The 57671-nt window shown below is 61.2% G+C and carries 46 protein-coding genes and 1 pseudogene (2 of these 47 running past the window's edge); 25 read left to right on the forward strand and 22 right to left on the reverse strand.

What is annotated here, in order from left to right; genetic code table 11:
- The 7 genes from purU to ACYSTU_RS04620 form a co-directional block, all read right to left on the reverse strand.
- Positions 1-34: the 5' portion of a formyltetrahydrofolate deformylase gene (gene purU, locus ACYSTU_RS04590; protein WP_039757644.1), read on the reverse strand. It extends 824 nt beyond the left edge of the window; the window shows 34 of its 858 coding nt (coding positions 1-34); its start codon is at positions 32-34; its stop codon lies beyond the left edge, outside the window.
- A gap of 188 nt (positions 35-222) precedes the next feature.
- Positions 223-855 carry a sarcosine oxidase subunit gamma gene (locus ACYSTU_RS04595; RefSeq protein WP_498996373.1) on the reverse strand — a complete coding sequence of 211 codons (633 nt, stop codon included), beginning with the start codon at positions 853-855 and terminating at the stop codon, positions 223-225.
- A gap of 133 nt (positions 856-988) precedes the next feature.
- Positions 989-4006 carry a sarcosine oxidase subunit alpha gene (locus tag ACYSTU_RS04600; protein WP_110646293.1) on the reverse strand — a complete coding sequence of 1006 codons (3018 nt, stop codon included), beginning with the start codon at positions 4004-4006 and terminating at the stop codon, positions 989-991.
- Positions 4003-4332, reverse strand: coding sequence for a sarcosine oxidase subunit delta (locus ACYSTU_RS04605; RefSeq protein ID WP_016772830.1), 330 nt, complete (start codon positions 4330-4332; stop codon positions 4003-4005). Before ACYSTU_RS04605 ends, ACYSTU_RS04600 begins: the two co-directional genes overlap by 4 nt.
- Positions 4333-4346: 14 nt before the next feature.
- On the reverse strand, positions 4347-5597 hold the full coding sequence (locus tag ACYSTU_RS04610) for a sarcosine oxidase subunit beta (RefSeq protein ID WP_016772829.1): 1251 nt from the start codon (positions 5595-5597) through the stop codon (positions 4347-4349).
- Between the two features lie 21 nt (positions 5598-5618).
- Positions 5619-6872: a serine hydroxymethyltransferase gene (gene glyA, locus ACYSTU_RS04615; RefSeq protein WP_024014589.1), complete on the reverse strand. Its 1254-nt coding sequence runs from the start codon at positions 6870-6872 to the stop codon at positions 5619-5621.
- A 250-nt stretch (positions 6873-7122) separates the two neighbouring features.
- A complete protein-coding gene (locus ACYSTU_RS04620; RefSeq protein ID WP_498996379.1) occupies positions 7123-7833 on the reverse strand; it encodes a TraX family protein in 711 nt (236 codons plus the stop codon).
- A 126-nt stretch (positions 7834-7959) separates the two neighbouring features.
- Here ACYSTU_RS04620 and ACYSTU_RS04625 point away from each other — a divergent pair, with 126 nt between their 5' ends.
- Both ACYSTU_RS04625 and ACYSTU_RS04630 read left to right on the forward strand, forming a co-directional pair.
- On the forward strand, positions 7960-9000 hold the full coding sequence (locus ACYSTU_RS04625; RefSeq protein WP_217878935.1) for a threonine aldolase family protein: 1041 nt from the start codon (positions 7960-7962) through the stop codon (positions 8998-9000).
- A 468-nt stretch (positions 9001-9468) separates the two neighbouring features.
- Positions 9469-10002 carry an REP-associated tyrosine transposase gene (locus ACYSTU_RS04630; protein ID WP_336353267.1) on the forward strand — a complete coding sequence of 178 codons (534 nt, stop codon included), beginning with the start codon at positions 9469-9471 and terminating at the stop codon, positions 10000-10002.
- Between the two features lie 63 nt (positions 10003-10065).
- Here ACYSTU_RS04630 and gbcB read toward each other — a convergent pair whose 3' ends face one another.
- The gene (gbcB, locus tag ACYSTU_RS04635; RefSeq protein WP_498996383.1) at positions 10066-11166 is read right to left on the reverse strand and encodes a glycine betaine monooxygenase reductase subunit; all 1101 of its coding nucleotides are present in this window, start codon (positions 11164-11166) and stop codon (positions 10066-10068) included.
- Between the two features lie 295 nt (positions 11167-11461).
- Here gbcB and gbca point away from each other — a divergent pair, with 295 nt between their 5' ends.
- Positions 11462-12757: a glycine betaine monooxygenase oxygenase subunit gene (gbca, locus tag ACYSTU_RS04640; protein WP_122748161.1), complete on the forward strand. Its 1296-nt coding sequence runs from the start codon at positions 11462-11464 to the stop codon at positions 12755-12757.
- 929 nt (positions 12758-13686) lie between these two features.
- Here gbca and etfB read toward each other — a convergent pair.
- The 6 genes from etfB to ACYSTU_RS04670 form a co-directional block, all read right to left on the reverse strand.
- Positions 13687-14457 carry an electron transfer flavoprotein subunit beta gene (etfB, locus tag ACYSTU_RS04645; protein ID WP_024014592.1) on the reverse strand — a complete coding sequence of 257 codons (771 nt, stop codon included), beginning with the start codon at positions 14455-14457 and terminating at the stop codon, positions 13687-13689.
- Positions 14458-14466: 9 nt separating this feature from the next.
- A complete protein-coding gene (gene etfA / locus ACYSTU_RS04650) occupies positions 14467-15687 on the reverse strand; it encodes an electron transfer flavoprotein subunit alpha (RefSeq protein ID WP_498996396.1) in 1221 nt (406 codons plus the stop codon).
- Positions 15687-17636 carry a dimethylglycine demethylation protein DgcB gene (gene dgcB, locus ACYSTU_RS04655; RefSeq protein WP_498996400.1) on the reverse strand — a complete coding sequence of 650 codons (1950 nt, stop codon included), beginning with the start codon at positions 17634-17636 and terminating at the stop codon, positions 15687-15689. Before dgcB ends, etfA begins: the two co-directional genes overlap by 1 nt.
- A 160-nt stretch (positions 17637-17796) precedes the next feature.
- A complete protein-coding gene (gene dgcA, locus ACYSTU_RS04660; RefSeq protein ID WP_041476756.1) occupies positions 17797-19857 on the reverse strand; it encodes a dimethylglycine demethylation protein DgcA in 2061 nt (686 codons plus the stop codon).
- A 15-nt stretch (positions 19858-19872) separates the two neighbouring features.
- Entirely contained in the window at positions 19873-20403 is a 531-nt protein-coding gene (locus ACYSTU_RS04665; protein WP_039757633.1) for a 4-vinyl reductase, read from the reverse strand.
- A gap of 105 nt (positions 20404-20508) precedes the next feature.
- Complete coding sequence (locus tag ACYSTU_RS04670; protein ID WP_498996406.1) at positions 20509-21486, reverse strand: dipeptidase; 978 nt, start codon at positions 21484-21486, stop codon at positions 20509-20511.
- 231 nt (positions 21487-21717) lie between these two features.
- On the opposite strand from ACYSTU_RS04670, the gene ACYSTU_RS04675 reads away from it, so the two are divergent.
- The 3 genes and pseudogenes from ACYSTU_RS04675 to ACYSTU_RS04685 all read left to right on the forward strand — a co-directional run bounded on the left by ACYSTU_RS04675 (position 21718) and on the right by ACYSTU_RS04685 (position 22802).
- Complete coding sequence (locus ACYSTU_RS04675; RefSeq protein WP_125925563.1) at positions 21718-22119, forward strand: lysozyme inhibitor LprI family protein; 402 nt, start codon at positions 21718-21720, stop codon at positions 22117-22119.
- Between the two features lie 10 nt (positions 22120-22129).
- Positions 22130-22357: pseudogene (locus ACYSTU_RS04680) on the forward strand (helix-turn-helix domain-containing protein); the annotation flags it as partial.
- A 28-nt stretch (positions 22358-22385) separates the two neighbouring features.
- Positions 22386-22802 (forward strand): DUF3010 family protein, encoded by a 417-nt coding sequence (locus ACYSTU_RS04685; protein ID WP_016772815.1) that lies wholly within the window; start codon positions 22386-22388, stop codon positions 22800-22802.
- Positions 22803-22945: 143 nt separating this feature from the next.
- Here the strand turns inward: ACYSTU_RS04685 and ACYSTU_RS04690 are convergent, their stop codons facing one another.
- Positions 22946-23890: a GlxA family transcriptional regulator gene (locus tag ACYSTU_RS04690; RefSeq protein ID WP_122748164.1), complete on the reverse strand. Its 945-nt coding sequence runs from the start codon at positions 23888-23890 to the stop codon at positions 22946-22948.
- Positions 23891-24081: 191 nt separating this feature from the next.
- Here ACYSTU_RS04690 and ACYSTU_RS04695 point away from each other — a divergent pair, with 191 nt between their 5' ends.
- The 6 genes from ACYSTU_RS04695 to ACYSTU_RS04720 all read left to right on the forward strand — a co-directional run bounded on the left by ACYSTU_RS04695 (position 24082) and on the right by ACYSTU_RS04720 (position 29722).
- The gene (locus ACYSTU_RS04695) at positions 24082-25026 is read left to right on the forward strand and encodes a choline ABC transporter substrate-binding protein (protein ID WP_016772813.1); all 945 of its coding nucleotides are present in this window, start codon (positions 24082-24084) and stop codon (positions 25024-25026) included.
- Positions 25027-25131: 105 nt separating this feature from the next.
- On the forward strand, positions 25132-26019 hold the full coding sequence (gene cdhC, locus ACYSTU_RS04700; protein WP_024014602.1) for a 3-dehydrocarnitine:acetyl-CoA trimethylamine transferase CdhC: 888 nt from the start codon (positions 25132-25134) through the stop codon (positions 26017-26019).
- 212 nt (positions 26020-26231) lie between these two features.
- Complete coding sequence (locus ACYSTU_RS04705; RefSeq protein ID WP_125916605.1) at positions 26232-27197, forward strand: L-carnitine dehydrogenase; 966 nt, start codon at positions 26232-26234, stop codon at positions 27195-27197.
- A 224-nt stretch (positions 27198-27421) separates the two neighbouring features.
- Positions 27422-27898, forward strand: coding sequence for a thioesterase family protein (locus ACYSTU_RS04710; protein WP_498996414.1), 477 nt, complete (start codon positions 27422-27424; stop codon positions 27896-27898).
- Positions 27899-27922: 24 nt separating this feature from the next.
- Complete coding sequence (locus ACYSTU_RS04715; protein ID WP_136493088.1) at positions 27923-29086, forward strand: gamma-butyrobetaine dioxygenase; 1164 nt, start codon at positions 27923-27925, stop codon at positions 29084-29086.
- 372 nt (positions 29087-29458) lie between these two features.
- Positions 29459-29722: a hypothetical protein gene (locus ACYSTU_RS04720; RefSeq protein ID WP_016772808.1), complete on the forward strand. Its 264-nt coding sequence runs from the start codon at positions 29459-29461 to the stop codon at positions 29720-29722.
- Positions 29723-29873: 151 nt separating this feature from the next.
- Here the strand turns inward: ACYSTU_RS04720 and gbdR are convergent, their stop codons facing one another.
- Positions 29874-30977 (reverse strand): choline metabolism transcriptional regulator GbdR, encoded by a 1104-nt coding sequence (gene gbdR, locus ACYSTU_RS04725; protein WP_007949927.1) that lies wholly within the window; start codon positions 30975-30977, stop codon positions 29874-29876.
- A 593-nt stretch (positions 30978-31570) separates the two neighbouring features.
- Complete coding sequence (locus ACYSTU_RS04730; protein ID WP_324175652.1) at positions 31571-32947, reverse strand: L-serine ammonia-lyase; 1377 nt, start codon at positions 32945-32947, stop codon at positions 31571-31573.
- A gap of 435 nt (positions 32948-33382) precedes the next feature.
- On the opposite strand from ACYSTU_RS04730, the gene ACYSTU_RS04735 reads away from it, so the two are divergent.
- The 3 genes from ACYSTU_RS04735 to choV all read left to right on the forward strand — a co-directional run bounded on the left by ACYSTU_RS04735 (position 33383) and on the right by choV (position 36428).
- Positions 33383-34330, forward strand: coding sequence for a choline ABC transporter substrate-binding protein (locus ACYSTU_RS04735; RefSeq protein WP_016772806.1), 948 nt, complete (start codon positions 33383-33385; stop codon positions 34328-34330).
- 77 nt (positions 34331-34407) lie between these two features.
- On the forward strand, positions 34408-35253 hold the full coding sequence (gene choW, locus ACYSTU_RS04740) for a choline ABC transporter permease subunit (RefSeq protein ID WP_016772805.1): 846 nt from the start codon (positions 34408-34410) through the stop codon (positions 35251-35253).
- Positions 35250-36428 carry a choline ABC transporter ATP-binding protein gene (gene choV / locus ACYSTU_RS04745; protein ID WP_016772804.1) on the forward strand — a complete coding sequence of 393 codons (1179 nt, stop codon included), beginning with the start codon at positions 35250-35252 and terminating at the stop codon, positions 36426-36428. Before choW ends, choV begins: the two co-directional genes overlap by 4 nt.
- A 253-nt stretch (positions 36429-36681) precedes the next feature.
- On the opposite strand, the gene ACYSTU_RS04750 is transcribed toward choV, so the two are convergent.
- Positions 36682-38622 (reverse strand): BCCT family transporter, encoded by a 1941-nt coding sequence (locus tag ACYSTU_RS04750; protein ID WP_223630511.1) that lies wholly within the window; start codon positions 38620-38622, stop codon positions 36682-36684.
- A gap of 486 nt (positions 38623-39108) precedes the next feature.
- Here ACYSTU_RS04750 and betI point away from each other — a divergent pair, with 486 nt between their 5' ends.
- From betI to yccS, 9 genes are all read left to right on the forward strand, one after another.
- Complete coding sequence (betI, locus tag ACYSTU_RS04755) at positions 39109-39702, forward strand: transcriptional regulator BetI (RefSeq protein ID WP_008085771.1); 594 nt, start codon at positions 39109-39111, stop codon at positions 39700-39702.
- 88 nt (positions 39703-39790) lie between these two features.
- The gene (betB, locus tag ACYSTU_RS04760; protein WP_024014608.1) at positions 39791-41263 is read left to right on the forward strand and encodes a betaine-aldehyde dehydrogenase; all 1473 of its coding nucleotides are present in this window, start codon (positions 39791-39793) and stop codon (positions 41261-41263) included.
- A gap of 148 nt (positions 41264-41411) precedes the next feature.
- Entirely contained in the window at positions 41412-43115 is a 1704-nt protein-coding gene (gene betA, locus ACYSTU_RS04765) for a choline dehydrogenase (protein ID WP_122612391.1), read from the forward strand.
- Positions 43116-43379: 264 nt separating this feature from the next.
- Positions 43380-44822 carry a TldD/PmbA family protein gene (locus ACYSTU_RS04770; protein WP_498996427.1) on the forward strand — a complete coding sequence of 481 codons (1443 nt, stop codon included), beginning with the start codon at positions 43380-43382 and terminating at the stop codon, positions 44820-44822.
- Positions 44822-46159, forward strand: a complete 1338-nt coding sequence (locus ACYSTU_RS04775; RefSeq protein WP_498996429.1) for a TldD/PmbA family protein — start codon at positions 44822-44824, stop codon at positions 46157-46159. Before ACYSTU_RS04770 ends, ACYSTU_RS04775 begins: the two co-directional genes overlap by 1 nt.
- Positions 46160-46349: 190 nt before the next feature.
- Positions 46350-47777 carry a multidrug transporter subunit MdtD gene (gene mdtD, locus ACYSTU_RS04780; RefSeq protein WP_498996432.1) on the forward strand — a complete coding sequence of 476 codons (1428 nt, stop codon included), beginning with the start codon at positions 46350-46352 and terminating at the stop codon, positions 47775-47777.
- A 312-nt stretch (positions 47778-48089) separates the two neighbouring features.
- A complete protein-coding gene (gene dbpA / locus ACYSTU_RS04785; RefSeq protein WP_024014613.1) occupies positions 48090-49475 on the forward strand; it encodes an ATP-dependent RNA helicase DbpA in 1386 nt (461 codons plus the stop codon).
- 131 nt (positions 49476-49606) lie between these two features.
- Positions 49607-50785, forward strand: a complete 1179-nt coding sequence (locus ACYSTU_RS04790; RefSeq protein ID WP_471813795.1) for a BaiN/RdsA family NAD(P)/FAD-dependent oxidoreductase — start codon at positions 49607-49609, stop codon at positions 50783-50785.
- Positions 50786-51015: 230 nt separating this feature from the next.
- A complete protein-coding gene (yccS, locus tag ACYSTU_RS04795) occupies positions 51016-53190 on the forward strand; it encodes a YccS family putative transporter (protein ID WP_498996436.1) in 2175 nt (724 codons plus the stop codon).
- A 72-nt stretch (positions 53191-53262) separates the two neighbouring features.
- On the opposite strand, the gene ACYSTU_RS04800 is transcribed toward yccS, so the two are convergent.
- Positions 53263-54000 carry a substrate-binding periplasmic protein gene (locus ACYSTU_RS04800; protein ID WP_498996439.1) on the reverse strand — a complete coding sequence of 246 codons (738 nt, stop codon included), beginning with the start codon at positions 53998-54000 and terminating at the stop codon, positions 53263-53265.
- 255 nt (positions 54001-54255) lie between these two features.
- On the opposite strand from ACYSTU_RS04800, the gene ACYSTU_RS04805 reads away from it, so the two are divergent.
- Positions 54256-54708 (forward strand): GNAT family N-acetyltransferase, encoded by a 453-nt coding sequence (locus ACYSTU_RS04805; protein WP_123443787.1) that lies wholly within the window; start codon positions 54256-54258, stop codon positions 54706-54708.
- 96 nt (positions 54709-54804) lie between these two features.
- On the opposite strand, the gene ACYSTU_RS04810 is transcribed toward ACYSTU_RS04805, so the two are convergent.
- The 3 genes in view from ACYSTU_RS04810 to ACYSTU_RS04820 are tightly spaced (at most 44 nt apart) and all read right to left on the reverse strand, a layout consistent with a single transcriptional unit that may run on beyond the window.
- Positions 54805-55101: a winged helix-turn-helix domain-containing protein gene (locus ACYSTU_RS04810; protein ID WP_016772794.1), complete on the reverse strand. Its 297-nt coding sequence runs from the start codon at positions 55099-55101 to the stop codon at positions 54805-54807.
- An 18-nt stretch (positions 55102-55119) separates the two neighbouring features.
- On the reverse strand, positions 55120-55614 hold the full coding sequence (locus tag ACYSTU_RS04815; protein WP_038861199.1) for a YgjP-like metallopeptidase domain-containing protein: 495 nt from the start codon (positions 55612-55614) through the stop codon (positions 55120-55122).
- Between the two features lie 44 nt (positions 55615-55658).
- A protein-coding gene (locus ACYSTU_RS04820) for a putative bifunctional diguanylate cyclase/phosphodiesterase (protein ID WP_136493092.1) crosses the window boundary here: on the reverse strand, positions 55659-57671 show its 3' portion. 111 nt of this gene lie beyond the right edge of the window; 2013 of the gene's 2124 nt are visible here — the last part of the coding sequence; its start codon lies beyond the right edge, outside the window; its stop codon occupies positions 55659-55661.

Genomic DNA, 57671 nt, shown 5'->3' on the forward strand with positions numbered 1-57671 from the left:
CGGTCAGAATCCATGTGTCTGGGGCGCGGCTCATATTTTTTCCTCTGATCGTTCCTACGCTCTGCGTGGGAATGCCGCCATGGACGCTCTGCGTCCGCTCTTGGGACGCGGAGCGTCCCGGGATGCATTCCCACGCGGAGCGTGGGAACGATCATCTATCTGCTCCCTTTCCCCTCTCCCCCTTGGGGGAGAGGGCTGGGGTGAGGGGTAGCTTTTGATCTTTCAGGCCTGAACGCTGAGGCCGTACTCGGCCGAAGCATCCTGCAACCACAACCACCAGTAATCCGAGAAGCTGCGCCGGATCAGCAGTTCCCAGGTGTCTTCGGCGGTATGACGAATCATCAGCTGCGATTTGGCGAACACCGTGCCCACCGCTTTGCCGACCGGGAAGTTGTTCGGGTGCACGTCATAGCTGGTGGATTTCATCAGCACCTGGCGCACGTTCGGCCCGCTCAGTTCGAGGATCTGCTGGCCGCCGCTGACGTTGACGATGGCAATGTGCAGATCGCCCAGCGCTTCGCGCAGTTTCTGCTCGGCGGCGAATTCCTCACCGCTTGGCACGATCAGCAGCCACTCGTCCGGGCCCATCCATTGCAGGCTGGTTTCGCCTTTGACGATCACGCTCAGCGCGCCGGGCAATTCAATGCCCAACGCTTTGTGCACACCGGCCGCGAACGCGGCATCGTGGCCATCGCCACGAATGGTCAGGTGGCCGAGGAGTTTTTTCTCACGCCCGATCACGCCGGCGTTCTTGCGGCCCTTGCCGACCAGGCTGGCGAGGTCGGCATGGTGCAGCGACGACTCGGCACGGGCGCCGGTGGTCGGGCGTTGCTGGTAAACATTGGCTGTGGTCATAAAGCACCTTCTGAATTCTGTTGATCGTTCCCACGCTCTGCGTGGGAATGCCGCCATGGACGCTCTGCGTCCGCTCTTGGGACGCGGAGCGTCCCGGGATGCATTCCCACGCGGAGCGTGGGAACGATCAGTGTCAGATGTTCTGGCGATCACCCTTCGGATCGAAGAACACCGAAGAAACGATTTCCGCCTCGATCACGCTGCCATCGGCCAGCGGTGCGAACACCCGCTCGCCCATGCGCTTGAGACCGCCCTTGACCACACCCATGGCAAACGAATAACCGAGGGAGTTGTGCGCGTAGCTGGAGGTCACGTGGCCGACCATGGTCATCGGGATCGCCTGCTTGGTGTTGAACACCAGTTGGGCACCTTCCGGCAGCCATTTGGTCGGATCGATCGGCTTGAGGCCCACCAGTTGTTTGCGCTGGTCTTTCACGCAATCTTCGCGGTTCATGCCGCGCTGGCCGATCCACGAGAACGGTTTGGTGCGACCGACACACCAGCCCATGTTCAGGTCGTCCGGGGTCATCGAGCCGTCGGTGTCCTGGCCGACGATGATGAAGCCCTTCTCCGCCCGCAAAACGTGCATGGTTTCGGTGCCGTACGGCGTCAGGTTGTACTGCTTGCCGGCCTCGACGATTTTCTCCAGCACGCCCATCGCATAATCGGCCTGCACGTTGACTTCGTACGACAGCTCACCGGTGAACGAGATACGGAACACCCGCGCCGGCACATCGCCGACCAGACCTTCTTTCCAGGTCATGAACGGGAACGCTTCGTTGCTCAGATCGATGTCGGTCACGGCGCTGAGCAGCTTGCGGCTGTTCGGCCCGGAGAGGGTCATGGTCGCCCAGTGGTCGGTGACCGACGTGAAGTACACCTTCAGGTCCGGCCATTCGGTCTGGTGGTACAGCTCCAGCCATTGCAGTACGCGCGCGGCGCCGCCGGTGGTGGTGGTCATGACGAAATGGTTGTCGGCCAGACACGCGGTCACACCGTCGTCGAAGACCATGCCGTCTTCCTTGCACATCAGACCGTAGCGAGCCTTGCCCACGTCGAGCTTGGTCCAGGCGTTGGTGTACACGCGGTTGAGGAACTCGCGGGCATCCGGGCCTTGGATGTCGATCTTGCCGAGGGTCGAGGCATCGAGCAGGCCGACGCTGTCGCGCACGGCTTTGCATTCGCGCTTGACCGCCGCGTGCAGGTCTTCACCGTTTTTCGGGAAGTACCAGGGACGCTTCCACTGACCGACGTCTTCAAACTCGGCGCCGTTCTTCACGTGCCAGGCATGCAGCGCGGTGTAGCGCACCGGTTCGAAGATGTGCCCGCAATGCCGACCGGCCACGGCGCCGAAGGTCACCGGCGTGTAGTTCGGACGGAACATGGTGGTGCCCATCTGCGGGATGGTCACGTTCAGCGAACGGGCGGCAATGGCCAGACCGTTGACGTTGCCGAGCTTGCCCTGATCGGTGCCGAAGCCCAGCGCGGTATAGCGCTTGACGTGCTCGACCGACTCGAAACCTTCGCGGGTCGCCAGTTCGATGCCACCGGCGGTGACGTCGTTCTGGAAGTCGACGAATTGCTTCGGTGCACGCGCCGAGTTTTTCTCGTGCGGCACCTGGAACAGCGCCAGGGTCGGCTCTTCGAGACGGCTCAGGGCTTTCGGCAACACGCCTTCGACGGTCTGGAAACCGGCTTCGGCAGCAGCGCGCACGCCACCTTCAAAACCGTCGGCCAGCGAATCGCCGAGCGCGTAGACGCCATTGATGCCACCGACGCACACGCGCTTCTGCGGTGCTTCGCCCGGTACGAAACCGAGAATGTCTTCACGCCAGACCGGTTTGCCACCGAGGTGCGAAGCCAGGTGAACCACCGGGCTGTAACCGCCGGAGCTGGCAACCAGATCGCAGTCGAGCCATTCGCCCGGGCTGGTCACGGCGTGTGCCTTGACGTCAATCGCGGCGACGCGGGCAGCGGTCACACGCTTGCTGCCACGCACTTCGATGACGGCGCTGCCGGTGAGGATGCGAATGCCTTTGGCGCGCGCTTCTTCGACCAATGCACCGCGCGGATTGCTGCGGGCGTCAGCGATGGCGACGACTTGCAGACTGGCATCGAGCCAATCCAGAGCGACACGATAGGCGTGATCGTTATTGGTCGACAGCACGAGTTTTTTGCCTGGCGCCACGCCATAGCGACGCACGTAGGTCGACACCGCACCAGCGAGCATGTTGCCCGGCACGTCGTTGTTGCCGTAGACCAGCGGACGCTCGTGGGCGCCGGTCGCCAGCACCACGCGCTTGGCGCGGACACGGTGGATGCGCTGACGCACCTGACCGATCGGCGCGCGGTCACCGAGGTGATCGGTGAGACGTTCGTGAATGGTCAGGAAGTTGTGGTCGTGGTAGCCGTTGACCGTGGCGCGCGGCAACAGCAGCACGTCCGGAGTGTTCTTCAATTCAGCGATGACACTGGCGACCCATTCCATCGCCGGTTTGCCGTCGAGGCTTTCGCGGGAATCAAGCAGGCTGCCGCCGAACTCTTCCTGCTCATCGGCCAGAATCACGCGGGCACCGCTGCGCGCAGCCGCCAGGGCAGCGGCGAGACCGGCCGGGCCGGCACCGACGATCAGCACGTCGCAGTGCTGGTTCATGTAGTCGTAGGTGTCCGGATCGTTCTCGGTCGGCGAACGGCCGAGGCCGGCAGCCTTGCGGATGTACTTCTCGTAAGTCATCCAGAACGATTGCGGGTACATGAAGGTTTTGTAGTAGAAACCCGGCGGCATCAGCTTGCCGCCGACCTTGCCGAGAATCCCCATCATGTCGTTGTTGACGCTCGGCCAGCCATTGGTGCTGGTGGCGACCAGGCCCTGATACAACGCCTGTTGCGTGGCGCGCACGTTGGGAATCTGCGTGGCTTCGGTGGCACCGATCTGCAGCACCGCGTTCGGCTCTTCGGAACCAGCCGCGAAGATGCCGCGAGGGCGCGAATACTTGAAGCTGCGGCCGATGATGTCGACGCCGTTGGCGATCAGGGCAGCGGCCAGCGAGTCGCCTTCATAGCCTTTGTAGGTCTGGCCGTTGAAGGTGAAGCTCAGCACTTTGTTACGGTCGATCCGTCCACCGTTGGACAGGCGATTGGTCTGGCTCATACCTTCTCTCCCAGCGCCGTCGTGGCTGTTTTCGCAGTGCCAGCCTTGTCGGTGAATTGCGGCTTCTCGCCGATCTTGTAGCTCTCGAGAATCTCGTAGGTCACGGTATCGCGAGTGACGTTGAAGTACTGGCGGCAACCGGCAACGTGGTCCCACAACTCGTGGTGCAGACCGCGCGGGTTATCGCGGAAGAACATGTAGTCGCCCCACTCTTCATCGGTGCAGGCGTTCGGATCCAGCGGACGCGGGATGTGCGCCTGACCGGATGCGTGGAATTCCTCTTCAGAGCGCAGTTCGCCGCAGTGAGGACAGAAGATATGCAACATGGGGATTTCTCCTGTTAGTGGGCGACGGCAGCAGCGCCGTGTTCGTCGATGAGCGCGCCGTTGTGGAAACGGTCAATGGAAAACGGTGCGGCCAGCGGGTGCATTTCACCCTTGGCCAGACTCGCGGCAAACACGTTGCCCGAACCCGGTGTGGCCTTGAAGCCACCGGTGCCCCAACCGCAGTTGAAGAACATGTTTGGTACCGGCGTTTTCGAGATGATCGGGCAAGCGTCCGGGGTGGTGTCGACGATGCCGCCCCACTGGCGGTTCATGCGTACGCGGGACAACACCGGGAACATCTCGACGATGGCCTGGATGGTGTGTTCGATCACCGGGTACGAACCACGCTGGCCGTAGCCGTTGTAGCCGTCGATACCGGCGCCGATCACCAGGTCGCCCTTGTCGGACTGGCTGATGTAACCGTGCACGGCGTTGGACATGATCACACTGTCGATAATCGGTTTGATCGGCTCGGACACCAGCGCTTGCAGCGGGTGGGATTCGATCGGCAGGCGAAAACCGGCAAGCTTGGCCATGTGCCCGGAGTTACCGGCCGTCACCACGCCGACGCGCTTGGCGCCGATGAAACCCTTGTTGGTTTCAACGCCGATGCACACGCCATTTTCCTTGCGGAAACCGATCACTTCGGTCTGCTGGATCAGGTCCACACCCAAGGCATCGGCGGCACGGGCGAAGCCCCACGCCACGGCATCGTGACGGGCGACGCCGCCGCGACGCTGCACGGTGGCGCCCATGATCGGGTAGCGGGTGTTTTTCGAGCAGTCCAGGTACGGAATCTCGTCCGCCACCTGCTTGGCGTCGAGCAGTTCGCCGTCGACGCCGTTGAGGCGGTTGGCGCTGACCCGACGCTCGGAATCACGGATGTCCTGCAGGGTGTGGCACAGGTTGTAGACGCCACGCTGGGAGAACATCACGTTGTAGTTGAGATCCTGCGACAGGCCTTCCCACAATTTCATCGCGTGTTCGTAGAGGTGCGCCGACTCGTCCCACAGGTAGTTGGAGCGCACGATGGTGGTGTTGCGCGCGGTATTACCGCCGCCCAGCCAACCCTTCTCGACCACGGCGACATTGGTGATGCCGTGCTCCTTGGCCAGATAGTAGGCCGTCGCCAGGCCGTGCCCGCCGCCGCCGACGATGACCACGTCGTAGACTTTTTTCGGGGTGGGCGTGCGCCACATGCGCTGCCAGTTTTCGTGGTGGCTGAGCGAGTGTTTGAACAGGCCGAAGCCGGAATAGCGTTGCATAGTCATTACTCCAAAACCGACTCAGCGATAAACCGGGAAGTCTGCGCACAGGGCCGAGACCTGCTGGGCGACATTGGCCTCGACATCGGCGTCGCCGAGGTTGTCGAGGATGTCGCAGATCCAGCCGGCGAGGGTTTCGCACTGGCTGACCTTGAAGCCGCGCGTGGTCACCGCCGGGGTGCCGATGCGCAGGCCCGAGGTCACGAACGGCGACTGCGGGTCGTTCGGCACGGCGTTCTTGTTCACCGTGATGTGCGCGCGGCCCAGCGCGGCGTCGGCGTCCTTGCCGGTCAGGCCCTGACGGATCAGGCTGACCAGGAACAGATGGTTGTCGGTGCCGCCGGAGACCACATCGTAGCCACGCTTGATGAACACGCTGGCCATCGCCTGGGCGTTGTCGATCACTTGTTGCTGATAAGCCTTGAAGCCAGGCTCCAGCGCTTCCTTGAAGCACACCGCTTTACCGGCGATGACGTGCATCAGCGGGCCGCCCTGGGCGCCGGGGAAAACGGCGGCGTTGAGCTTCTTCTCGATCTCTTCGTTGGACTTGGCCAGGATCAACCCACCACGCGGACCGCGCAGGGTCTTGTGCGTGGTGGTGGTGACCACGTCGGCGTACGGCAGCGGATTCGGGTACAGGCCCGCAGCGACCAGACCGGCGACGTGGGCCATGTCGACGAACAGCAGCGCGCCGACCTTGTCGGCGATTTGGCGGAAGCGCGGGAAATCCAGAGTCTTCGAGTAAGCGGAGAAACCGGCAACGATCATTTTCGGTTTGCACTCGACGGCCAGACGCTCGACTTCGTCGTAGTCGATCAGCCCGGTGTCGGTGTTGATGCCGTACTGCACAGCGTTGTAGAGCTTGCCCGAGGACGACACTTTCGCGCCGTGGGTCAGGTGACCGCCGTGGGCCAGGCTCATGCCGAGGATGGTGTCACCCGGCTGGATCAGCGCCAGGTACACGGCGCTGTTGGCCGAGGAGCCGGAGTGCGGCTGGACGTTGGCATAGTCGGCGCCAAACAGTTGCTTGGCGCGTTCGATGGCCAGCGCTTCGACTTTATCCACATGCTCGCAGCCGCCGTAGTAGCGCTTGCCCGGATAGCCCTCGGCGTATTTGTTGGTCAGGCCGCTGCCTTGCGCCTGCATGACGCGCTTGCTGGTGTAGTTCTCCGACGCGATCAGCTCGATGTGATCTTCCTGACGTTGCTCCTCGGCATTCATCGCCGCCAGCAGTGCATCGTCGTAACCCTGGATCTGGTCTTGCTTGCTGAACATCGCGTCTCTCCCAGCGGCATCTGTGCGCCATTCGTCTCGGTAAGGCACTGGCAATGATGGCAGTGCCCTTTGATGCGATGGTATGACCGGCACAGACAGCTCAAATGCCTGCGGACGCCACGCAAAGGTGCGTTTACGACATGGCTGGAAATGACCTTGTGGGAGCTGGCTTGCCAGCGATGGCGGCGGCACATCTGGCATGGATGGTGGCTGAACCACCGCTATCGCTGGCAAGCCAGCTCCCACAGGGTTAAGCGGCGAGCTGGCGGATAAGTAGCAGCAGTAGGAAATGCGCGGGATACAGCGCATACGCCCAGCGCCGCATCGGTGGTGGCTGCAGATGTCGCCCATGTCGCAACAAGAACATTCCGAGCATCGGCGCAAACACACAGGCCGCCAGCCCAAGCATCGCCACGCTGTTGCCGAAACGCGCCGATTCGAGCAGCACCTGCCATTGGTTCGCCGCCAGACACACCAGCCCCGGCAACAGGCTGAAATACCAGGGTCGGCGGAAAACCAGCAGCATCGCCAATGGCAACAATACGCCGAAGAAACCGAACATCAGTCGTTCTGAAAAAACCGCCGCAACCACCAGCGCGGCCAGTGCGAGCAATCGCGCCACCGACGCTGAGTCCTGCCAGCCGCGCGCCACCAGCAAGCCCAGCGCCAGCGTCGGCATCACGTTGAACGTGTCAGGGTCGGGGATATAAAAGCGATAAGGGACTTCGCTGATGGCGCTGAACAGCAACAGCCAGCCCAGATAGCGCCATTCCATTTTGCGCGAATCGTCTCGTGCCAGATTCGCCGCCATCGCCAGGCAAAACCATGGAAACGCCAATCGCCCGGGCACATACAACCAATCGACGGAGAAGCCGATATATCGCAGGTGATCGAGCAACATGCTCAGCAACGCCAGCCATTTGAGCAGATCCAGGGCGCCGTCGCGTTGGCTCAGGTGCATAATCGGCCCATAAACTGGTAATTTTCCCCACCCGACATCGCATGTGCTCCCCGGACGATCTTCGGTAAAGTGCGCATCCTCATTGACCACGAGCCTTCACAAGAGTCTCGATTACGGAAGCCGGCCATGACCGACAAGAGCCAACAATTCGCCAGCGACAACTATTCCGGGATCTGCCCTGAAGCCTGGGCTGCCATGGAACAGGCCAACCACGGCCACCAGCGCGCTTACGGCGACGATGAATGGACCGCCCGTGCGGCGGATCATTTCCGCAAACTGTTCGAAACCGACTGCGAAGTGTTCTTCGCCTTCAACGGCACCGCCGCCAACTCGCTGGCCCTGTCGTCGCTGTGCCAGAGTTACCACAGCGTGATCTGCTCGGAAACCGCCCACGTCGAAACCGACGAATGCGGCGCTCCGGAATTCTTCTCCAACGGCTCGAAGCTGCTGATCGCCGGCACTGAAAACGGCAAGATCACCCCGCAATCGATCCGCGAAGTCGCACTCAAGCGTCAGGACATCCACTACCCGAAACCGCGCGTGGTGACCCTGACCCAGGCCACCGAAGTCGGCAGCGTCTACACCCCGGAAGAAGTCCGCGCCATCAGCGCAACCTGCAAGGAACTGGGCCTGCACCTGCACATGGACGGCGCACGGTTCTCCAACGCTTGCGCATTCCTCGGCTGCTCGCCCGCCGACCTGACCTGGAAAGCCGGCGTCGACGTGCTGTGCTTCGGCGGCACGAAAAACGGCATGGCGGTGGGTGAAGCGATCCTGTTCTTCAACCACAAACTGGCCGAAGACTTTGATTACCGCTGCAAGCAGGCCGGGCAACTGGCGTCGAAGATGCGCTTTTTGTCGGCACCGTGGGTCGGCATTCTGGAAAACGACGCCTGGCTCAAATACGCACGCCACGCCAACCACTGCGCGCAACTGCTGGCAGAACTGGTCAGCGACATTCCCGGCGTCGAACTGATGTTCCCGGTGCAGGCCAACGGCGTGTTCCTGCAACTGTCCGAGCCGGCCATCGCTGCGTTGACTGCAAAGAACTGGCGCTTCTACACCTTCATCGGCAAGGGCGGCGCACGCTTCATGTGCTCCTGGGACACCGACGAAGAGCGCGTGCGCGAACTGGCGCGCGATATTCGCGAGGTCATGTCGGCCTGATCCCGCCCATGATCATTCCCACGCGCAGCAAAGGAATGTCTCCCGGGACGCTCCGCGTTCCAGCTTCACCCTTGGCGACAGGCTGAAAACCGCTATGACGCAGAGCGTCAGTGGCTGCATTCCCACGCAGAGCGTGGGAACGATCTTTATCTCCACATCTGCCCCACCCTGATCGTTCCCACGCTCCGCGCGGTAACGCCTCCAGGGACGCTCCGCGTTCCAGCTTCACCCTTGGCGACAGGCTGAAAACCGCTATGACGCGGAGCGTCAGTGGCTGCATTCCCACGCAGAGCGTGGGAACGATCTTAGGTCGGGAATGACTTTTCCCACTGTAGTTGCAGACGTCTCTTCTAGCACGTTCCCTACTCCGGCCTCACCCTGATCGTTCCCACGCTCTGCGTGGTAATGCATCTCGGGACGCTCCGCGTTCCATCTCATTCGCACCGCAAGATTCAAGGATCGAATCCCATGGGCCGCAGCCGCTATACGATTACCGAAGCCGACAAACCGCACTTCCTCACCTGCACCGTAATGGAGTGGTTGCCGTTATTCATTCGCCCGTACATCGTTGAGCACCTGCTCAACTGCTGGCGATATCAACAGGCTCATCATGACTTGAAGCTATACGGCTACGTGATTCTGGAAAACCACCTGCACTTCGTCGCCCAAGCACCCGATCTGAGCAAATGCCTCAGCCAGTTCAAGTCCTTCACCGCGCGACAAATCATCAATGACTTGCAAACAAAAGGCGCCGACAAAGCCTTGCAGCGCCTGCGCTTCAGCAAGCGTGCGCACAAACAGGACCGGGTGTATCAGCTGTGGCAGGAAGGTGCGCACGCGGAGATGGTCTATAGCGAATCAGTGATGCGTCAGAAGCTTGAATACATCCACAACAATCCGCTGAAACGCGGATATGTGGATTTACCGGAGCATTGGCGTTATTCGAGTGCCAGGGACTACGCGGGAACTGAGGGACTGATCGAGGTTCAGCGCTGGTATTGAAAGGGGACGCGGAGCGTCCCGGGCGGCATTCCCACGCGGAGCGTGGGAACGATCATAAAAGCCTCAGAACCCAATCCGCACATCCCCCTTCGGCACGCTGCAGCACGACAGGATAAATCCTTCCGCCTCGTCATCCTCGGTAATCCCGCCGTTGTGCTCCATCTCCACTTCGCCGCCCAGTTTCATCACCTTGCACGTTCCGCAGATACCCATGCCGCAGGCTTTCGGGATCATCAGACCGAGCTTGGCGGCGGCTGCGTGGACGGTTTCGCCCGGGCCGACGCGAATGCTTTTGCCGGAGGCGGTGAATTCCACCTGATGCAGATCCGCGGCGTCGATTTCCGGCGCATCGGCGGCTTGTTCGGCCTGTTCCACCGCGTCGGCGCGGGCCTCGGGTGGCGTGGCGCCGAAGGATTCTTCGTGGTAGCGCGACATGTCGTAGCCGGCCGCTTCCAGCAAGCGTTTGACCGCAGTCATGTACGGCGTCGGGCCGCAGCAGAACACTTCGCGTTCGAGGAAGTCCGGAACCATCAGTTCGAGCATCTTGTGGTTCAGGTAACCGCGATAACCGGCCCATGGCTCACCGAGGCCGTGCTTTTCACAGATCAGGTGCAGGCTGAAGTTGTCGATCCGCGACGCCATGTGCTCGAGTTCGCGGTGGTAAATGATGTCTTTCGGCGACCGCGCGCTGTGCACGAAAGTCATGTCGACGTTGGCGTTGGTGTCGTAGAACCAGCGCGCCATCGACATGCACGGGGTGATGCCGACGCCACCGCTCAGATACAGGACCTTCGGGCTCGGGAAGTCGATCGCGTTGAACAGCCCGACCGGGCCGTGCACCGCCAGCTCCTGACCTTCATGCAAAGTGTCGTGCAACCAGTTCGAGACCTTGCCGCCCGGCACGCGTTTGATCGTCACCGAAAAGCTGTACGGCACCGACGGCGAGCTGGAAATCGTGTACGAGCGCATGATCGGCTGGCCTTCGATTTCCAGCTCCAGGGTGACGAACTGCCCCGGCTTGAAGAAGAACAGGATCGGCTGGTCGGCCATAAAGCAGAAGGTGCGCACATCCCAGGTTTCCTGGATGACTTTGACGCAACGGACAATGTGTCGGCCATTGGCCCAGGTCTGGGTGGTGACCGGATTCAGGAAGCTGTTGGACATGCTGTTCTCCACGGCCGACTGTCGGCCTCTTGTCGGCGATTCTGCGTATAGCGCAGACCGCGCGTTTACCTATCCGCGACATTGACATACTTATCGCGACCAGCCCTTGAACACCGGGGCTTGCGCGTCGGGAACAGATTGCGCCATGTCGCGCATGGATAAGGTTCCCCCCAGCGCCGGCCCCACACTCGCCCAACACAAGACGACTTCTTTACACCTTGCGTAGCAACCGTTTTGCAGCACACCTGATCAGCCACTTTCGCCGGCCACGCAGAGGGCCATGAGGATTACATCGATGGACGTCACCGCAAAAATCAGCCTGGGCGATCCGCTGGAACCCGCACGCAAGGCCACCGCACAAATGCTTCAGGAGCGCGAGCGCACTTTTTCGCTGCCACAGCCGTTCTACAGCGACGAACGTCTGTTCGATATCGATATGCAGGAGATCTTCCAGAAGGAATGGTTGATCGCCGGCATGACCTGCGAGATCCCGGCCAAGGGCAACTATCTGACCCTGCAGGTCGGCAAGAACCCGATCATCGTCATTCGCGGCGCCGAGGGCGTGGTGCACGCGTTCCACAACGTCTGCCGTCACCGTGGCTCGCGCCTGTGCACCAGTGATAAAGGCAAAGTCGCCAAACTGGTCTGCCATTACCACCAGTGGACTTACGAACTGGACGGTCGCCTGCTGTTCGCCGGCACCGAGATGGGCGCCGACTTCGACATGAAGCAATACGGCCTCAAACCGGTGAACGTGAAAACCGCTGGCGGCTACATCTTCATCAGCCTGGCGGAGAACCCGCCGGCCATCGATGACTTCCTGTCGACGCTCAACCATTACATGGAACCGTACGACATGGAGAACACCAAGGTGGCGATTACCACCACCTTGATGGAGAAAGCCAACTGGAAACTGGTGCTGGAAAACAACCGCGAGTGCTACCACTGCAACGCGTCGCACCCGGAACTGTTGAAAACCCTGCTGGAGTGGGACGACGTCACCGACCCGCGCGCCGATCAGGCGTTCAAGGATCACGTCGCCGCCTCCGCCGCTGCCTGGGAAGCGGAAAAGATCCCTTACGCCCACGCCAGTTTCGGCTTGCGCAACCGTATCGTGCGCATGCCGCTGCTCAAGGGCACCGTGTCGATGACGCTCGACGGCAAACAGGGCTGCGCCAAACTGATGGGCCGCATCAAGAACCCCGATCTGGGCTCGATGCGCATCCTGCACCTGCCGCACTCGTGGAACCACTGCATGGGCGACCACATCATAGTCTTCACCGTGTGGCCAATCAGTGCCCAGGAAACCATGGTCACCACCAAGTGGCTGGTGCACAAGGATGCGGTGGAAGGTGTCGATTACGACGTCGAGCGCATGCGCCAGGTGTGGGACGCGACCAACGATCAGGACCGCCGTCTGGCTGAGGAAAACCAGCGCGGGATCAACTCCACCGCTTACCAGCCTGGGCCTTACTCCAAAACCTATGAATTCGGCGTGGTCAACTTCGTCGATTGGTACAGCGAGCGCATGTTGAACAACCTCGGGGCCGAGCCTGCGCCTTACCTCAAAGGCGTTCCGGTTCAGGGCTGATCAAGAGCAAAAGATCGCAGCCTGCGGCGGCTCCTACAGGTGGAATGCATTCCCCTGTGGGAGCGAGCTTGCTCGCGAAGGCGTCCTGACCCACGCTACATCTTTCAGTTGATCAATTTCCGACCAATCACCCCCGCCCCCATACCCATCAAGCCCTCCAGCCTTCCGCAAACAAGTTATCCACATACCCGCCCACAGCAAATGGGGGTAACTGTGGATGACTTGAAAATTATCCTGCTGATTTGCAAAGAAAAACCGTGACTTATCCATAAGCATGGTTTCTGAAAACGATTGGTTGTTTTTTGATCGAATCGCTGTAGACCTAATATTTAAAGGCCTCTAGCAGGTAGCAAACACGTTATCCACAGAAGCGCCAACAGAGATCGGGGGTAACTTTGGCTGGCCTGTGGAAAAAACCGTGCGGACGGGGAAAAGTGCTCTTGCGGGACGCTTTCTTTGCTTGGATAGCTCATTTGATCAGGAAATGATCAACCTTCCGTAAGCCTCGTTCCATATGGCCTACAGCTGATAGCGAACATCTTATCCACAGAAGCGCCAACAGAGATTGGGGGCAAGTTCTCGATTTATACCGAGGGAAAAGCCTCACAAATCCGTGAGTTACGCTGATCGTTTTTTGATCTTATGGCTGGAAGGCTTGAATGGCGTGGGGTGCGCGGAAGGGCGAACACGTTATCCACAGCTTCGCCAACAGGGAATGTGGGTAAGCCGCTTCCCCTCACCCCAACCCTCTCCCAGAGGGAGAGGGGGCCGACCGCGTCGACTGGTGAGGTTACATCGACCTGAAACATTGTATTGATCTCAGGCTTGGCCAGACCAAGGCCACCGCCATGTCGCAGGTCGGTGTACTTGGCCAATTCGCCGCGGTAGGTCCCCTCTCCCTCTGGGAGAGGGCTAGGGTGAGGGGCTTTTCAGCGGACAACGCCCTCTTCAATCAGCAGCTTCAGAATCGCCTCCGCCCCAGCCTGTGCGGTGACGCCTTTGAGCACCTGCCCCCCGCCGCCACTGGCCTTGGCCGTCGCGGCCTTCATCCGGTCGGCGCCGCTCTTGGCCTTGATCACCTTCAAGCGCTTGGGCCGTGGCTTGGCCGGTTGCAGCGTGGCGACGGCCAACAATTGGTCCTCCACCACTTCAACGTCATCGGCGGCCAATTCGCCCCGTCGTGCCGGGCCATACGCGCTCTGCCGAGGCTTCGGCGCGGCGTTATCCACAGTGGCCAGAAACGGCAGTTTGACCTTCAAGCGGCGTCGCTGGCCGCGCGGCAACGCTTGCAGGACCAGCGCTGAACCATCATTGATCGATTCGACCTGCGCCAGGCCCACCACCAGCGGCCAGCCCAGACCTTCGGCCAGCAGGAACGGCAACATCCCCGAACCTTCGCCGGTTTCCGCCTGGCTGCCGGTCAGCACCACTTGCGCTCCGGCATCGCGCAGGTACGCGGTCAGCGCCGGCAAGGCATCGGCGCCGGCGGGTTGTTCCAGCACATGCAGCTGTTCCAGGCCCATGCCCAGATAGGCACGCAGGGCCGGTTCGGCAACATCACCGGCGTGCAGCACTTGCAGGTTATCCCCAGCCAGTTGCAGGCCCAGTTCCACCGCGCGCGCATCCTGATCGGCGCGCCGTGGCCGACCCGAAGTCGGGTGAGCGCCGATTGAAACCAGACTGATAACGTTCGTGTTCATAGGGTTTCCTTACGCCGCATCGCGCTTGGCTTCGTTGCGGTAAGCAGCGACCGCTTCGATCAACGCTTGCAGAATCTCTGCGCTTTCGCCGATCACCGAAAGGTCGGCACGCTTGATCATGTCGCAACCCGGATCGAGGTTGATCGCCACCACCTTGTCGCAGGCGCCAATGCCTTGCAGGTGCTGGATCGCGCCGGAGATACCCACAGCCACATAGACCCGCGCAGTGACCCAGGTGCCGGACGCGCCGACCTGGCGATCCCGGGCCATGAAGCCATCGTCCACCGCAACCCGCGAAGCGCCTTCGGTGGCGCCGAGGGCTGCGGCGGTTTCGTGGAACAACTGCCAGTCCTTGACGCCGTTACCGCCGGAGAAGATGAACTCGGCTTCGGCCATCGGAATCGCCGCCGGATCTACCGCCACTGCGCCGAGATCTTCGATGCGCGACAAGCTGCGCGCGACGCTTGTGGATAACTCCACTGGCAACGCTTCGTGACGGGTTTCGCTGACCGGTTCTGCGCATTCGGCAGCGGCGAGAATCAACCGCGCCACTGGACGCGCCAAGTCTTGCAATCCGGCCCCGGCGCGGCCGATGCATTCCTGATCCTTGACCTGCCAGACCCGCGTGGCCGGGCGCTCGCCCAAGGCTGCAGCAAAGCGCCGGCCGAGTTCGCCGCCACCGCTGCGGCTGTCCGGCAGCAACCAGTGATGCGGATTGAATTGGTTATCCACAGCGCGCATACCCTGCACCCGTTGTTCCGGTGCATAACCGCTGAATTCCTCGCCTTCAAGCACCAGCAAGCGATCAACGCCCGCGGTTTCGAAAGCGCTTTCCTTGTGTTCGCCGAACACCACAGCAAGCACCGCACCATCGCTGCCGGCCAGTTGGTGAGCGAGGCCGAGCAGATCGCGGTCGTGGCTGCTCAGGCGACCGCCGACCATATCCGGCACCACGCTGATGTAGAACGCCGGAGCCGGTACCTGATGCAGCGGCAACTGCACTTCAACAGCAGCCGAGCGTTTGACCGCCCCACCCTGCTGCGCGCCGCTGCGGTCAATGCGTTTGATGCCGTTGGGGCCGATAAAACCCAGGCCGTGCAGATTCTTGCGAATGACGCCGTTGGGCCCCATCCAGCTGTGCTGCGCCGGTTGCATCGCCGCGTGCAGCGGATGCAGGCGGTTGCGCGCAATCCATTCGGCGCGCGGGTCGCGGCGGATAATGTCGCTCATCAGTGCACCTCCGCAGGTTCACGTTTGGCCGGCGTGGCAGGCTTGCTTGGCGCGGCGTCCTCAAGCAACGCGTCGGCGACCAGTTCGGCGATGTCCTTGATCAGTGGACGCGGTTCAACCACGCCTTCGAGCATCGCCGTGCACTGTGGACAACCCACCGCCACCAGTTCGGCGCCGGTTTCGCGGATGTCTTCCATGCGCATGTCGGGGATGCGCTGCTTGCCCGGAATGTCAGTGATCGGCGCGCCGCCACCGCCGCCGCAGCAGCGTGAGCGGAAGCCGGACCGTTGCATCTCTTTGACTTCGATGCCGAGGGCACGCAGCACTTCGCGCGGCGCTTCGTACTCGCCGTTGTAGCGGCCCAGGTAGCACGGATCGTGATAGGTCACGCTGTTGCCTTTGTGCTGACCGAGGTTGAGCGCGCCGGCCTGAATGATCTCGGCCATGTAGGTGCTGTGGTGCTGCACCAGGTAGTTGCCATCGAAGGCGCCGTACTCGTTTTTCAGCACATGGAAACTGTGCGGATCGCAGGTGACGATGCGGTTGAAGCTGTATTTGGCCAACGTCTGGATGTTGCGCTTGGCCAGCAACTGGAACGTCGCTTCGTCGCCGAGACGCCGCGCCACATCGCCGCTGTCACGTTCTTCAAGGCCGAGCACGGCGAAGTCGATGTTTGCCGCTTTCAGCACTTTGACGAACGCGCGCAGGGTGCGCTGGTTGCGCATGTCGAAGGCGCCGTCGCCGACCCAGAACAGCACGTCGGTGGACTTCTTTTCGCTGAGCAGATTGAGGTTCAGATCCGCCGCCCAGTTCATCCGCCCGCCCGGGGCGAAACCGCCGGGGTTATCGGTGGCGATCAGGTTTTCGAGGACTTCGGCACCCTTGTTCGGCGTCGCACCTTTTTCCAGGGTCAGATGCCGGCGCATGTCGACGATCGCATCGACGTGCTCGATCATCATCGGGCACTCCTCGACGCAGGCACGGCAGGTGGTGCAAGACCACAGGGTTTCGGCGTCGACCAGACCGTTGACGATCGGTTGATGCGGACTGCCGCCATGCTCGCCGATCGGTTTGCCTGGATACGGGCTGCCGGCGAACTTCGCGTCAGTGCCGCCGGCGAGGCCGACGACCATGTCCTGAATCAGTTTTTTCGGGTTCAGCGGCTGGCCGGCGGCGAAGGCCGGGCACGCTGCTTCGCACTTGCCGCACTGCACGCAGGCGTCGAAACCGAGCAACTGGTTCCAAGTGAAATCCTTGGGTTTTTCCACGCCCAGCGGCGCATCGGGATTGTTCAGATCCAGTGGCTTCAAACCGGTCGAGCGCCCGCCGCCAAAACGTTCCGGGCGACGGTGCCAGGCCAGGTGCAGCGCTCCGGCAAAGGCGTGTTTCATCGGCCCGCCCCAAGTCATGCCGAAGAACAGTTCCGACACGCCCCACAGCACGCCAACACCGAGGATGACTGCGAGCAGCCAGCCGCCGAAGTTTTCCGGCAGGATCCCCGCCACCGGCAGGGTCACCAGGAAAAACGACGCGGAGAAGGCCAGCAGGCTTGTCGGCAGGCGCATCCATGGGCCTTTCGACAGACGCGCAGGCGGATTGACGCGGCGCAGGTACATGAAGATCGCGCCGACGAACATCACCGCAGACATCAGCAGTAAGGCGTAGCCAAGGATGCGGTTATGCAGGCCGAAACCGTGCACCAGAATGGCCAGCACAATCGACGCCACCGCACCGCCCGCCGTGGCGACGTGGGTGTTGGCAATGTATTTGTCCCGCGCGACGACGTGGTGCAGGTCGACCATGTAGCGCTTGGGCATGGCCAGCAGACCGCCGAGCAGATCGACCTTCGCCGCCCGCCCCCGGCGCCACATGTTCATCCGCCGCAACGCGCCGAGGACCGCAAGGCCCAGGGCTGCGAACAACAGGATTGGAAGAAGGGTGTTCAACATGGTGAAGCTCCCACCAGACAGCCTGGAGAAACACGGCGTTCGATGATCGTTCCCACGCTCTGCGTGGGAATGAATCCCGTGACGCTCTGCGTCACAAAGGACGCGGAGCGTCCCTGGTTGCATTCCCACGCGGAGCGTGGGAACGATCAGTTAACGTGTCTTAGAAATCCTTGCAGAGTCGCAGGGCGTCATAGATCGCGGCGTGGGTATTACGCTGCGCCACGCAGTCGCCGATGCGGAACAGCAAGTAGCCGTCGCCCGCTTCGCTCAGCGAAGGTTGCGGCTGGATCGCGAACAGCGCTTCGACGTCGATCTGGCCCTTGTTGCGCGAGCCGTCCTTGAGGGCGTAGTAGATTTCCTCGTCCGGGCGCACGCCGTTTTCGACGACCACCTGATCGACCACCCGCTCCTCTTTCGCGCCGGTGTATTCGTTCTCCAGCACCGCGATCAGCTTGTCGCCTTCGCGGTAGACCTTCTCCAGCATCATGTCGCCGGTCATGATCACTTCTTTCGGGTACATGCTGCGGTAGTAGGTCGGGAACGACGTGCCGCCGATGGCCACGCCCGGTTTGATGTCGTCGGTGACGATCTCGACCTGGCTGCCCTTGTCGGCGAGGAAGTCGGCGACCGACATCCCGGTGAACTCGCAAATGGTGTCGTAGACCAGCACGTTCTTGCCCGGCGCAACTTTGCCGTCGAGCACGTCCCAGCTGCTGACCACCAGCCCTTCGGCCGCGCCCCAGTGCTCGTTCTGCTCAAGGTACGGATGACCGCCGACCGCCAGTACCACCACATCCGGACGCAGGTCCATGATGGTGTCGGCATCCGCCGCCGTGCCCAGGCGCAGATCGACTTTCAGCCGCGCCAGTTCCAGCTGGAACCAGCGGGTGATGCCGGCGATCTGGTCACGCTGCGGTGCTTTCGATGCGGTGGTGATCTGCCCGCCGATGAAGTCTTTTTTCTCGAACAGCGTGACGTCGTGGCCACGCTCGGCAGCCACGCGTGCGGCTTCCATCCCGGCCGGGCCGGCACCAACGATCACCACCTTGCGTTTCGGCCCGGTGGATTTCTCGATGATGTGCGGCACGCCCATGTATTCACGGGAGGTCGCGGCGTTCTGAATGCACAGCACGTCCAGACCCTGATACTGACGGTCGATGCAATAGTTAGCGCCGACGCACTGCTTGATCTGGTCGATCTGGCCCATCTTGATCTTGGCGATCAGGTGCGGGTCAGCGATGTGCGCGCGGGTCATGCCGACCATGTCGACGTAACCGCCCTCAAGGATGCGCGTGGCCTGGTTCGGGTCCTTGATGTTCTGCGCGTGCAACACCGGCACCTTGACCACTTCCTTGATCCCGGCAGCCAGGTGCAGGAACGGCTCCGGTGGATAACTCATGTTCGGAATAACGTTGGCCAGGGTGTTGTGGGTATCGCAACCCGAGCCGACCACGCCGATGAAATCGAGCATGCCGGTGTCGTCGTAATACTTGGCGATCTGCTTCATGTCCTCGTGGGACAAGCCGTCCGGGTGGAACTCGTCACCGCACAGGCGCATGCCCACGCAGAAGTCATCACCGACCTCGGCGCGCACGGCTTTCAGGACTTCCAGGCCGAACTTCATCCGCCCTTCGAAGCTGCCGCCCCATTCATCGGTACGCTTGTTGACGCGCGGGCTCCAGAACTGGTCGATCATGTGCTGGTGCACGGCCGACAGTTCGACGCCATCGAGGCCACCAGCCTTGGCCCGGCGCGCGGCCTGGGCGTAGTTGCCGATCACTCGCCAGATCTCTTCCGGCTCGATGGTTTTGCAAGTGGCGCGGTGCACCGGTTCACGGATGCCCGAGGGCGACATCAAGGTCGGCCAGTTGAAACCGTCCCAGCGCGAGCGACGGCCCATGTGGGTAATCTGGATCATGATCTTGGCGCCATGCTTGTGCATGGCGTCGGCCAGATTCTGGAAGTGCGGAATGATCCGGTCGGTGGACAGATTGACCGAGCTCCACCATTCCTGCGGGCTGTCGATCGCCACGACGGACGAACCGCCGCAGATGGCCAGGCCGATACCGCCCTTGGCTTTCTCTTCGTAGTATTTGACGTAGCGGTCGGTGGTCATGCCACCGTCAGTCGCGTAGACCTCGGCGTGCGCGGTGCTGAGCACGCGGTTGCGGATGGTCAGTTTGCCGATCTGGATCGGCTGGAACATTGCTTCGAAAGCCATGGCACGGTCCTCGGCTTACAACGGCTTGACGATGAACAAGCCGTCATCGTGGCCCTCTTCGGAGCCTCCGTAGACTTGTTCGGCGACAGTACGGATCTTGCTGCCACGGGCTTCGAGAATCTGGTCCATGGCGCCGGCGAACCAGCCGGTGAACATGTAATCGACCTTGCGCCCGACCTTGCCGTAGACATAGACGAATGCCGAGTGCTCGAGCTTGACGCTGGCGGTGCCCTTGTCGAGGTCGATGTCCTGGATCTTGAACAGGCCCCAGCCGCGCTGCGACAGGCGCTTCATGTAGTGTTCGAACACCGCGACGCCTTCCAGGCCGTGGCATTCGGCTTCTTTCTCACACCAGTGCCAGGCAGATTTGTAGCCGGCCTTGTAGAGGATCTCGGCATAGGCTTCAGCGCCGAGCACTTCCTCGATGCCCATGTGGTTGTTGACGAAAAAGTGACGCGGCACATACAGCATTGGCAGGGCGTCGGAGGTCCAGACACCGGTCTCGCTGTCGACTTCGATTGGCAATTGCGGGGCGATCTTGGCCATGGAAACTTAACTCCAGAAAAATGATGGTTCAGTGTTGGCCGCGGCCCTCACCCCAACCCTCTCCCGCAGGAGAGGGGGCAGATCGGCGGCGGTCTTGAGAAAGCGTTATTCGCCCCAGACGTTCTTAAGAACGCTTACCCAGTTCTCGCCCATGATCTTGCGCACCACGCGCTCGGAATGGCCGCGCTTGAGCAGGGTTTCGGTGAGGTTGGGGAATTCGCCGACGGTGCGGATGCCCAGGGGGTTGATGATCTTGCCGAAGCTGGTCAGGCGGCGGGCGTAACCCTTGTCGTGGGTCAGGTATTCGAAGAAGTCCTGGCCGTGACCCTGAGTGAAATCGGTGCCGATACCGATGGCGTCTTCGCCAACGATGTTCATGGTGTATTCGATCGCTTCGGCGTAATCGTCGATGGTCGAATCGATGCCCTTGGCGAGGAACGGCGCGAACATGGTCACGCCGACAAACCCGCCGTGGTCGGCAATGAACTTCAGCTCGGCATCGGACTTGTTGCGCGGGTGCTCTTTGAGACCCGACGGCAGGCAGTGCGAGTAGCAGACCGGTTTTTTCGATTCGAGAATGACTTCTTCAGATGTCTTGGAACCGACGTGGGACAGGTCGCACATGACGCCGACGCGGTTCATCTCGGCAACGATCTCGCGACCGAAACCTGACAGGCCGCCATCACGCTCGTAGCACCCGGTGCCGACCAGATTCTGGGTGTTGTAGCACATCTGCACGATGCCAACGCCGAGCTGCTTGAACACCTCGACATAACCGATCCGGTCTTCGAAAGCGTGGGCATTCTGGAAGCCGAAGAGGATACCGGTCTTGCCCTGCTCCTTGGCCCGACGGATGTCGGCGGTAGTGCGCACCGGCATCACCAGATCGCTGTTCTCACGGATCAGTTTCTGGCTGGCAGCAATGTTGTTCACGGTCGCCTGAAAGCCTTCCCACACCGACACAGTGCAGTTGGCTGCCGTCAGACCGCCCTTGCGCATGTCTTCGAACAGCTCGCGGTTCCATTTGGCAATGATCAGACCGTCGATAACGATGCTGTCGGCGTGTAGTTCGGCTGGGCTCATCAGGCGTCCCCTTATTGGCAATTCATGCGCCGAATCGTCTGCCGGCGCTTTGGGGCCAGCATATGCCTCGGTGCCGGGGCGACCGGGTGCAAAAACGACAGGGGAATTGCCGAAAGCGTCAATCCGCGACAAAGGGTCGTCAGCCGCCCTCCTCGGCTGGCTGTTCAAGCCCGCGCGCTTGCGCCAGAATCTGCCGCAGCCTGCACCTACCAACGGATTAGAGCGACCCCAATGAAATCGATCTTCCTCGCCCTGGCACTGATTGCGACCGGCGCCCACGCCGCCGAAGAATCCGAGAACAACCCGTGCGACGCGGTGGAAAACGACATCCAGACCCTGGAATGCTCCGCCTACAGCCGCAGCACCGCCGAAGACCTGCTCAAAGACAACTACGCCAGCCTCAGCGAACGCATGCAGACCGCCTACGGCAAGAACCCGACGCAACTGGCCGACATCACCGCCAAACTGAAAACCGCCCAGCAACAATGGTTGAAGACGCGGGATGCGGATTGCGCGGTGGAAGCGTTCCCGGCCACGGCGGGGAGCAAGGCCTTCACCATTGCGCAGAATGATTGTGTCGCGCGGATGAGTGATGAACGGTCGGAGTTTTTGGAGTCGATCGGGCAGGAATAAACATACAAAGGATAAATCAATGATTCCTCATGAAGTGGTCAGCCATATGGTTGATGGCGCAACACCGATCCGCGCCTGGCGCGAATATCTCAACCTGACTCAGGAAGAAGTGGCCAAGCGCATGGGCATCTCGCAACCGGCGTTTGCCCAGCAGGAAACAGTCGCCAAACCCCGCAAGGCTACCCGCGAGAAAATTGCCGCCGCGTTCGGCATCACAGCCAGTCAGCTTGAGCTGTAGGCTGCCCTCTTTATTCAAAGGAATTTCCATGAACATCTGCGGCATTGAAATCAAAGGCAGCGAAGCGATCATCGCCGTGGCGGCGCTCGACGGTTCGACGTTGAGCCACGTCCCTCTCGCCACAAAAAAGATTGCTCTGGATGACGATGACGAGGCCGCGAACGTGCGGCGGTTCGCGGCGCAGGTGGCGTCGTTTGTGCGGGAGAATTCGGTGGACCGGATCGCGATCAAGAAGCGCAGCAAAAAGGGCGAGTTTGCCGGTGGGCCGACGACGTTCAAGATCGAGGGTGTGTTTCAGTTGCTTGATGGCTGTGAGGTGACGCTGCTGTCGCCACAGACGATCAATGCCCAGGCCAAGAAGCACAATTTCGAGCTGCCGGGGACGTTGAACAAGTATCAGCATGAGGCGTACAAAGCGGCGTGTTCGGCGTTGGTGAAGAAATAACCCGATTCCCGAAATCACCTTCGAACCTGTGGGAGCGGGCTTGCCCGCGATGGCGGTGTGTCCGGCAATAACAATGTTGGATGTGCTGGCCTCATCGCGGGCAAGCCCGCTCCCACAGGGTTCTAGGGTGTCGCTGAAACCATTCACGCCTGCGCGGTACGCCGGTCTTCCCGGGGGCAGCGGGCGAAACGCGCGCGATAACTGCGGGTGAAATACGACGGTGATTCAAAACCACAGGCAATGCTGACTTCGAGCACGCTCATATCGGTCTGGCGCAGCAATTGCCGCGCCTTCTCAAGCCTTAACCGCAGATAGAAATTGCTCGGCGTATCGTTCAGGTGCAGCCGGAACAACCTCTCCAGTTGCCGCCGGGTCACCTTGATCGACTCCGCCAGTTGCAGCGTGGTCAGCGGCGGTTCGCTGTGCTGTTCCATTTCGCCGATCACCTGCACCAGTTTCTTGTTGTTGATCCCGTAACGCGTGGCGACTTCCATGCGCTGGTGATCCTTGCGCGGGCGGATGCGCCCGAGCACAAACTGCTCGCTGACCTGAATCGCCAGTTGCGGGCCGTGGGCCTGTGCGATCAGGTCGAGCATCAGATCAATCGAGGCCGTACCTCCCGCCGAGGTGATCCGCCGCCGGTCGATCTCGAACAGCTCCTGAGTCACGCTGAGCTGTGGATAAGATTCCTTGAAGGCATCGATCGCCTCCCAGTGCAGGGTCAGGCGATGGCCGTCGAGCAGGCCAGCTTCGGCAAGGACGAAGCTGCCGGTGTCGATCGCACCGAGGGTTACGCCGTCCTTATCCAGCCTGCGCAACCAGTGCTCCAGCGTCGGCGTGATGAACTTCAGCGGTTCGAAGCCGGCCACCACCAGCAAGGTCGCGCCTTTCTTCAGCGGCTCCAGTGCCGCATCGGCGTTGACCGACATGCCGTTGCTCGCCAGTACCGCGCCGCCATCGGCGCTGAGCACATGCCAGCGGTACAACTCGCCGCGAAAGCGGTTGGCCACGCGCAACGGTTCGATCGCGGAAATAAAGCCGATGGCGGAGAACCCCGGCATCAGCAAAAAGTAGAAATCCTGGGACATGGGCGCACTCGGTTGGCGGGTCGCGTGGCTCGTTGATACGCCGATTATCGGCGGCGTTCAAGCGTGCAGGTCGCTACAGTGCAAATGCCAGTCGCCGCAGTGCGCTTTCACGGGTGCATAGCTGCGTAACTTGGCCTCACCGGCGCGCAGATGCCGGGAACCACAATAATCGAACTGCCGAGGAACCCGACATGAAACGACTGATCAGCAGCTGCGTTCTTGCACTCAGCGGTACCGCTTTCTTCAGCACCGGCGTGATGGCGGCCGAACCGGCCTCCTGCAAGAACGTACGCATGGGCGTGGTCAACTGGACTGACGTGATCGCCACCAGTGCCATGACCCAGGTCCTGCTCGACGGCCTCGGCTACAGCACCAAACAGACCAGCGCCTCGCAGCAGATCATCTTTGCCGGGATTCGCGATCAGCGCCTGGACTTGTTCCTCGGCTACTGGAACCCGCTGATGACCCAGACCATCACGCCATTCGTCGAGGCCAATCAGGTCAAAGTGCTCGAAGCACCGAGCCTGAAAGACGCTCGCGCCACCCTCGCCGTGCCGACATATCTGGCTGACAAGGGCCTGAAAACCTTCGCTGACATCGCCAAATTCGAGAAGGAATTGGGCGGCAAGATCTACGGCATCGAACCAGGCTCGGGCGCCAACACGCAGATCAAAGCGATGATCGCCAAGAACCAGTTTGGTCTGGGCAAATTCCAGCTGGTCGAATCGAGCGAGGCCGGCATGCTCGCCGCCGTCGACCGCGCCGTGCGGCGCAAGGAAGCCGTGGTGTTCTTCGGCTGGGCGCCGCACCCGATGAACGTCAACATTCAGATGACCTACCTGACCGGCAGCGAAGACGCCCTCGGCCCGAACGAAGGCATGGCCACGGTGTGGACGGTCACGTCACCGAAGTACGCCGAGCAATGTCCGAACATCGGCCGCCTGCTGACCAACCTGACGTTCACCGCCGAATCCGAGAGCCGGATGATGCAGCCGCTGCTCGATCACAAGGATGCCTTCGAGTCGGCGAAGCAGTGGCTCAAGGATCACCCCGAAGACAAGCAGCGCTGGCTTGAAGGTGTGACGACTTTCGATGGCAAACCGGCTGCTGAAAACCTCCAGCTGACCAGCAAATAACCTTTATTGACCCCCCCTCTCCCAGATGGGAGAGGCCACTGAACCACGCTTCGCAGCCCGGTAGCGGGCTGCGGACAGACCCATCACGCCTGAAGGAAACGCACCATGAACCACGACGTCATCATCACCTGCGCACTCACCGGTGCTGGCGACACGACCGCCAAAAGTCCACACGTGCCGGTCACCCCGAAACAGATTGCTGCTGCCGCGGTGGAAGCGGCCAAGGCTGGCGCCACTGTGGTGCACTGCCATGTGCGCGATCCGCAGACCGGCAAGTTCAGCCGTGACGTGGCGCTGTACCGCGAAGTGATGGAGCGCATCCGCGAGGCGGACGTCGACATCATCGTCAACCTCACCGCCGGGATGGGCGGCGACCTGGAAATCGGCCCTGGCGAGAAGCCGATGGAGTTCGGCCCGAACACCGATCTGGTCGGTCCGCTGACCCGTCTCGCCCATGTTGAAGAACTGCTACCGGAAATCTGCACCCTCGATTGCGGCACGCTGAACTTCGGCGACGGCGACACCATTTACGTCTCTACCCCGGCGCAACTGCGCGCCGGCGCCAAGCGCATCACCGAACTGGGGGTGAAGGCCGAACTGGAGATTTTCGACACCGGGCATCTGTGGTTCGCCAAGCAGATGATCAAGGAAGGCTTGCTCGACAACCCGTTGTTCCAGCTGTGCCTGGGCATCCCGTGGGGCGCGCCGGCCGACACCACCACGATGAAAGCCATGGTCGACAACCTGCCCGCCGACGCGGTCTGGGCCGGTTTCGGCATCGGCCGCATGCAGATGCCGATGGCGGCGCAAGCGGTGCTGCTGGGCGGCAACGTGCGGGTCGGCCTCGAAGACAACCTGTGGCTGGACAAAGGCGTGCTGGCGACCAATGGCCAATTGGTCGAACGCGCCACGGAAATCCTCAGCCGCCTCGGTGCCCGCGTGCTGACGCCGGCCGAAGGTCGCAAAAAAATGGGCCTGACCCAGCGCGGCTGAACCTCACCCTCTCTCCCTGTGAACATAAATTTTGTGGTGAGGGGATTTATCCCCGATGGGTGGCGAAGCCGCCCCAAAACCTGACAACCCGGGGCATCAGATAGACCGAGAGCACTGGTTTTACGACTGCTTCGCAGCCGATCGGGGATAAATCCCCTCGCCACGAGAACAGAGTTTCCACAGGGATCACCGAACTCTCTCAGGAAATCGCCATGCGCTTTATCACCGAAATCAAAACCTTCGCCGCTCTCGGCAGCGGTGTCATCGGCAGTGGCTGGGTCGCCCGCGCCCTCGCCCACGGACTTGATGTAGTGGCCTGGGACCCGGCGCCCGGCGCCGAGGCGGCATTGCGCCAACGCGTGGCCAATGCGTGGGGCGCGCTGGAAAAGAACGGCCTGGCGCCCGGCGCTTCGCAGGACCGTCTGCGTTTTGTCGCAACCATCGAGGAGTGCGTGCGTGACGCCGACTTCATCCAGGAAAGCGCCCCGGAACGGCTGGAACTGAAGCTCGATCTGCACAGCAAGATCAGCGCCGCCGCCAAGCCCGATGCGCTGATCGGCTCCAGCACTTCAGGCCTTTTGCCCAGCGAGTTCTATGAGAGTTCGACGCACCCTGAACGCTGCGTGGTCGGGCATCCGTTCAACCCGGTTTATCTGTTGCCGCTGGTCGAAGTCGTCGGCGGCAAGAATACCGCGCCAGAGGCGGTGCAAGCGGCGATGCAAGTCTACGAATCCCTCGGCATGAGCCCGTTGCATGTGCGCAAGGAAGTGCCGGGGTTCATCGCCGATCGCCTGCTCGAAGCGCTGTGGCGTGAGGCGTTGCACCTGGTCAATGACGGTGTCGCGACGACCGGCGAGATCGACGATGCGATTCGCTTTGGCGCCGGTCTGCGCTGGTCGTTCATGGGCACTTTCCTGACTTACACCCTGGCCGGCGGCGATGCCGGCATGCGGCACTTCATGTCGCAATTCGGTCCGGCGTTGCAGTTGCCGTGGACATATCTGCCAGCACCGGAGCTGACCGACAAGCTGATCAATGATGTGGTCGATGGCACCACTGATCAGCTCGGTCGGCACAGCATTTCCGCGCTGGAGCGCTATCGTGATGACTGTTTGCTGGCGGTGCTTGAAGCGGTGAAGACCACCAAAGAGAAGCATGGGATGAGTTTCAGCGAGTGATGGTTCCGCTTCAGACCGCTGCCCTCACCCTAGCCCTCTCCCAGAGGTAGAGGGGACCGACCGCGGTGTTTATGCGAGCTGCACCGACCTGATCTATCGAGCCGAACTCGAGTTTTGAAAGGCCCCCGATCTGCTCCCTTTCCCCCTCGCCCCCTTGGGGGAGAGGGTTGGGGTGAGGGGGTTGCTCTTGACCCTAACGACCCGCCACCTGCCGGAACCCAATCATGCCCACACTCACCACCTACCAAACCACCATCATCCCCGACTGGGTCGACTACAACGGCCACCTGCGCGACGCCTTTTACTTGCTGATCTTCAGCTACGCCACCGATGCCCTGATGGACCGCCTCGGCATGGACAGCAGCAACCGCGAGGCCAGCGGCCACACGCTGTTCACCCTCGAACTGCACCTCAATTATCTGCACGAAGTGAAACTCGACACCGAGGTGGAAGTGCGCACGCAAATCATCGGCTATGACAGCAAGCGCCTGCACCTCTATCACAGCCTGCACAAGGTCGGCGATGAGCAAGCGCTGGCCGGCAATGAACAGATGCTTTTGCACGTCGACCTCGCCGGCCCGCGCTCGGCGCCGTTCAGCCCTGATACGTTGCATCGCCTGCAAGCCATCGTCGCCGATCAGACCGACCTGCCCGCTCCCGCTTACATCGGCCGCGTGATCGCGCTGCCACCCGCTCGGTAAATCCCCCACTGCCAAGGAGCCGCCATGAACACCGCCGTCGCTGTTGCCGATTTTCGTACTTATCCGTTGATCAGCGCGCTCGGTGGCGTGCAGGGTCTGGCGGATCGCGTTGTCATCGAATGGGCTGACGGGCGTGTCAGCCCGTTTCACCACGTATGGCTGCGCGACAATTGCCCGTGTGATCAATGTGTCTACAGCGTCACTCGCGAGCAGGTTTTCGAGAGCGTCGATGCAGCAGAGGATTTGCGACCGCTGGCCACGCGCATCGACAGCGATGGTTGCCTGCGCATCGACTGGCAGGACGGTCACCTGAGCCGCTTCGATCCGGGCTGGTTGCGCGCACATGCCTATGACGATGAATCCCGCGCCGAACGCCTGGCCGGCAAACCGCAGCCCCATTTGTGGCACAGCGATCTGCAATTGCCGGTGTTCGACTACATCGCGCTGATGAACGACAACGCCGCGCTGCTGCAATGGTTGCTCGCCGTGCGCGACATCGGCCTGACCCAAGTGCGCGGCGTGCCCACCGAGCCGGGCTCGCTGAAACTCATCGCGCAGCGGATTTCCTTCATCCGCGAAAGCAACTTCGGCGTGCTGTTCAATGTGCAATCCAAAGCCGATGCCGACAGCAACGCCTACACCGCCTTCAACCTGCCATTGCACACGGATCTGCCGACTCGCGAGCTGCAACCGGGGCTGCAATTTCTGCATTGCCTGGTGAATGATGCCGAGGGTGGCGAGAGTATTTTCGTCGATGGTTTTGCGATCGCCGAGGCCTTGCGTCAGGAGGAGCCGCAGCTGTTTGAGGCCCTGTGCGAAATCCCCGTGGAATTTCGCAACAAGGACCGGCACAGCGATTATCGCTGCCTGGCGCCGATCATCGCTGTGGATGCGCTGGGCCGGGTGGCGGAGATTCGCATGGCCAACTTTCTGCGCGGGGCGTTCGATACGTCGGTGGCGCAGATGCCGCTGCTGTATCGAGCCTATCGGCGCTTTATTGCGATGACCCGCGAGCCGCGGTTTCGGCTGATGCAGCGGCTCAAGCCGGGCGAGTTGTGGTGCTTTGACAACCGCCGCACGCTGCATGCGCGCAATGCCTTTGATCCAGCGACCGGGGCGCGGCATTTTCAGGGCTGCTATGTCGACCGGGATGAGTTGTTGTCGCGGATTCTGGTGTTACAAAGATAGACCGCGTCATCGACCTTCGCGAGCAAGCTCGCTCCCACATTGGAATGCATTTCAACTGTGGGAGCGAGCTTGCTCGCGAAAGCGTCAGTCCAAACAACGCGCTACTAACTGAATCACAAGCAAAAAAAACTCCGATCAAGCCGTGACAGGATCGGAGCTGAGGAGGGTACTGTTGAGGAGCTGCCAGGCGAGGGTGACCAAACCTTCGTGAAGCGAGCTGGAGCCAGTGTGCCTAGTCGCCCATCCAGTCGGTTAGCCGAAAACGACCTGTTCATAGTCGTCCCGGCCACCGCGACAAAACGCCCTTGTCGCGTCCGGTCGGGGCCACCAGAATCGAGCCAAGACCTCCGTTGCCACAGAAGGATTTGCGTAATGATGTACGCCGATTTGATTGACCAGGAAGATCTGTTGGGCCAGCTCAAGGCCTTGGGTATTCAGGTGCCGAGCGGTACCACCGCCGAGCAGGCCTGCGAGTGTGCGGTGCGTGGCCTGGACAATGTTCGCGCATTCGAACTGCGCAAGATGGTCAAGGACATGTACACCAGCGGCGCCAGCATTCAGCCGGCGGTGCGTCAGGCGATCGACAAGCAATTGTTGCCGGCCCTCTCGGATTACCAGCAGTCCCATAGCGCCTGAGAAACCCCTTCGCGAGCAGGCTCGCTCCCACCTGATCGTTCCCACGCTCTGCGTGGGAATGCCTCAACGGACGCTCCGCGTTCGGCCTTTTGGAACGCAGAGCGTCCCGGGCTGCATTCCCACGCAGAGCGTGGGAACGATCAGACTCGGTCTACAACCTTACACTGGCAAACGTCGACTCATTGCGCGCCTGACTCAGCGCCGACATCGGCCCCGACAGCGGCGACATCACGATGGCCTGCGGCAGTGGCAACATCGCCACTTGCTGGGTGGTGTTGGAGCCCACGCGTTCGTCACGCGGCGGGATGCCGAAGTATTCGCGGTAGCACTTGGAGAAGTGCGGCGTGGAGACGAAACCACACACCGACGCCACTTCGATGATCGACATCGGCGTCTGCTTGAGCAGTTGCCGGGCGCGGATAAGGCGTAGCTTCAGGTAATAGCGTGACGGCGAGCAGTGCAGGTATTTCTGGAACAACCGCTCCAGCTGTCGACGCGACACCGCGACATACACCGCCAGTTCATCCAGATCGATCGGCTCTTCCAGGTTGGCTTCCATCAGCGCGACGATTTCCTGCAACTTCGGCTGGTTGGTGCCGAGCATGTGCTTGAGCGGCACACGCTGGTGATCCTGTTCGTTGCGGATGCGCTCGTAGACGAACATTTCCGAGATCGCTGCCGACAGTTCACGACCGTGATCGCGGCTGATCAGGTGCAGCATCATGTCCAGCGGCGCGGTACCGCCGGAGCTGGTGAAGCGGTTACGGTCGAGGGTGAACAGGCGTGTGCTCATGGCCACGCGCGGGAAAGCTTCCTGCATCGCCGCCAGACATTCCCAGTGCACGCTGCAATCGAAGCCGTCGAGCAGACCGGCACAGGCCAACGCCCAACTGCCGGTGCACACCGCGCCCAGCCGCTTGGACTGGCGCGCCTGGCTTTGCAGCCACGAGACGTGTTCACGGGTTACGGTGCGTTGAATGCCGATGCCGCCGCAGACAATCACCGTGTCCAGGGGCGGGGCTTTGTGCATGGAGGCATCGGGAGTGATCTGCAGACCGTCACTGGCCCAGACCTGGCCGCCATCGACGGTGAGGGTGCTCCAGCGATACAGCTCGCGACCGGACAACTGGTTGGCCATGCGCAGCGGCTCAACGGCGGACGCCAGGGAAATCAGCGTGAAATTGTCCAGCAGCAGAAAGCCGATGGATTGAGGCGCACGGTTCTGGGGTTGGGCCCCGGAGTTGAACGACGTCATCGCGGTATCTCCTCACACAAAGCGGGTGGCGGCCTCAGGCGGAGGCTCTTGTTATTGCCCGCGTCTCACGGAGAAAGCAGGCTTTGTTATGACAGAGCAATTGCCGTGCCTGAAATTGGACGGCCATTCAATAACTCCTGAAAACGACCTCGCGACGCGTCTATCCGAGACCTCGGAACATGCCATTTCGAAGTGCCATCAAGCGCCGCCAGAGCCCTGCCGCGCAGCCTGTGAGCAGATCGGTAGCACTTGTGGGAACTGGCCTGCAGCGGATTTGCACAGAGTGTCACCGCAAGCACGGACGACGGACGGTCGAGTAACGACCGACAAGTCACGACTGGCAATGACGCTTGTCTGATTGCGACGCGCCAAAAGGTGGCGCAGCTCGATTGTGGTGTTCTTTTGTCGAGCAGTTTTGACTGGTCTGGCACTCCACTCTGCTAGATCAACCTGTGGCGAGGGGATTTATCCCCGATCGGCTGCGCAGCAGTCGTAAATCCATTCACCAAAGTGTGTCAGGCAAAACTCGATTGCAGGATTTGGGACTGCTTCGCAGCCCAGCGGGGATAAATCCCCTCGCCACGGGTTCACGGTCAGCATTCAACCGCACTGACCGCCAAGCCACCGCGCGAAGTTTCTTTATATTTGTCATGCATATCTGCGCCGGTATCGCGCATGGTGCGGATCACCCGGTCCAGCGAGATAAAGTGCTGCCCGTCGCCGCGCAGGGCCATTTGCGCCGCGTTGATGGCTTTCACTGCCGCGATTGCATTGCGCTCAATGCACGGCACTTGCACCAGCCCGCCAACCGGGTCGCAGGTCAGACCAAGGTTGTGCTCCAGGCCGATTTCCGCCGCATTGCACAGTTGTTCAGGGGTGGCGCCAAGAATCTCCGCCAGCCCCGCCGCTGCCATGGCGCAGGCCGAACCGACCTCGCCCTGACAACCGACCTCGGCCCCAGAAATCGAAGCATTCTTCTTGCACAAAATGCCGACTGCCGCCGCGCCGAGGAAATAGTCGACGACGTTGGCGTCGGTGACTGCCTCGCTGAATTTCATGAAGTAGTGCAGCACCGCCGGGATGATCCCCGCCGCGCCGTTGGTCGGTGCAGTGACCATGCGCCCGCCAGCGGCATTCTCTTCATTGACGGCCAGAGCAAACAGATTGACCCACTCCATCGCGCTCAGGGTCGAGCCGATGACATTGGGCTTATTCAGCTCTTGCAGGCTGCGGTGCAACTTCGCCGCACGCCGCCGCACGTTCAGGCCGCCGGGCAGAATGCCTTCGTGCTTGAGGCCTTGCTCGACGCAATCCTGCATCGCTCGCCACAGTTTCATCAGCCCGGCGCGGATTTCTTCTTCACTGCGCCAGACCTTTTCATTGGCCAGCATCAGTTCGGCAACGCGCAGGTTGTGTTTTTTGCACAACTCCAGCAGCTCGACCGCACTGGAGAAATCGTAGGGCAATTCGGTGCGATCCAGATCGACCACACCGCTGCTGGCCTGCGCCTCATCAACGACGAAGCCGCCGCCGACCGAATAGTAGGTGTCCCGGTGCAGCTCAGCGAACTCGCCTTCGGCCACCAGCGTCATGGCGTTGGGATGGAATGGCAGGTTTTCATCGATCAGGCGCATGTCCCGCGCCCACACAAACGGCACCGACAGGCGACCATCCAATAACAACGTATGGGTTTCACGCAGCGCCTGAATGCGCGGGCCGATCTGCGCCGGGTCGATTGCGTCCGGCCACTCGCCCATCAGGCCCATGATCACCGCGTTGTCGCTGCCGTGACCGATGCCGGTGGCGGAAAGCGATCCGAACAACTGCACCTCGATGCGCCGCACCTGTTCCAGCTGGTGCTTGCCGCGCAGCGACTCGACGAACAATGCGGCGGCGCGCATCGGCCCGACGGTGTGGGAACTGGAAGGGCCGATGCCGATTTTGAACAGGTCGAAAACGCTGATAGCCATTGCTGCGAAGCTCCTGAGAATACCGGTCCGGGCGGCAAAAGCGCCCGCTGGCGGAGCTGCTACGCTCAAGCTGCGATCCGCCGAATGCCGGCATCATCGGGCTTTTGTCGGCGCGCTCGGCGTCTGACACCGACGCAGTCATGTCCAGCAGCGTCGTTACGTTTTCGCCCCGCAAATACGCCGTTTTTATGCCGTTGAGCAGGTCATCGGGGGCGGAAAAAAGCTGTAAGCGACGTCACCGACACTGGAAGCGACCATCCCTGTACTGGATACGACCCTCCCTGTAGGCGTCAGATTTTCACTGGTACATGATCGGGATGACTCGATTGCAAGGCGCTGCGGTAGAGCTGTCGTCAGAACGCCACCAACCGCAACCCATAAGTGCGGTGGTCCACAGTCGGAACACTGCCAAAAAAAACACCAAGGAGTCCATCCATGAAAGGTTCCCCGTCGTTGTTGTTGGCCGCCCTGCTGAGTCTGCCGTTACTGGCGCAAGCCGCAGAACCGGCACAGTGCAGCCTCGTTAACTTCTCCGATGTCGGCTGGACCGACATCACCGCAACCACCGCCACCACTTCCGTTGTTCTCAACGCCCTCGGCTACAAGACCAAAACCACCATGATCTCCGTGCCCGTGACCTACAAGTCGCTGGCCGACGGCAAGAACATGGACGTGTTTCTCGGTAACTGGATGCCGACCATGGAGAACGACATCAAGCCGTATCGCGATGCCGGCACCGTCGACACCGTGCGCACCAACCTCAAGGGTGCCAAATACACCCTCGCCGTGCCGCAAGCCCTGTACGACAAAGGCCTGCATGACTTCGCCGACATCGCCAAATTCAAGAAAGAGCTCGACGGCAAGATCTACGGCATCGAGCCGGGCAACGACGGCAACCGGCTGATCCAGAGCATGATCGACAAGGATGCCTTCGGCCTGAAAACCGCTGGCTTCAAGATCGTCGAATCTTCCGAGGCCGGCATGCTCTCGCAAGTCGACCGGGCGCAGAAGCGCGACACTGCCGTGGTCTTCCTCGGCTGGGCACCGCACCCGATGAACAAGCGCTTCAAGATTCAATACCTGACCGGCGGCGACGACTTCTTCGGCCCCGATTTCGGCGCAGCCACCGTGGCGACCAACACCCGCAAGGGTTACGCCGAAGAATGCAGCAACGTCGGTCAGCTGTTGAAAAACCTGGAGTTCACCGTCGACATGGAAAGTGAACTGATGGGCAACATTCTCGACGACAAGATGAAGCCTGACGCGGCCGCCAAGGCCTGGCTGAAAAAGAATCCACAGGTGCTCGATACCTGGCTCGCTGGCGTGACCACCATTGACGGTAAACCAGGCCTGGAGGCCGTGAAAGCCAAGCTCGCGCCTTGATTTGAGGGGCACCGCTTATGCCGGGCAGGCGTGCCTGCCCGGGCTGTTAATTTCCTTGCATGCGGACGTTCACTACCATGCTGATTGATCAGAAAATACCTTTAGGCCAGTACATCGCGGGCTTCGTCGAGTGGTTGACGCAACACGGCGCCAACACCTTCGACGCAATCGCCGTGACACTGGAAACGATGATCCACGGCGTGACGTTTGCGCTGACCTGGTTCAACCCGTTGGTGCTGATTGGCCTGATTGCCATCATTGCCCATCTGATTCAACGCAAGTGGGGCCTGACCGCGTTCGTGGTCGCCTCGTTCCTGCTGATCCTCAACCTCGGTTACTGGCAGGAAACCATGGAAACCCTCGCCCAGGTGCTGTTCGCCACCCTGGTCTGCGTGTTGATCGGCGTGCCGCTGGGCATCGTCGCCGCGCACAAACCGATGTTCTACACCATGATGCGGCCGGTGCTCGATCTGATGCAGACCGTGCCGACCTTCGTTTACCTCATTCCTACCCTGACCCTCTTCGGGCTGGGTGTGGTTCCGGGCCTGATCTCCACGGTGGTCTTCGCCATCGCGGCGCCGATCCGCCTGACCTACCTGGGCATCCGCGATGTCCCGCAAGAACTGATGGACGCCGGCAAGGCCTTCGGCTGCTCGCGTCGCCAATTGCTCTCAAGGATCGAACTGCCGCACGCCATGCCGAGCATCGCGGCCGGCATCACCCAGTGCATCATGCTGTCGCTGTCGATGGTGGTGATCGCGGCACTGGTCGGCGCCGACGGACTCGGCAAACCGGTGGTCAACGCACTGAACACTGCTGATATTGCGCTGGGCTTCGAAGCAGGCCTGGCAATCGTACTGCTGGCGATCATGCTCGACCGTATCTGCAAACAACCCGACGCCAAAGTAGGGGGTGACGCATGAGCATAATTCGCTTCGAAGACGTCGACGTAATCTTCTCCAAGGACCCGCGCGAGGCCCTCAAGCTGCTCGATCAGGGCATGACCCGCAACGAGATCCTGAAGAAGACCGGTCAGATCGTCGGCGTGGAAAAAGCCACGCTGGACATCAACAAAGGCGAGATCTGCGTGCTGATGGGCCTGTCCGGCTCGGGCAAGTCGAGCCTGCTGCGCTGCATCAACGGCCTCAACACGGTGAGCCGCGGCAAGCTGTTCGTCGAGCATGAAAACCGTCAGATCGACATCGCGTCCTGCACGCCCGCCGAGCTGAAGATGATGCGCACCAAGCGTATTGCCATGGTGTTCCAGAAGTTTGCCCTGATGCCTTGGCTGACGGTGCGCGAGAACATCAGTTTCGGTCTGGAGATGCAGGGTCGACCGGAGAAGGAACGCAAGAAACTGGTCGACGAGAAACTCGAACTGGTCGGCCTGACCCAATGGCGCAACAAGAAGCCGGACGAACTTTCCGGCGGCATGCAACAGCGCGTCGGCCTCGCCCGTGCGCTGGCCATGGACGCCGATATTCTGCTGATGGACGAACCGTTCTCGGCCCTCGACCCGCTGATCCGCCAGGGTCTGCAGGATGAACTGCTGGAACTGCAACGCAAGCTGAGCAAGACCATCGTGTTTGTCAGCCACGACCTTGATGAAGCCCTCAAACTCGGCAGCCGCATCGCGATCATGAAGGACGGTCGGATCATCCAGTACAGCGTGCCGGAAGAAATCGTCCTCAACCCGGCGGACGACTATGTGCGCACCTTTGTCGCCCACACCAACCCGCTCAACGTGCTCTGCGGCCGCAGCCTGATGCGCACGCTGGACAAGTGCAAACGCATCAACGGCTCGGTGTGCCTCGACCCGGGCGGCGACTCGTGGCTGGACCTGGCCGAAGGCAACACCATCAAAGGCGCACGCCAGAACGGCTCGGTGCTGAACCTGCAGAACTGGGCACCGGGGCAAGCAGTGGAAGGCCTGGAGCGCAAACCGACGCTGGTGGACTCGAACATCGGCATGCGTGACGCGCTGCAGATCCGTTATCAGACCGGCAACAAGCTGGTGCTGCACGATAACAATCATGTGGTGGGGATTCTCGGCGACAGCGAGTTGTATCACGCGTTGTTGGGCAAGAATCTGGGGTAAAGTCCGCAGACACAAAAACGCCGCGAGACTTTCGCGGCGTTTTTGTTCGTACAGATATTCAACTGCAAACAGAGAACCTGTGGCGAGGGGATTTATCCCCGATGGGGCGCGAAGCGGACCCAAGTCGTCAATCGCGGTAATTGAGTAAAACCGCGTTTGACGGTTTCAGGGCTGCTTCGCAGCCCAACGGGGATAAATCCCCTCGCCACAATGGTTCAGCGGTGCAGCTGACTGCACCGCTGAATCTCAAGGTTTAGCTATACACCCGGCCAAGAAGCTGCCGATGGCTTTCAAACTGATCCAGCACATCTCGGGTGATCTGCTCCGGGGTGAAGCCCATCAAGTCGTAATCCTGGCTGCCATTGTGCAGATACACCTCAGCGCGGTAATAACGCTGACGCGCTTCATCTGATTGCGCCGATTCGGTCGGGGTCGCCAGATAACCATCCAGGCTCACTTCGTAAACGAAAGGGTTGCCCTCTTCCATCTCGACCCGCACGCCCATGCAACGCTTGGCCTTGCCCAGCAGCGTCTGCACTTCAATGCCCTGATTGCGCAATTGCGCCGCTGCATCTTCCAGCGCCGGGGTGACGTGCTTGTCCATGAAGCGCTGCACCACCGATTGGCTCGGCTGCAGATCCAGTTGCGTCAGGCGCTCGCTGAAACCACGGCGTCCGCGCTCGGCCAGTTGCGCTTGCTCCTGTTCGATCTGCACGTCCTGGCGCATCGCCTTGTGCAGGCCGAACATGAAGCAGATCAGCACCACCGAGAACGGCAGGCCGGCCAGCACCACCATGGTCTGCATGGCTTCGAAGTTGCCGGCGAACAGCAGGCCGATGGTCACCAGCGTGATCACCACCGACCAGAAGATCCGCAGCCAGTGCGGCGCGTCTTCGTCGACGTTGCCGCCCTTGCAGGAAAGATTCGCCATCATCACCGCGCCGGAGTCGGCCGGAGTCAGGAACAGCACGAAGCCGACAAAGATCGACACCCCGATGACGACTTTCGACGCCGGATAATGCTCAAGCAACTGATAGATCGCCATCGACGGCTGTTCCAACGCCGTCTTGCCCAGCTCCACCGCGCCCTGATTCATCACCAGATCCAGCGCCGAGTTGCCGAAGATCGACAGCCACGCCAAGGTGAAGCCCAGCGGAATCAGCAGCACGCCAGCGACCAGTTCACGCACGCTGCGACCACGGGAAATCCGCGCAATGAACATGCCTACGAATGGCGCCCAGGAAATCCACCACGCCCAGTAGAACAGCGTCCACAGGCCCAACCAGCGGTCGGACTTGGCGCTGTCGCCTTCATAGACGTACAGGTCGAAGGTCTTCAGCACCACGCCGTTGAGGTAGTCACCGATGTTCTGCACGAAACCGTTGAGCAGGTGCAAAGTCGGGCCGAACAGCAGGACGAAAATCAGCAGGCCGCTGAACAGCACGATGTTCAGGTTGGACAGACGACGAATGCCGTTTTCCACACCCGACACGGCAGCGATGGTCGCCACGGTGCTCATGACGATGATGACGATCAGCAGGTTGGTGTTGCTGTGCTCCATGCCGAACAGGTTTTCCAGCCCGGACGACACTTGCAGCGAGCCAATCCCCAGGTTGGTCACCAGACCCAGCAGCGTTACGAACATGCCGAAGCCGTCCACCGCGTGCCCGGCCGCACCCTTGACCCAGCGCTCGCCGACCAGCGGATACAGCGCCGAACGCAGCGCCAGCGGCTGGTTATGCCGATAGGCAAAATACGCCACCGCCAGACCGACCAAAGCGTAAATCGCCCAGCCGTGCAGGCCCCAGTGCAGGAAAGTCAGTTGCACCGCCTGCCGCGCGGCCATATTCGTGGCCGAGGTGCCTTCCGGCGGATTGAAATAGTGATCCAGTGGCTCGGACGCGCCGAAGTACAGCAGCGAAATGCCGATGCCCGACGAGAACAGCATCCCCGCCCAGGCGCCGTAACTGAAATCCGGGGTGTCGTCCTTGCTGCCCAGTTTGAGTTTGCCGTACGAGGAAAACGCCAGACCGACCACGAACACCAGGTAGGCAGCGATCACCACCATGTAGTACCAGCCGAAGCTGCGCGACAACCAGGCCTGGGCCATGCCCAACATTCTGCCGGCCTCTTGCGGGGCGATAATCAGAATGGCGGTCAACAACAGAATCAGCGCGGTCGAGGTGTAGAACACCCAACCGTTGACCGTCACCTTCTCGGGCGGGGTCTTTATTAGCGAGGCAGAACTCATGGCACAAATGCTCCAGGCAGTGCGAGAGAAGAACACAAGGCATCACGGAACCCGACCAATCGGTTAGTTGGCAGCCGACCGGCGGGTGATATAAAGACACTCCGAAAAAAGCCCGAACCTGCCGAAATGGCGTTGCGTATTCGCTTTCGTGGCCAGAGGCGACGGACGTTCATCCGAAACCTGGCCCCGAGCGTCTTGCCCTTTCAACACGTCCATCGAATCGCGAACCGCGCCATGCCCCGCGCAGGTTTCGAGCCGTTTCAGGTGTCGGTTTTTATCGTCATTACGCGTAGGAATTTTCTGTAGGCAGCGACGAATTGTCGCAGATCTTATTCTTTGTTGATTGAACGTTCAATCAAAACAAAATAGACTGGCCCTCAATCCGATCGGCGTTATTCGCCCCTCGGAAGGCCTAAGGAGATGTGCAAGATGCCCAAGGTCGGTATGCAACCCATCCGCCGCCAACAACTGATCGAAGCCACTTTGCAAGCGGTCGATCAGGTCGGAATGGGGGACGCCAGCATTGCGCTGATCGCCCGTTTGGCCGGTGTCTCGAATGGCATCATCAGTCATTACTTTCAGGACAAGAACGGCCTGATCGCCGCCACGATGCGGTACCTGATGACCGCCCTCAGCGAGAGCGTCACCGCGCGCCGTCAGGCGCTGGCAGATGACAGCCCACGGGCGCATCTGCAGGTGATCATCGAAGGCAACTTCGACGCCAGCCAGGTCAATGGCCCGGCAATGAAAACCTGGCTGGCCTTCTGGGCCACCAGCATGCACCAGCCGTCTTTGCACAGGTTGCAGCGGATCAACGATCACCGTCTGTATTCCAACCTGTGCTGCCAGTTCCGCCGCGTGCTGCCGCTCGAAGATGCGCGCAGCGCCGCCCGGGGTCTGGCAGCGTTGATTGACGGCTTGTGGTTGCGCGGCGCGCTGTCGGGAGACGCTTTCGACACGGCGCAGGCGCAACAGATCGCTTACGAATACATGGATTTCCAATTGGCCAAGAAGGTGAGCTAGAGCACACAGAAAATGCTCGGCCCCTGAACTCCACCGCAGCGTCATCGCGGTGGTCAACGCCAACCACCAATGCACTTGCGAGGACACTATGGCCCGTTTCGAACTGCAAAAACTCTACATCGATGGCGCGTACACCGACGCCGGCAGCGACGCCACCTTCGAAGCCATCAACCCGGCGAACGGTGAAGTCCTCGCACTGGTGCAACGTGCGACCAAAGACGACGTCGAGCGCGCTGTGGTCAGCGCCGAAAAGGGCCAGAAAATCTGGGCCGCGATGACCGCCATGGAGCGTTCGCGCATCCTGCGTCGCGCCGTCGACATCCTGCGCGAGCGCAACGATGAGCTGGCTGCGCTGGAAACCCTGGACACCGGCAAATCCTTCTCCGAAACCAAGTACGTCGACATCGTCACCGGCGCTGACGTGCTGGAATACTACGCAGGCCTGGTGCCCGCCATCGAAGGCGAGCAGATCCCGCTGCGTGACACCTCTTTCGTTTACACCCGTCGCGAACCACTGGGCGTGGTCGCCGGTATCGGCGCGTGGAACTACCCGATCCAGATCGCCCTGTGGAAATCCGCTCCAGCCCTGGCCGCCGGTAACGCGATGATCTTCAAGCCAAGCGAAGTCACCTCGCTGACCACTCTGAAACTGGCTGAGATCTACACCGAAGCGGGCGTGCCGAACGGCGTGTTCAACGTCCTGACCGGCAGCGGCCGCGAAGTCGGCACCTGGCTGACCGAGCACCCGCGCATCGAGAAAATCTCCTTCACTGGCGGCACCGACACCGGCAAGAAAGTCATGGCCAGCGCTTCGGCTTCGTCGCTCAAAGACGTGACCATGGAACTGGGCGGCAAGTCGCCGCTGATCATCTGCGACGACGCCGATCTTGATCGCGCTGCCGACACCGCGATGATGGCCAACTTCTACAGCTCCGGTCAGGTCTGCACCAACGGCACTCGCGTGTTCGTACCGGCGCACCTGAAAGCGGCGTTCGAGGCCAAGATCGTTGAGCGCGTTGCCCGCATCCGCGTTGGCAACCCGGAAGACGAAAACACCAACTTCGGCCCGCTGGTCAGCTTCCCGCACATGGAAAGCGTGTTGGCTTACATCGCCAAGGGTAAAGAAGAAGGCGCACGCGTGCTGTGCGGCGGCGGTCGTCTGACCGACGGCGAATTCGCCAAAGGCGCGTTCGTTGCGCCAACCGTGTTCACCGACTGCACCGACGACATGACCATCGTGCGCGAAGAAATCTTCGGCCCGGTGATGGCGATCCTCTCCTACGAAACCGAAGAAGAAGTGATCCGCCGCGCCAACGACACCGACTTCGGCCTGGCCGCCGGTATCGTTACCAAAGACCTGAACCGCGCCCACCGCGTGATCCATCAACTGGAAGCCGGTATCTGCTGGATCAATGCCTGGGGCGAGTCCGACGCGAAAATGCCGGTCGGCGGCTACAAGCAGTCGGGTGTGGGCCGTGAGAACGGGATCAGCTCGCTGAACAACTTCACCCGCATCAAATCGGTACAGGTCGAGCTGGGCGATTACGTCTCGGTGTTCTGATCAGCTAGCTGATCTGCTGCAAGCGGCAAGTTTCAAGCTGCAAGTAAAAGCAGTTTGGGCTTGCCGCCCTCCCCGATTTCGAAGCCACCGCTCGCTGCTTTTCCTTGCAGCTAGAAGCTAGTGGCTTGTAGCTCCCGCAGGAGAATTTATGACTCAAGAATATGACTACATCATCATAGGCGCCGGCTCTGCAGGTAACACACTTGCGACCCGTCTGACTGAAGACGAAGGCGTCACCGTTCTGCTGCTCGAAGCCGGGGGGCCGGACTACCGCCTCGACTTCCGCACGCAGATGCCCGCCGCGCTGGCGTTCCCGCTGCAGGGTCGTCGCTACAACTGGGCCTACGAAACCGATCCAGAGCCGCACATGGACGGTCGCCGGATGGAATGCGGTCGCGGCAAGGGCCTTGGCGGCTCTTCGCTGATCAACGGCATGTGCTACATCCGTGGCAACGCCATGGACTATGACGGCTGGGCGAAACTGCCGGGCCTGGAAGACTGGTCGTACCTCGATTGCCTGCCGTACTTCCGCAAAGCTGAAACCCGTGACATCGGCCCGAACGATTACCACGGTGGCGACGGCCCGGTCAGCGTGACCACGCCGAAAGCCGGCAACAACCCGCTGTTCCACGCCATGGTTGAAGCCGGCGTGCAGGCCGGTTACCCGCGCACCGAAGACCTCAACGGTTACCAGCAGGAAGGCTTCGGCCCGATGGACCGCACCGTGACGCCGAACGGCCGCCGTGCTTCCACCGCCCGTGGCTACCTCGACATCGCCAAGAAGCGTTCGACCCTGACCATCGTCACCCACGCCCTGACCGACAAGATTCTGTTCGAAGGCAAGCGCGCGGTCGGCGTGCGTTACCTGATCGGTGACGCTGAAGAACGTGTTGAAGCCAAGGCGCGCAAGGAAGTCCTGCTGTGCTCCGGCGCCATCGCTTCGCCGCAGATTCTGCAGCGCTCCGGTGTCGGCCCGGCGAAACTGCTGGAAAGCCTCGACATCCCGGTGGTCCACGATCTGCCGGGTGTCGGTGAAAACCTGCAGGATCACCTTGAGCTGTACCTGCAATACGCCTGCACCCAACCGGTTTCGCTGTACCCGTCGCTGCTCTGGTACAACCAGCCGGCGATCGGTGCCGAGTGGCTGTTCAACGGCACCGGCATCGGCGCCAGCAACCAGTTCGAGGCCGGCGGTTTCATTCGTTCGCGTCCGGAATTCGAATGGCCGAACATCCAGTACCACTTCCTGCCGGTGGCGATTAACTACAACGGCAGCAACGGTGTGAAAGAACACGGTTTCCAGGCGCACATGGGCTCCATGCGCTCGCCGAGCCGTGGTCGCATCCAAGTCAAATCCAAGGACCCGCGCCAGCACCCGAGCATCCTCTTCAACTACATGGCCACCGAGCAGGACTGGCAGGAATTCCGCGACGGCATCCGCCTGACCCGCGAAATCATGCAGCAGCCGGCCCTCGACGCGTTCCGTGGTCGCGAAATCAGCCCGGGCATCGACGTGCAAACCGATGAGCAGCTCGACAAGTTCATCCGCGAGCACGCTGAAACCGCGTTCCACCCGTCCTGCTCGTGCAAGATGGGCACCGACGAGATGGCCGTGGTCGATGGCGAAGGTCGTGTGCACGGCATGCAGAGCCTGCGCGTGGTCGATGCTTCGATCATGCCGATCATCACCACCGGCAACCTCAACGCGCCGACGATCATGATGGCCGAGAAAATCGCCGATAAGATCCGCGGCCGCAAGCCGCTGCCCCGCAGCAATGCTGCGTACTACGTTGCGAACGGCGCCCCGGTCAAGGGCAAGCCGATGCGGGATATCACACCGGTTACGCAGTAAGTCGTAATACCTCCCCTGATCGTTCCCACGCTCCGCGTGGGAACGCATCCCGGGACGCTCCGCGTCCCAAAGCGGACGCAGAGCGTCCATGGCGGCATTCCCACCCAGAGCGTGGGAACGATCTGCTGTCGGGCACAGTAAATCCTCCTACACCCCCTCTTCACTTGATCCTACCCCCACGCAGGCCTACTCTAGACCTCGCGCAACCGTTTCACCCCTCCCCGCTGTCGCCATGCCGCTACTCCATTACAAGGAGGTTCCCGAATGTTCGATTTCCACCCCCAGCTCAAGCAGCGCTTTGCTGCCTTGCGCACGGGCGCTGAATTTTTTTCCCTGCGGTATGTGCGCGAGTCCGGGCAGTTTCTGTCGGTGCGCAAGAACGTCGCCGAACCGCCGAGCCTGAGCCGCGATGAAGGGGCGATGCTCACCGTACGTGTCAATGGCGTCGAAGCCTATGCGGCGACCAATGACCTCTCGCAACAAGGCCTGCAAGCCGCTCTCGAGCGCGCCGAGCAACAGGCCCGCCGGCTCAAGCCGCACGCCTTGCTCGATCTGCGCGAGCAGACGCTTTCCAGTGACCGCGCGGATTATTTTTCACCCAACCTCGAACAGACCTTCCCGTCCCTGAGCGAATGCTTCGATCTGCTCGGTGCGGAGTCCGCCTCGGTGCCCAAGGATGAACGCCTGGTCAGTTGGCAGGTGAGCATCGGCATCACTAACGTCGAGCAGATCTACCTGAGCAGCGCCGGCGCCGAATTGCGCCAGGCCCAGCGCTTCGTTTATCCGAGCCTCGACGTCACCGCCTACGACGGCAACGACAGCCAGACCCGCAGCCTCGGCCGCGAGAATTTCGGCCAACAGGGTGGCGCCGACGTCATCAGCCGCTGCGGCCTGGTCGGTGCCGGTCCGCAAGTCGCCGACCAGGCCCTGCAACTGCTGCTCGCGCCGAACACCCCGCAAGGCCGGCGCGACCTGCTGCTGATGCCCGATCAGATGATGCTGCAGATCCACGAATCCATCGGTCACCCGCTGGAGCTTGACCGCATCCTCGGCGATGAGCGCAATTACGCCGGCACCAGTTTCGTCAAGACCAGCGATTTCGGCAGCCTGCAATACGGCTCCAACCTGCTCAACGTAACCTTCGACCCGGGCATCCCGGAAGAACTCGCCAGCTACGGCCATGACGACGACGGCACTGCGGCGAGCAAACAATTCCTGATCCGCGACGGCCTGTTGCTGCGCCCACTGGGTGGGGCACTGTCGCAGTATCGTGCCGGCCTCGAAGGCGTTGCCAACAGCCGCGCCTGCGGCTGGAACCGGCCACCGATCGACCGCATGGCCAACCTCAACATCGAGCCGGGCGATCAGACGCTGGAGCAGATGATCGGTGGTATCGAGCACGGCATCCTGATGAGCACCAATCGCTCGTGGTCGATCGACGATGCGCGCAACAAATTCCAGTTCGGCTGCGAATGGGGCCAGCTGATCGAGCATGGTGAACTTAAAGGCGTGGTGAAAAATCCCAACTACCGGGCCATTTCCGCGCACTTCTGGAAGAGCCTGCGCGCCGTCGGCGATGCCAACACCGTCAAGGTGCTGGGCACGCCGAACTGCGGCAAGGGCGAACCGAACCAGGTGATTCGCGTCGGCCACGCTTCGCCGGCCTGCGTATTCAGCAACATTGATGTGTTTGGGGGAGACGCCTGATGAGCATTTCGAAGCGTCAGTCCGACGCCTTCAAGGTCATGGTCAACTGGCTGCGCGACAGCGTGCGCGAGCCGGAACAGTTCACGCTCAGCTACGCCGCCGAAGCCTCGGCGTTCGTGCGCTTCAATCACGCCAAGGTGCGCCAGGCCGGGCAAGTACAGCAGGCCAACGTCGGCCTGAAACTGATCGACGACGGTCGCCACGCCGACCTGCAGATCACCTTGTCCGGGGATCAGGAAGCCGATCTGCAACGGCTCGCCGAGGGCCTGCAACAACTGCGCGAAACCCTGCCGCTGCTGCCGCAGGATCCGTACCTGCTGCTCAATCACAACAGCTGGCAGAGCACGCACGTACAAGCGCATCCGCTGCCGGACACCGAAGATGTCGTCGGGCAAATCTGCGCTGCCGCTGAAGGTTTGGAACTGGTCGGTTTCTATGCTGCCGGCCCGATCAGCCGCGGTTTCGCCAGCTCCGCCGGCGCGTTCGGCTGGCATGAAGCCAACAGTTTCAACTTCGACTTCAGCCTGTTCCATGAAAACGGCGAAGCGGTAAAGGCCAGCTATGCCGGGCATGACTGGAGCGACGAGGGCTTCGCCCGGCGTTTCGCCCAGGCCCGCGAACAGCTGGAGTTTCTCGGCCGACCGTTACGCACTTTGGCACCGGGACAGTACCGCGCCTATCTGGCGCCGGCGGCACTGGAAGAAATCATGGGCATGCTCAGTTGGGGCGGGTTCTCGGCGCAATCGATCGCCAGCAAGAGCAGTCCGTTGCAGAAACTCTACGTCGGCGATCAGGCGTTCAGTCCGCTGGTGTCGCTGGATGAGAAAGTCAGCGAATCCCTGAGCCCGGCGTTTTCCGCCGAGGGATATCCGCGCAGCGATCTGCGTCTGATCATCGAAGGCCGGGCCGGTGATCAACTGGTCGGCTCGCGCAGCGCCGCCGAATATGGTCTGGCGGCGAACGGTGCGGGCGGCGGCGAAATGCCCAGTGCATTGAACATGGCCGCCGGTGATCTGTCGCAGCAAGAGATCCTCAAGCAGTTGGGCACCGGGCTGTACATCAGCAATCTGTGGTACCTGAACTACTCGGATCAACCGGCGGCGCGCATGACCGGCATGACCCGTTTCGCGACCTTCTGGGTCGAGAACGGCGAAATCCAGGCGCCGGTCAGCACCATGCGTTTCGATGACAGCGCCTACAACCTGCTCGGCTCGCAGTTGGAAGCGTTGACTACCGAGCGTGAATTGCTGCTCTCGGCGAGTACCTACAGCCAGCGCAATACCTCGTCATCGCTGTTGCCGGGGGCGCTGGTCAGCCGGTTGACCCTAACGCTGTAAAACAAAGCTCCCCGGCACACAGGGGATCAACTGTTGGAATAGAAACTGTGGCGAGGGGATTTATCCCCGATGGACTGCGCAGCAGTCCCGCTTTTTTGGGGCCGCTGCGCGACCCAGCGGGGATAAATCCCCTCGCCACAGGGTTTCATGTTTGAACAAAAATCTGGATTAACCACCCACAAGAGGTTCCATGCCCAACCGCCCGCCTCTCGACGCCATCACCGCCCGCTGGTTGCCGTGGGTCGTCGCCATCGCGTTCTTCATGCAGTCCCTCGACGGGACCATCCTCAATACCGCGCTGCCGGCCATGGCCAGCGATCTGGCCGAAGACCCGTTGCGCATGCAGGGTGTGATCATCGCCTACATGCTCACCGTGGCCCTGCTGATCCCGGCCTCCGGATGGATCGCCGACCGCTTCGGCACCAAGAAAATCTTCTTCGGCGCGATTCTGCTGTTCAGTTTCGGCTCGTTGCTCTGCGCCTTGTCCAGCAGCCTGAGCATGCTTATCGGTGCGCGGGTGATTCAGGGCCTCGGCGGTGCGCTGATGTTGCCGGTCGGGCGACTGGTGGTGCTGCGTGCCTACCCGCGCTCGGAACTGGTGCGGATCATGGGTTTCATCACCATTCCCGGCCTGCTCGGCCCGCTGATCGGCCCGACCATGGGCGGCTGGATGGTGGAATACGTGACGTGGCACTGGATCTTCCTGATCAATCTGCCGGTCGGGGTGATCGGCTGTTATGCGGTGTGGAAATTCATTCCCGACCTGCGCGGCACGGAGCGCACGCGCTTCGATAGCCTCGGTTTTCTGCTGTTCGGCGCGGCGATGATCCTCATCACCATTGCCATGGAAGGTCTTGGTGAACTGCACCTGCCGCACCTGCGGGTGATGTTGCTGCTGTTCGCCGGCATGGCCTGTCTGGCGGCGTACTGGCTGCGCGCCGGGCATATCGAGAATCCGCTGTTTGCGCCTTCGCTGTTCAAGACCCGCACGTTCGCCGTGGGCATTCTCGGCAACCTGTTCGCGCGACTGGGCAGCGGCGCCCTGCCGTTTCTGGTACCGCTACTGCTGCAAGTCGCGTTGGGTTACTCGCCGTCGCAAGCCGGGATGAGCATGTTGCCACTGGCCGCTGCGGCGATGATCGCCAAGTGGGTCGCGCGGCCGCTGATCGAACGCCTCGGCTATCGCATCGTGCTCACCGGCAACACGCTGGCGCTGGGGATCATGCTGGCGAGCATGGGGCTGGTCAGCGAACAGACGCCGTACTGGCTGCTGCTGTGCCTGCTGGCGGTGCTGGGGGCAATCAACTCGCTGCAATTCACCGCGATGAATACGGTGACGCTGATCGACCTCGACGATGCCAGCGCCAGCAGCGGCAACAGTTTGCTGTCGGTGGTCGCGCAGTTGTCGCTGAGCCTCGGCGTGGCCTGCGCCGGTGCGCTGCTTGGTGGCTTCACTGCGAAGGTCGGCAACGATGGCGTGGAAACCGTGCTCGGCGCGTTCCAACTGACCTTCGTCACGGTCGGCGTGATGGCGATGCTGGCGGCGACGATTTTCTCGCAGCTGTCCAAGGAAGACGGGCGCCGGGCGAAACGGCCGCAGGAGCACATCGTACACTGATTCTGCTGAAAAACTTCTGTGGCTGCTGAAGGACTTCCGTGGCGAGGGGATTTATCCCCGCTGGGTTGCGCAGCAGCCCCAAAAAGGTTGTATGCGGTCAGCCTGATGAATTGAGGTGGCAGGTATTGGGGGGTGCTGCGCACCCCATCGGGGATAAATCCCCTCGCCACAGATAAATCCCCTCGCCACAGATAAATCCCCTCGCCACAGGTAATCCCTGCCTCGGATTCAATCGCTGTTCGTCCAGAACTGTCGAGGAAACTGGCACGGGGCTGCTACACTGCGCGACATTTTGTTTTGCAGGCCAGTCCCGTGACCACCATCGCCACCGCTTTTAATACTCTGCCGCTGTCCGCCGCCATGCTGGCTAACCTCGAATCACTCGGTTATGCCCAGATGACGCCGATCCAGGCGCAGAGCTTGCCGGTGATCCTCAAGGGGATGGACCTGATCGCCCAGGCCAAGACCGGCAGCGGCAAGACCGCCGCGTTCGGCATCGGCCTGCTCAACCCGATCAACCCGCGCTACTTCGGGTGCCAGGCGCTTGTGATCTGCCCGACCCGCGAACTGGCCGACCAGGTGGCCAAGGAAGTCCGTCGTCTGGCCCGCGCCGAAGACAACATCAAAGTCCTGACCCTGTGCGGTGGCGTCTCGTTCGGCCCGCAGATCGCTTCGCTGGAGCACGGCGCGCACATCATCGTCGGCACCCCGGGGCGCATTCAGCAGCACCTGCGCAAGGGTTCGCTGGTGCTCGATGGCCTGAACACGCTGATCCTCGACGAAGCCGACCGCATGCTCGACATGGGTTTCTACGACGCCATCGAAGACATCATCATCAAGACCCCGGAGCGCCGGCAGACTCTGCTGTTCTCCGCGACCTACCCGGTGGGCATCAAGCAACTGGCTTCGAAATTCATGCGCGATCCGCAGACCGTCAAGGCTGAAGCCTTCCACGACGACACGCAGATCGAGCAGCGCTTCTACGAGATTTCCCCGGAAGAGCGCATGAGCGCGGTGACCAAAGTCCTGCACCACTTCCGTCCGGCGTCCTGCGTGGCGTTCTGCTTCACCAAGCAGCAGGTTCAGGAAACCGTCGATCACCTGACCGCCAAAGGTATTTCCGCCGTTGGCCTGCACGGCGATCTGGAACAGCGTGATCGTGATCAGGTACTGGCGATGTTCGCCAACCGCAGCACCTCGGTGCTGGTTGCCACCGACGTCGCCGCCCGTGGTCTGGACATCGATGCGCTGGACATGGTGATCAACGTCGAGCTGGCGCGCGATTCGGAAATCCACATCCACCGCGTCGGCCGTACCGGTCGCGCGGGCGAGAAAGGCATCGCCATCAGCCTGGTCGCGCCGTCCGAAGCTCATCGTGCGCAAGCCATCGAACAACTGCAGAAAGCGCCGCTGAACTGGGATCAGATCGACAACCTCAAGTCCCAGGGCCTGGCGCCGCTGCAACCGCCGATGACCACCCTGTGCATCGGCGCTGGCCGTAAAGACAAAGTGCGCCCGGGCGACATTCTTGGCGCACTGACCGGCGAAGCGGGCATTCCCGGTGCGCAGGTCGGCAAGATCGCGATCTTCGATTTCCAGGCCTACGTCGCTGTCGAGCGCACCGTGGCCATGCAGGCCTTGCAGCGCCTGAACGACGGCAAGATCAAGGGCCGCTCGTTGCGCGTGCGTATTCTCTGACCTGATCGTTCCCACGCTCTGCGTGGGAATGCATCCCGTGACGCTCCGCGTCACATAACAACGGACGCAGAGCGTCCATGGCGGCATTCCCACGCAGAGCGTGGGAACGATCATTGTGTGAGGACACCGTTTTGCGCTCTACCGAAGTCGTGATCATTGGCGCTGGCGCCGCCGGCTTGATGTGTGCCCTGACCGCCGCCGGGCGCGGGCGTCAGGTGTTGCTGCTCGACCACGCGAACAAGGCCGGCAAGAAAATCCTCATGTCCGGCGGTGGCCGCTGCAATTTCACCAACATGTACACCGAACCGAGCAATTTCCTTTCGCAGAACCCGCATTTCTGCAAATCGGCGCTGGCGCGTTACACCCAGTGGGATTTCATCGGCCTGGTCGGCAAACACGGCGTGCCGTACCACGAGAAGAAACTCGGCCAGCTGTTCTGCGATAACAAATCCAGCGACATTCTCGGCATGCTCCTTGATGAGTGCGATCAGGCCGGCGTCGAGCTGCACCTGGACACCTCGATCCAGACCATCGAAAAAACCGACAGCGGTTATCTGCTCGACACCACCCTCGGCCAAGTCCAGTGCCAGTCGCTGGTGATCGCCACCGGCGGGCTATCGATTCCGACCCTGGGCGCCACCGGTTTCGGTTATCAAGTCGCCAAACAGTTCGGCCATGAACTGCTGCCGACCCGCGCCGGCCTGGTGCCGTTCACCATTACCGACCAGCTCAAAGAGTTGTGCACAGAGCTGTCCGGGACCTCGGTGGATTGTCTGGTCAGCTGCAATGACCAGAGCTTTCGCGAGAACATCCTCTTCACTCACCGTGGCCTCAGCGGCCCGGCGATTCTGCAGATTTCCTCGTTCTGGGAACCCGGCGACACGGTGGAAATCAACCTGCTGCCGGATCACGACGCGGCGAGCTGGCTGCAAGAGCAAGTCGCCGAGCGTCCGAACAGCGAGCTGAAGACTTTGCTTGGCGAGATCTTCACCAAGAAGATGGCCAATCTGCTGGCGGACAACTGGTTTGTCTCCAAACCGATGAAGCAGTACACCCACGCTGAACTGGCGGAGATTGCCGAGAAGCTCGGCAGCTGGAAGGTTGTGCCGGCGGGGACTGAAGGCTATCGCACGGCTGAGGTGACCCTGGGCGGCGTCGACACCCGCGAGGTGTCGTCGAAGACCATGGAGTCGCTGAAAAGCCCGGGCCTGTACTTCATTGGGGAAGTGCTTGACGTCACCGGGCACTTGGGCGGCTTCAATTTCCAGTGGGCCTGGGCCTCTGGTTACGCTGCGGCGCAGTTCGTTTAACTCAAGGCCAAATACAAAACCCTGTGGGAGCGAGCCTGCTCGCGAATGCGGTGTACCAGTCGACATCAATGTTGAATGACACTCCGCTTTCGCGAGCAGGCTCGCTCCCACAATGGTTTGTGGTGTAAGTAAAAGGAACACTTTTTGCTGTCAGATGTGCTCGACGCCATTGCGTCGACGTCATTACTGGCTCAATTTAGCGGCATCGCCTCGGAAGGCCTTCGCACTTCATGTCCTCGACCTCGTTTCGTCAGTCTTTGCGGCGCCTGTGGGCGCTGGATAAATTCAGCTACAGCGTGCGGGTATTCATCGCCCTGACCGGCAGCATGGCGCTGTGCTGGTATCAGGATGAAATGGGCCTGCTGATCCCGTTGTTCCTCGGCATCATCGCCAGCGCCCTGGCCGAGACCGACGACAGTTGGCAGGGTCGTCTCAACGCTCTGGCGGTGACGCTGGTGTGTTTCAGCATCGCCGCGCTGTCGGTGGAATTGCTCTTTCCCTACCCGATCATTTTTGCCGTGGCCCTGGCGCTGGCCAGTTTCGGCCTGACCATGCTCGGCGCACTGGGCGAGCGTTACGGTGCGATCGCCTCGGCGACGCTGATTCTCTCGGTGTACACGATGATCGGCGTCGATCAGCGCGGCGGCGCGGTTACCGATTTCTGGCATGAACCGATGCTGCTGGTCGCCGGCGCGGCGTGGTATGGCCTGCTGTCGGTGCTGTGGCAGGCGCTTTTTTCCAATCAACCGGTGCAGCAAAGTCTGGCGCGGCTGTTCCGTGAACTGGGCCTGTATCTGAAGCTGAAATCCTCGCTGTTCGAGCCGATCCGGCAGATGGACGTCGAAGCCCGCCGCCTCGAACTGGCGCAGCAGAATGGCCGGGTGGTCGCCGCCCTGAACACGGCCAAGGAAATCATCCTGCACCGGGTCGGTAACGGTCGGCCCGGCTCGAAAGTCAGCCGCTATCTGAAGCTGTATTTCCTCGCGCAGGACATTCACGAACGCGCCAGCTCTTCGCACTACCCTTACAACGCGCTGGCCGAGGCGTTCTTCCACAGCGACGTGCTGTTCCGCTGCCAGCGCCTGCTGCGCCAGCAAGGCAAGGCCTGCCGGGCCTTGGCCGAGTCAATCCAGATGCGCCAGCCGTTCATCTACGACGCCAGTTTCGCCGAAGCCCTGAACGACCTGCATGCCTCCCTCGAACACTTGCGCATCCAGAGCAACCCGGCATGGCGCGGCCTGCTGCGCTCGCTGCGCGCCCTGGCGGCCAACCTCGGCACCCTCGACCGCTTGCTCAGCGATGCCAGCAATCCTGACGCCTTGGCTGATGCTACGGACAGCAGCCTGCTCGACCGCTCACCGCGCAATCTCAAGGACGTGTGGATTCGCCTGCGCACGCAACTGACGCCGACCTCGCTGCTGTTCCGCCATGCCCTGCGCTTGCCGCTGGCACTGAGCATCGGCTACGGCATGGTGCACCTGATCCACCCGTCGCAAGGCTACTGGATCATTCTCACCACGCTGTTCGTCTGCCAACCGAACTACGGCGCCACCCGGCGCAAACTCGGCCAGCGGATCATCGGCACGGCCATTGGCCTGACGGTGGCGTGGGCGCTGTTCGATCTGTTCCCCAACCCGGTAGTGCAATCGTGCTTCGCCATCGCTGCCGGCGTGGTGTTCTTCACCAATCGCACCACCCGCTACACCCTGGCGACGGCGGCGATCACGATCATGGTGCTGTTCTGCTTCAATCAGGTCGGCGATGGCTACGGGCTGTTCCTGCCACGGTTGTTCGATACCTTGCTCGGCAGTTTGATTGCGGGTCTGACGGTGTTCCTGTTCCTGCCGGACTGGCAGGGCCGGCGCCTGAACAAAGTGCTGGCCAACACCCTGACCTGCAACAGCATCTACCTGCGCCAGATCATGCAGCAATACGCCGCCGGCAAGAGCGACGACCTCGCCTATCGCCTGGCCCGCCGCAACGCCCATAACGCCGACGCGGCGCTGTCGACGACACTGGCGAACATGCTCATGGAGCCGGGACACTTCCGTAAGGAGGCGGATGTCGGCTTCCGTTTCCTGGTGCTGTCGCACACGTTACTCAGCTATTTGTCAGGGCTCGGCGCACACCGCGAAACACAGTTGCCTGCGGAGGTACGTGAGCATCTGATCGAAGGCGCCGGGGTGAAACTGGCGACCAGCATCGACGAAATCGCCCATGGTTTGGCGAGCAAGCAGCCGATTGCAATTCAGAGTGATGAAGAAGAAGCGCTGGCCAATGAGCTGGAACAGATGCCGGATGAAATCGATGAAGGGCAGCGGTTGGTGCAGACGCAGCTGGCGCTGATTTGCCGGCAGTTAGGGCCGCTTCGGACATTGGCGGCGCATTTGATCAAAGAGGTCTAGCTACGAGCTACAAGCCGAACGCAACCCCGCTTCTAACTTGAAGCTTGCAGCTTGAAACTTGTAGCTCCCCCACTACATTCCATGCCGCCGCAATAACTTCTCATAAGTCCCGTCAGCCTTCATCGCCTCGATCGCTCGATCAAACCCGGCGACGATCTGCTCATGCTGCGGATTCTTCAGGCTGACCAGAATATGCAGGCTGTTCTCACTCAACGGCTTGGATAGGAACTCCACCGAATTGCGCACCTTGGCCGATTCCCGGGCCAGGTAATACTTCGCTACGTACTCATCCTCAAGCGTCAGCTTGACCCGATCCGCCGCGAGCATGCGCACGCCCATGGCGAAGTTGTGCACAGGAACTTTCTGCATCGCCGTGTCGGCATCGAACGGGGCGGAATAGGCGTACCCGCGCACCACTGCAATCGGATAGGTGTGCAGTTGCTCGAGGCTGTTGTATTCAATGGGTGCGTCTTTACGCTTGAGGAAGCGGATGCGGTTGATCAGGTACTCACCGGAAAACTGGCCGATATGCGTGCGCTCGTCGTTGTACCAAGCGTTGACCAGCACGTCGTAACGCCCCTCGCCAATCCCCAGCAATGCGCGCGCCCATGGCACTTGCTCGTAACCGCTGGCATAACCGGCGCGAGCCAGTGCGGTGCTGACAATGTCGGTGGCCAGGCCACCATTGACCAGTGCATCGTCGGTAAACGGCGGCCAGTTATCGAACGCCAGCCGCAGCTTCTGCGCCGCAACATCCTGGCCGAGCACCAGCAGTCCGATCAAAGCAACGGCTTGAAGCAATCGCAGCATGCTTGAACATCCTCAGCGGGCAACCGCCCGACGTGGTTTCACGTCAAAACCCAAGGCCCCTTACCGGCAAAACCCAAGCATTGAACATTAGCTCATGGGAGCCAGTGGACAGTGCTCTTGAGCAGATTACACAAAGTCGCAGCCAGCGCGAGAAAGGAATAGTGGCATTTTGACCTTTATCACAGACTGTTGCGCCATACAGACATACGGCGCTGCTGCGCTTAGTATCGGGCGACATGGTCAAGGAATCGAAAAATGACAATCGAGTGGATCTGCAAACATCATCGTGATCTGGGCAAAGAGCAGTTGTATGCCCTGTTGAAGCTGCGCTCTGACGTATTCGTGGTCGAACAGAAATGTGCTTATCCAGACCTCGACGGCCAGGATCTGGAGGGCGATACCCATCACCTGATGGGCTGGGAGGATGATCAGCTGATGGCTTATTTGCGCCTGCTCGACCCGGAATCCCAGGGCGGCGACGTGGTGATTGGCCGCGTGGTGACCGCGTCCGCCGGCCGTGGCAAAGGGTTGGGCCACGCGATGATGGAACAGGCGCTGAAGCAGGCCGAAAAGCACTGGCCGCAGGTACCGATCTATCTGTCGGCGCAGGCACACTTGCAGGGGTATTACGGCAAGTACGGGTTTGTCGCAGTCGGCGAGGAATATCTCGAGGATGACATTCCGCACATCGGCATGCGTCGGTCCTGAAGGCCCTTTCGCGAGCAGGCTCGCTCCCACAGGGAATGCATATCCATTGTGGGAGCGAGCCTGCTCGCGAAGGCGTCAGAACCGTCGGCGCAGGAATCAGGGGTATTCCAGCACCGCTTTTATCTGCCGCAAATTGCGCTCGATCCAGCCGCGATCAATCGCTCCCCACTCGCGAATCCGATAGCGCCCGGCATGATTGCGCGCGCCCTCTTCCTGTTCGAACTCACAGATGATGTCCAGATCGGCCAGCGCGGCAATCGTGTCCTGCGCCGTGCGTCGCGGCATGCCGGTGACTTCGGTCAGCGTCGGCACACTCGGCGCCAGGCCGCTATCGATCAGATAAGCCACGTACAAACGGCGATAGAAACTGCTCTTGGTCTTGCTGACGTCCATCCACACCTTCCTGATTGGTCAAGCCTGCATATCCCGCCACGTCAGGTACACACGCAGATCGAACTCGATCTGGTGATACCCCGGCAGCATGTGCTCGCACAGTTTATAGAACGCCTTGTTGTGATCCGATTCCTTGAAGTGCGCCAGCTCGTGCACCACGATCATCTTCAGAAAATCCGGCGCGGCGTCCTTGAACAGCGCGGCGATGCGGATTTCCTTGTTGGCCTTGAGCTTGCCGCCCTGCACCCGCGACACCGTGGTGTGCAGACCGAGCGCGCGGTGGGTCAGGTCGAGGCGGTTGTCGAACAGCACTTTGTCGATGGCCGGCGCATTGCGCATGTACTGCTGTTTGAGATCCAGCGCGTAGCTGTACAAGGCCTTGTCACTCTGCACGTCGTGTCGCCCTGAATAGCGCTGATTCAGGTATTCACCCAGGCGCCCTTCGGCTATCAGTTGGCGCACCTGATCCTGCAATTGTGCGGGGTAGGCCTGGAGGTACTTCAACACAGTCATGGACGAGCGACGCGGTTCGAAAAAGGTCCGCCAGTGTAGCGAATTCAACCGGGCAACGCGCTCCAGTCAAACGGTTCAACGAAGCTGACCGCGTCTTCGGCGATCAACGGCCGCGCGACGAGGAAGCCCTGCACGTATTCGCAACCATGGGTTTGCAGCCACTGATATTGCTCGAGGGTTTCCACCCCTTCGGCAATCACCAGCAGACCGTATTGCTTGCACAGATCGATGACCATGCGCACCAGCGCCGCGTCACGTGGCGAGTCCGGCAAGCGCGCGATCAAGTGGCGGTCGAGTTTCAGCGTATCCAGTTCGAGATCGCGCAGATGCGCCAGCGAGCACGGCCCCGAACCAAAATCATCCAGCGCCACGCGCACCCCGAGATGACGCAGCAGCCGCAATTGCTTGCGGGTTTCGTCCGGGTTTTGCATCAACGCTTCTTCGGTGATTTCAACTTCCAGTTGCTGAGGTTGCAGCGCATGGCGCTCCATGACTTGACGCAATTCAGTGACCAGATTCGGCAGGCCGAACTGGGTGTTGCTCAGGCTCACGCCGAGCACCAGATCTTCGGCGAACAAGGTTTCCCAGGCTTTGCGCTGGCCGGCGCCACGGTGATAGATCCAGCTGCCGAGGCGACTGATCAAGCGCGCCTCTTCCAGCAACGGCAGAAACAACCCCGGCGGCACATCGCCGACGCTCGGATGCTGCCAGCGCAGCAACGCTTCGAACCCACGGATCTGTCCGCTGCCGATCGCCACTTGCGGCTGATAGACCAGATTGAAATCACGATTCTCGATGGCCTCGCGCACGCTGTCTTCAAGCATCAGACGCGAACGCGCGCGGCCGTTCATTTCATGATCATAAAAACGATATTGCTGACGCCCGGCACGCTTGGCTTCGTACATGGCAATGTCCGAAGCGCGCAGCAAACCGTCGAGATTGCGCCCACAGTCGGGATAAGTAGCGATGCCGATACTGGCGCCAAGGACGATATCCAGGCCTTCGATCTGCTGACAGACCGATACCCGTTCGATGAGTTTTTCGGCAATCTTCGCCGCTTGCTCGGGAAACTCCAGATCCAGCAGCGCGGTGAATTCATCGCCGCCCATGCGCGCGAGAATATCGAACGGCCGCAGGCACGCCTTCAGTTGCTCGGAAACCCAGCGCAACACACGGTCGCCGGCGTCATGGCCGAGGGAATCATTGACCCGTTTGAAGCCATCGAGATCGAGGTAGAGCAGCACCCAGCTGCTGTCGCTGCGTTCCCCGCGCAACAACAGGTTTTCCACGGTCTGGTAGAACCCGCGCCGGTTGAGCAGCCCGGTCAGCGGATCGGTCACCGCCTGAAACTCCAGTTGCTGGTGCAAGTGACGCACCACCGACATGTCCAGCACCGTCACCACCATCGCGTGCTGCTCCGAGGGCAGCGGCGCGCAGGACAATGCCACCGGCACTTGCTGCCCGGGCGCCGTGCGCAGCAACGCATCATGCAGGCGCAGGGTTTCACCGCGCTGGTAACCGGCGTAGAACTCGGAATCGGCCCACAGGGGAATGTGTGGCTTCTGCAGGAAATCGAGAAACTCCTTGCCTTCCAGATCCTTCACCGGCGCATTGAGCAGTCGCGAAATCGCCGGGTTGGCAAAGCGGATCACGCCGTCCTCGCTCAACACCAGAATGCCTTCGGCGGCGTTGTCCAGCACCGAGGCATTGAAGGCGCGCGCCACTTCCAGGTCATGACTCAGGCGTTGCAGGGCACGGCGATTGCGCTGGTGCTCGAGCAGCGCCTGGACCTTGGGCTTGAGGATTTGCGGATCGAACGGCTTGAACAGGTAATCCACCGCGCCGCTGGCATATCCCTTGATCACGGCATCCTGAGATTGCTCGTTGGCGGTGAGGAAAATGATCGGTGTCAGCCGCGTGCGCTGGCTGCCGCGCATCAACCGTGCGACTTCGAAACCGTCCATGCCGGGCATCTGCACATCGAGCAGGACCAGGTCGATGTCGTGTTCGAGCAAAAGGTTCAGCGCCTCGAAACCCGAGGCGGCGGTCATCACGTG

The sequence above is a fragment of the Pseudomonas glycinis genome (genome assembly GCF_054871425.1).

Bases quoted from the DNA above. Each gene is read 5' to 3' on its own strand.
- ACYSTU_RS04595 (WP_498996373.1), bottom strand. From the start codon at position 855: ATGACCACAGCCAATGTTTACCAGCAACGCCCGACCACCGGCGCCCGT.
- ACYSTU_RS04600 (WP_110646293.1), bottom strand. From the start codon at position 4,006: ATGAGCCAGACCAATCGCCTGTCCAACGGTGGACGGATCGACCGTAAC.
- ACYSTU_RS04605 (WP_016772830.1), bottom strand. From the start codon at position 4,332: ATGTTGCATATCTTCTGTCCTCACTGCGGCGAACTGCGCTCTGAAGAG.
- ACYSTU_RS04610 (WP_016772829.1), bottom strand. From the start codon at position 5,597: ATGCAACGCTATTCCGGCTTCGGCCTGTTCAAACACTCGCTCAGCCAC.
- glyA (WP_024014589.1), bottom strand. From the start codon at position 6,872: ATGTTCAGCAAGCAAGACCAGATCCAGGGTTACGACGATGCACTGCTG.
- ACYSTU_RS04620 (WP_498996379.1), bottom strand. From the start codon at position 7,833: ATGCACCTGAGCCAACGCGACGGCGCCCTGGATCTGCTCAAATGGCTG.
- ACYSTU_RS04625 (WP_217878935.1), top strand. From the start codon at position 7,960: ATGACCGACAAGAGCCAACAATTCGCCAGCGACAACTATTCCGGGATC.
- ACYSTU_RS04630 (WP_336353267.1), top strand. From the start codon at position 9,469: ATGGGCCGCAGCCGCTATACGATTACCGAAGCCGACAAACCGCACTTC.
- gbcB (WP_498996383.1), bottom strand. From the start codon at position 11,166: ATGTCCAACAGCTTCCTGAATCCGGTCACCACCCAGACCTGGGCCAAT.
- gbca (WP_122748161.1), top strand. From the start codon at position 11,462: ATGGACGTCACCGCAAAAATCAGCCTGGGCGATCCGCTGGAACCCGCA.
- etfB (WP_024014592.1), bottom strand. From the start codon at position 14,457: ATGAACACGAACGTTATCAGTCTGGTTTCAATCGGCGCTCACCCGACT.
- etfA (WP_498996396.1), bottom strand. From the start codon at position 15,687: ATGAGCGACATTATCCGCCGCGACCCGCGCGCCGAATGGATTGCGCGC.
- dgcB (WP_498996400.1), bottom strand. From the start codon at position 17,636: ATGTTGAACACCCTTCTTCCAATCCTGTTGTTCGCAGCCCTGGGCCTT.
- dgcA (WP_041476756.1), bottom strand. From the start codon at position 19,857: ATGGCTTTCGAAGCAATGTTCCAGCCGATCCAGATCGGCAAACTGACC.
- ACYSTU_RS04665 (WP_039757633.1), bottom strand. From the start codon at position 20,403: ATGGCCAAGATCGCCCCGCAATTGCCAATCGAAGTCGACAGCGAGACC.
- ACYSTU_RS04670 (WP_498996406.1), bottom strand. From the start codon at position 21,486: ATGAGCCCAGCCGAACTACACGCCGACAGCATCGTTATCGACGGTCTG.
- ACYSTU_RS04675 (WP_125925563.1), top strand. From the start codon at position 21,718: ATGAAATCGATCTTCCTCGCCCTGGCACTGATTGCGACCGGCGCCCAC.
- ACYSTU_RS04685 (WP_016772815.1), top strand. From the start codon at position 22,386: ATGAACATCTGCGGCATTGAAATCAAAGGCAGCGAAGCGATCATCGCC.
- ACYSTU_RS04690 (WP_122748164.1), bottom strand. From the start codon at position 23,890: ATGTCCCAGGATTTCTACTTTTTGCTGATGCCGGGGTTCTCCGCCATC.
- ACYSTU_RS04695 (WP_016772813.1), top strand. From the start codon at position 24,082: ATGAAACGACTGATCAGCAGCTGCGTTCTTGCACTCAGCGGTACCGCT.
- cdhC (WP_024014602.1), top strand. From the start codon at position 25,132: ATGAACCACGACGTCATCATCACCTGCGCACTCACCGGTGCTGGCGAC.
- ACYSTU_RS04705 (WP_125916605.1), top strand. From the start codon at position 26,232: ATGCGCTTTATCACCGAAATCAAAACCTTCGCCGCTCTCGGCAGCGGT.
- ACYSTU_RS04710 (WP_498996414.1), top strand. From the start codon at position 27,422: ATGCCCACACTCACCACCTACCAAACCACCATCATCCCCGACTGGGTC.
- ACYSTU_RS04715 (WP_136493088.1), top strand. From the start codon at position 27,923: ATGAACACCGCCGTCGCTGTTGCCGATTTTCGTACTTATCCGTTGATC.
- ACYSTU_RS04720 (WP_016772808.1), top strand. From the start codon at position 29,459: ATGATGTACGCCGATTTGATTGACCAGGAAGATCTGTTGGGCCAGCTC.
- gbdR (WP_007949927.1), bottom strand. From the start codon at position 30,977: ATGACGTCGTTCAACTCCGGGGCCCAACCCCAGAACCGTGCGCCTCAA.
- ACYSTU_RS04730 (WP_324175652.1), bottom strand. From the start codon at position 32,947: ATGGCTATCAGCGTTTTCGACCTGTTCAAAATCGGCATCGGCCCTTCC.
- ACYSTU_RS04735 (WP_016772806.1), top strand. From the start codon at position 33,383: ATGAAAGGTTCCCCGTCGTTGTTGTTGGCCGCCCTGCTGAGTCTGCCG.
- choW (WP_016772805.1), top strand. From the start codon at position 34,408: ATGCTGATTGATCAGAAAATACCTTTAGGCCAGTACATCGCGGGCTTC.
- choV (WP_016772804.1), top strand. From the start codon at position 35,250: ATGAGCATAATTCGCTTCGAAGACGTCGACGTAATCTTCTCCAAGGAC.
- betI (WP_008085771.1), top strand. From the start codon at position 39,109: ATGCCCAAGGTCGGTATGCAACCCATCCGCCGCCAACAACTGATCGAA.
- betB (WP_024014608.1), top strand. From the start codon at position 39,791: ATGGCCCGTTTCGAACTGCAAAAACTCTACATCGATGGCGCGTACACC.
- betA (WP_122612391.1), top strand. From the start codon at position 41,412: ATGACTCAAGAATATGACTACATCATCATAGGCGCCGGCTCTGCAGGT.
- ACYSTU_RS04770 (WP_498996427.1), top strand. From the start codon at position 43,380: ATGTTCGATTTCCACCCCCAGCTCAAGCAGCGCTTTGCTGCCTTGCGC.
- ACYSTU_RS04775 (WP_498996429.1), top strand. From the start codon at position 44,822: ATGAGCATTTCGAAGCGTCAGTCCGACGCCTTCAAGGTCATGGTCAAC.
- mdtD (WP_498996432.1), top strand. From the start codon at position 46,350: ATGCCCAACCGCCCGCCTCTCGACGCCATCACCGCCCGCTGGTTGCCG.
- yccS (WP_498996436.1), top strand. From the start codon at position 51,016: ATGTCCTCGACCTCGTTTCGTCAGTCTTTGCGGCGCCTGTGGGCGCTG.
- ACYSTU_RS04800 (WP_498996439.1), bottom strand. From the start codon at position 54,000: ATGCTGCGATTGCTTCAAGCCGTTGCTTTGATCGGACTGCTGGTGCTC.
- ACYSTU_RS04805 (WP_123443787.1), top strand. From the start codon at position 54,256: ATGACAATCGAGTGGATCTGCAAACATCATCGTGATCTGGGCAAAGAG.
- ACYSTU_RS04810 (WP_016772794.1), bottom strand. From the start codon at position 55,101: ATGGACGTCAGCAAGACCAAGAGCAGTTTCTATCGCCGTTTGTACGTG.
- ACYSTU_RS04815 (WP_038861199.1), bottom strand. From the start codon at position 55,614: ATGACTGTGTTGAAGTACCTCCAGGCCTACCCCGCACAATTGCAGGAT.